The sequence below is a fragment of the Marichromatium gracile genome (genome assembly GCF_004343155.1).
GTDB classification, from domain to species: Bacteria; Pseudomonadota; Gammaproteobacteria; order Chromatiales; family Chromatiaceae; genus Marichromatium; species Marichromatium gracile.
Genome location: NZ_SMDC01000009.1, coordinates 115,343 through 157,478 on the forward strand (window position 1 = coordinate 115,343; position 42,136 = coordinate 157,478).

Here is a 42,136-nt window from a genome sequence, read left to right on the forward strand (position 1 = left end):
TCGTCGTCTTCACCCTGCTGATGCACGCCGCCGGCGGGGTGGCCAGCGGCCTCGGCATCCTGCTGACGGTGACGGTGGCCGCCGGGGCGCTGACCATGGAGGGACGGCTGACGCTGCTGTTCGCCGCGCTGGCCACCATCGCGGTGATCGCCCAGCAGGGCTATCAGGCACTGCAGGGACAGGCGCCGGCCTTCACCCAGGCCGGGCTGCTCGGCATCCTCTTCTTCGCCGTGGCGCTGATCTCACAGATGCTCTATCACCGCGCACGCACCGCCGAGGCGCTGGCGGCACGGCGTCAGGTCGACCTCGACGACCTCTCCAAGCTCAACGAGTTCATCATCCAGAACATGGCCACCGGCATCCTGGTGGCCGACGGCGAGCGGCGGCTGCGACTGATGAACCAGGCCACCCGCGAGCTGCTCGGCATCGCCCACGACCGCCACGCCCCCGGCGTCGCCCTCGGCGCGGTCAGCACCGCGCTGGCCACCGAACTCGAACGTCTGGTCCAGCCCGGCGCGCACCGTCAGGCGGTGGTCAGCCATCACGGGCGCGCGCTGCGGGTCAGCGTCAAGCTGCTCGGCGCGCACCGCGCCAGCGGCGTGATCCTCTATCTGCGCGACGACCGCGAGGCCACCGCCGAGGCGCAGCGGATCAAGCTCGCCGCGCTCGGCACCCTCACCGCGAGCATCGCCCACAACATCCGCAACCCGCTGAGCGCGATCTCCCACGCCGCCGAGCTGTGCGCCGAGGCCCCCGGGCTCGCGGGCGACGAGCAGCAGTTGCTCGCCATCGTCCACCGCAACAGCGCACGTATCGACGAGATCGTCAGCAGCGTGCTCGAGCTCTCGCGGCGCGACCGCATGCAGCGCCAGACGCTCGAACTCTACGACTGGTTGCGCGGCTTCGTCGACGAGTTGACCGAGACCCGCCAACTCGGCCCGCGCCGGCTGCACCTGCACCTCGAACGCGATCCCGGCACGGTCGTGGCCGACCCCAGACACCTCCACCAGATCCTCGCCAACCTGTGCGAGAACGCCCTGGTTCACGGCGGCGACGGCCCGGTGACCCTGGTGCTCGACCGCGACCACCACACCCGTCGCCCGTTGCTGGAGGTGATCGACCAGGGACCGGGGATCGCCCCCGAGGTCGCCGACGCCATCTTCGACCCCTTCTTCACCACCCGCCACAGCGGCACCGGGCTCGGGCTCTACATCGCCCGCGAGCTGGCCGAGAGCAACGCCATGACCCTCGCGCTGCTGCCCAACCGCCCCAGCGGCTGTCGCTTCCGCCTGCTGTTCGCGACCACGACGGGCGAGGACCGGGCGGATTGAACCCAGCGGCCAGCCGGAAAGATTGAACCGCAAAGCCGCAAAGGGCGCGAAGGGGGATTGAGCGGTCAGCCACCAGCGACCAGCGACCAGCCGCCACTGGGGCGATCGTCCAACGGCGGCGCAGACCCGCAACGTCCGTGGCCTCACGCCGACATCACGCATCATCCCCTTTGCGCACTTCGCGGCTTTGCGGTTCAATCCTGGCGGCTGGCGGCTGGCGGCTGGCGGCTGGCGGCTGGCGGCTGGCGGCTGGCGGCTGGCGGCTGAAAACCTTTTCTCCATCTTCGCGCTCTTCGCGCCATTGCGGTTCATCCCTTTGCGGTTCATCTCTTCGCGGTTCATCTCTCTGGCCGCTGATCGCTGGCGACCGGTCGACGCTCCGCGCTATCCTTGATGCAGCGCATGCCCTACCACCGACGGACCCAGACCGACCCGATGCCGACCGACAAGGCCCAGGCGCTCGTCGTCGACGACGAGACCGACATCCTCGAACTGCTGCGGATCACCCTCGCGCGGATGGAGATCCGCGCGGTGACCGCGACCAGTCTGGTCGAGGCGCGCGCGCGCCTCGTCGAACAGCCCTTCGACCTCTGCCTGACCGACATGAAGCTGCCCGACGGCAGCGGTATCGAGCTGATCCGTCACATCGCCGCACACCACCCGGAGTTGCCGGTGGCGATGATCACCGCCTACGGCAACATGGACTCGGCGATCGAGGCGATGAAAGCCGGCGCCTTCGACTTCGTCTCCAAGCCGGTGGAGCTGCAGCGGCTGCGTCAACTCGTCGCTGCCGCGCTCAAGCTCAGCCACCGCGCCGGTAGCGAACCCGGCGGCGACTCCGCCGCACCCCAGCTACTCGGCGCCTCGCCGGCGATGGACCATATCCGCCAGCTCATCGCCAAGCTCGCGCGCAGCCAGGCGCCGGTGTTCGTCACCGGCGAGAGCGGCACCGGCAAGGAGCTGGCCGCGCGGCTGATCCACGCCCAGGGGCCGCGACGCGACGGTCCCTTCGTCGCGCTCAACTGCGGCGCCATCCCCCACGATCTGGTCGAGAGCGAGCTGTTCGGCCACAAGAAGGGCAGCTTCACCGGCGCCAGCAGCGACAAGCAGGGGCTGTTCCAGGCCGCCGAGGGCGGCACCCTGTTCCTCGACGAGGTCGCCGAGCTGCCGCTGCAGACCCAGGTCAAGCTGCTGCGCGCGATCCAGGAGAAGGCGGTGCGCCCGGTCGGCACCCAGCGCGAGCTGCCGGTCGACGTGCGCCTGATCAGCGCCAGCCACCGCGATCTCAATGCCGAGGTCGAACGCGGGCGCTTCCGCCAGGACCTCTTCTACCGCATCAACGTCATCGAGCTGCGCATGCCGCCGCTGCGCGAGCGGCGCGGGGACATCCCCGCGCTGGCCGACTGGCTGCTCGCGCGCATCGCCGAGAAGAGCGGCGCCGACGGACCGCTGCGGCTCGCCCCCGAGGCGCTGACCGCGCTCGCCCGTCACCCCTTCCCGGGTAACGTGCGCGAACTCGAGAACATCCTCGAGCGCGCCACCGCGCTGTGCGAGCACAGCCAGATCGAGATCGACGATCTCTACCTCCCCGACCCCGCCCCGACACACCACGACGCCGCGCCCGACGTCGCCGCACCGCACCCCGCGCCCGCCGAGCCGGCGCACTGGGATCATGCCGCCGCCGCGCGTCGCCTGGGCATGTCGCAGCGCTCGCTGCACTATCGGCTCAGCCGACTCGGCATCGAATAACCCATCGCCCCACGGCACCACACCCGAGGACCCTGCGCTTGCCCGCCTCATCCAACCGCCCACGCGACCCCTTCGTCGACTGGGTCCGTCAGGTCACCCCCTATATCCACGCCCACCGCGGCAAGACCTTCGTCATCGCCATCGGCGGCGAGGCGCTCACCGACGCCCGCTTCCCCGATCTGGTACACGACATCGCCATGCTCCACGGGCTCGGCATCCGTCTGGTACTGGTACACGGCGCACGCCCGCAGATCGAGGCGCGGCTGTCCGAGCGCGGCGCGCGGATGCGCTATGTCAACGGGCTGCGCGTCACCGACGACACCGCACTGGCCTGCGTCAAGGAGGCCGCCGGGGTGGTGCGGGTGGAGATCGAGGCGCTGCTCTCGCTGGGACTGGCCAACTCACCGATGGCCGGGGTGCGCATCCCGGTGGTCTCGGGCAACTTCGTCACCGCGCGACCGTTCGGGGTGCTCGACGGCGTCGACTACGGCCATACCGGCACGGTGCGTCGGGTCGACCGCCACACCCTGCGCGCACTGCTCGATCAGGGCGCGGTGGCGTTGATGCCGCCGCTCGGCTACTCGCCCACCGGCGAGGTGTTCAACCTCAGCGCCGCCGATGTCGCCCGCAGCACCGCCGAGGCGCTGCAGGCCGACAAGCTGGTGTTCCTGCTCGAGGACGAGGAGGTGCGTACCGCGGCCCTCCCCCCGACCCTGCTCACCGGCGAGGTCGACGCCCTGCTCGACGCCGCCACGCCGCTGCCCGAGGGCCTGGGCAAGTGTCTGCGCGCCAGCGCCGAGGCCTGTCGTCACGGCATCCCCCGCGTCCATCTGGTCGGGCGCAGCGGCGACGGCGCACTGCTGCGCGAGCTGTTCACCCGCGACGGCAGCGGCACCCTGGTCTCCGCCGAGCCGTTCGAGGAGCTGCGCGCGGCGCGCATCGACGACGTCGCCGGCATCCTCGAACTGCTGCGCCCGCTCGAGGAGCGCGGCATCCTGGTGCGGCGCTCGCGCGAGCGCCTCGAGACCGAGATCGACCGTTTCGTGGTCGCCGAGCGCGACGGCCTGATCACCGCCTGCGCCGCGCTCTACCCCTATGCCGACGAGGCCATGGCCGAACTCGCCTGCGTCGCGGTGCACACCCAGTACCGCGCCGGCGGACGCGGCGACCGGCTGCTCGAATACATGGAGCGACTGGCGCGCGCGCAGGGGATCGCGCGGCTGTTCGTGCTCACCACCCAGACCGCGCATTGGTTCCAGGAGCGCGGCTTCGCCCCGGCCGGGCTGGAGGCGCTTCCCATGGCCCGGCAGGCGCTTTACAATTTTCAGCGCAACTCCAAGGTCTTCATCAAGCGGCTCTGACCCGCCCCGCGCAACGAAATCGGACGGGAGCCCCGTCTCCCCTCCCCTGATCGATTACAGAACCGCCGAACGCCCCGTCGCCCGACGGGTGCCGAACGCCCTTCGCCCGCCAACCCAGATCTGGTGCCAGACGTGCTGTCCGACTCCTGCCCCCGCCATCCCCGATCCCCCTGGCTCAACCTGCTGCCGTGGCTGCTGCTCGCCCTGCTCGTGGTGCCGTCGGCAGGCGCCGACACCGGGACCGAGACGACCGCCAATCTACCCACCCTGGCCCAGGTCGAGGCCCGCGCCACCGAGGTCGAGAACTCGACCGCGCTCGACGAGAGCGCCAAGACCACCCTGCTCGAACTCTATCGCCGCACGCGCGCCAGTCTCGAGGACACGCGCAACTTCGATCTCAAGGCCGAGGAGTTCGCCCGCTCGCTGGAGACCGCGCCGCGCCAGCGCAGGGCACAGGAGCGCGAACTCGAGGCCGCCCGCGCCGCCACCACCACGCCCGAGGAGGTGATCCCGGACGACCTCACCAGCGAGGCCATCGCCCAGCGCCTGAACAAGGCGCTGGCCGACGTCGCCGTCGAGGAGACGCGGCTCGGCGAGCTGGAGAAACTGACCCAGGCCACCGAGAACCGCCCGGCGGCGGCGCGCGCGCGCATGACCGAGGTCAAACAGGCGCTCGACCAGCTCGGCGACCCGCCGAGCGTCGACACCGGCGAGCTCAACGGGCAATCGGGCGATTTCGTTCAGGCCCAGCGCTGGGCGCACCAGGCGCGCCGTCAGGCGCTGTGGTCGGAGGCGCAGATGCTCGAACAGGAGCTGCTCAGCCAGCCCGCGCGCATCGCGCTCTATCAGGTCAGGCGCGATCTCGCCGCGCTGCGGCTGAAACGGCTCAAGACCTATCAGCGCGCGCTCGAGGAGCTGCAGAACCAGCGGCGCAACGCCGAGGCCGAGGCCGCCCAGCGCGCCTCCGAGCAGGCCCAGCGCGAGGCCGCCGACAAGCACCCGCTGGTGCAGCGCGAGACCCAGACCAATGCCGAGATCAGCGCCTCGCTGGCACAGATCGCCAAGCAACTCGAGGCCCTCAACGAACGTCAGGCGAGGATCGAGAGCGAGCGCAAGCGCATCGAGGAGGACTTCCGCGGCGCCCAGCAGCGTATCGAGGCCGCCGGACTGAGCCGCGCGCTCGGCCAGGTGTTGCTCGATCGTCGCACCCAGCTGCCCGACCTGCGTCAGTACCGCAAGGACATCGCCACACGCGAGGACGCAATCGCCGAGGCCACGCTGCGCCAGATCCGCTACCGCGAGGAGAAGCGCCGGCTGCGCGACCGCGACCGCTATCTCGACGAACTCACCCTCGACGTCCCCCGGGACGAGCGCGCGCTGGTACGCGAGCAGCTCGACGAGGTGCTCGAACAGCGCCGCCGGCTGATCGCGCAGAGCCTCGACATCGAGGACGACTATGTCCGCCAGCTCGCCGATCTCAACTATGTCACCGATCAGGTGGTGAGCATCGCCGAGACCTATGACGACTTCCTCGCCGAGCGCCTGCTGTGGGTGCGCAGCGCGCCCCCGATCGGCACCGAGACGCTCACCTCGCTGCCGGCGGCGACCCTCTGGCTGCTGTCCTGGGAGGGGGCCTGGGAGGCGGTTGCGGCGACCCTGCTCGAGCGGCTGCAACACGCCTGGACCTTCTGGGCCGGGCTGCTCGTGGTCGCCGCGCTGCTGTGGCGCCTGACGGCGCTGCGCCGTGCCATCCGCGCCACCGCCGAGCCGCTGCGCCGGGTGCGCACCGACGGCATCCAGCACACCGTCAAGGCGATCGCCCTGACCCTGCTGATGGCGCTCCCCGCGCCCCTGCTGATGGCCCTGCTCGGCATGCAGCTACAGGCCTCGACCGAGGCCACGCCGTTCACCCGCGCCTTCGCCAGCGCGCTCACCGAGGTCGCCGGCGGGCTCTACTTCCTGCTCGCCTTCCGCGGGCTGTGCATCACCGGCGGCGTGGCCGATCGCCACTTCCGCTGGAGCACCGCCACCCTGGCACGCATCCGTCACGCCATCGACTGGTTCTCGGGCTATATCGTGCCGGTCTCGCTGGTGGCCGTCGCCGCCTACGAGAACAACAACCCGGTCGACACCGGCGAGCTGATGCGGCTCACCCTGGTCGCCTGCATGCTCGGCTTCACCGCCTTCTTCTGGCACCTGCTCAACCCCGCCAAGGGGCTGTTCAAGGGGATCATCGCCGAGCGCCCCGAGGGCTGGCTCAACCGGCTGCGCCACATCTGGTTCCCCTTCGTGGTGGGCGCGCCGCTGGCCCTCGCCGGGCTGGCGCTGGCCGGTTACGTCTACACCGCCGGGATGCTGTTCCGCTCGCTGGTGGCCCAGACCTGGCTGGTGCTCACCCTGCTGGTGGTCCACCAGACCATCGTGCGCTGGCTGATCGTCACCCGCCGCCGCCTCGCGCTACAGGCCGCACTCGAACGCCAGGCCGCGCGTCGCGCCCAGAGCAACGAGCCGAGCACCCCGACCGAGGTGGTACAGCTCGAGGAGTCCGAGCCCGACCTGGCGGCGATGGACGAGCAGACCCGGCGGCTGATCAACGCCTCGATCTTCTTCGCCGCGGTGGTCGGGCTGTGGATCACCTGGTCGGACGTGCTGCCCGCCTTCTCGATGCTCGAACGCTTCGCGCTGTGGCACTACGAGGGCACGGTCGAGGGCGTCACCCAGCTCGTCCCGGTCACCGCCGCCGATGTCGGACTGGTGTTCGTGATCATCTTCGTCGCCACCGTGGCGGCCAAGAACCTGCCGGCGCTGATCGAGTTCCTGCTGTTGCAGAGCGAGGCGGTCTCGGCCGGCGGACGCTACGCGATCAAGACCCTGGCGAGCTACACCATCACCGCCGTGGCCTTCCTCCTCGCCTTCTCCACCCTGGGCCTGAGCTGGTCGCAGGTGCAGTGGCTGGTGGCCGCGCTCAGCGTCGGCATCGGTTTCGGTCTGCAGGAGATCGTGGCCAACTTCATCAGCGGCCTGATCATCCTCTTCGAGCGTCCGGTACGGGTCGGCGACATCGTCACCATCGGCGACACCACCGGGGTGGTGACCAACATCCAGATCCGCGCCACCACCATCCGCAACTGGGACAAGCAGGAGCTGCTGGTGCCGAACAAGGAGTTCATCACCGGACGGCTGCTCAACTGGTCGCTCACCGACCAGCAGAACCGCGTGACCATCCCGGTCGGCATCGCCTACGGCAGCGACACCCGCCGGGCGCTGGAGATCCTCACCCAGGTCGCCGAGCAGCACGAGAAGGTGCTCGACGACCCGGCGCCGCTGCTCAGCTTCGAGGGCTTCGGCGACAACGCCCTGACCCTGGTGATGCGCTGCTATCTCGACTCGCTCGACGGGCGCATCGCGATCATCACCGAGCTGCACCAGACGATCTACGACCGCTTCAACGAGGCCGGGATCGAGATCGCCTTCCCGCAGCGCGACGTGCATCTCTCGGCCGACGCGCCGCTCGAGGTGCGGCTGCATCGCGCTGCGCGGGCGCCACTCGGCTCGGGGGACGAACCGCTGAAGACGGCGGAGGCGGACTGAGGGGATTGGGGAAGGCGTACTCGGGCGGCGCGGCCGCCGCCCGAGTGGACGGCCCCCGGGCGCACGCGGCCCGGGGCGAGGGCGTCAGATCTGCTCGTCGAAGTCCGGATCCTCCAGCAGGTCGCGCAGCCGCTTGAGTTCGCGCATCTGCTCGATGCGCCGGCGCGCCGCCAGGACGTCGCCGCCATAGGCGTCTTCGTTCTGGTTCATCAGGTGAGGGGCGCGGTCGAGCACCTCGTCGCCATAACCGCCGTCGGTCTCCAACATCTCTCCGTTACCTCTGGATTACAGTGCAAACCACAGGCGGCTATCTACTCCAAAGTTTTGCGCTCAGAAAGAGAATTTTTTTGATCGTCAGGATCAACGTTGGCGATCGACGGCCGCGACGGCGCATCACCGCTGATGTTCGACCCGCACCCGCTTGAGATTGGTGAACAGCTGATAGGCGATGGTGTCGCTCGCGCGGGCCAGCGCGCCGGCGTCGACCCGCGCCCCCCACAGCTCGACGCGATCGCCGACGACGGCCTCGGGGATGTCGGTGAGATCGACCGTGATCATGTCCATCGACACCCGTCCGGCGAGCGGCGCGCGCCGTCCGCGCACCATCACCGCCACCCCGTCCGGGGCATGGCGCGGATAGCCGTCGGCATACCCGATCGCCACCACCCCGATTCGGCTCGGACGACGACAGACGAAGCGCCCGCCATAGCCGACCGGCTCGCCGGCGGGCAGCGTGCGGATGGCGATCAGCGCCGACTCCAGGGTCATTGCCGGGCGCAGCGCGGCGGCATTGGGATGAGCCGTGTCGAAGGGCGAGACGCCGTAGAGCATGATCCCCGGGCGCACCCAGTCGCGATGCGCCGCCGGTAGATCGAGCACCGCCGCCGAGTTGGCCAGGCTCGCCGGCACGACACCGGCGACCGCGCCGTCGAAGGCGGCGAGCTGACGCGCGCTATAGGGCTCGCCCGGCTCGTCGGCGCGCGCCAGATGGCTGATCGCGCGTAGCCGCCCGACCTGGGGGCAGTCACGCAACCGCGCCAGCGCCGCGGCGACATCCGCCGGCGCGAACCCCACCCGGTGCATCCCCGAGTCGACCTTGAGCCAGCAGCCGAAGGGGCGCTCGGGACGGGCCGCCGCGATCCAGTCGAGCTGGTGCTCGGCGTGCACCACCATGTCCAGCCCGGCGCGATCGACCGCCGCCAGTTCATCCGGCGCGAACACCCCCTCGAGCAGCAGGATCGGCCCCTCGACGCCCGACTCGCGCAGCTCCAGCGCCTCCTCCAGGAAAGCCACCGCGAACCCGTCGGCCACCGGCGCCAGCGCCCGCGCCACCGCCACCGCGCCGTGCCCGTAGGCATCGGCCTTGACCACCGCCCACGCCCGCGCCGAGGGCGCGCAGGACTTGGCGTGCAGATAGTTGTGGCGTATCGCCGCGAGATCGATACGGGCGCGAGCCGGACGTGACATCTGGGAACATCTCCTGGGTTGCAAGGCGATCCAAGATACAACGAGCCGTCAGCGACCAGCCAGCGGCTATCAGCCGCCAGCTGGCGACCGGGACGTGGGCCGGGCAACGCGCAGCTGGTCCGGCGCAGCCATGCCGACGCCGGAGACCCTCATCGCATGACGGCGGTCGGCAGATTGAACCGCCAAGATACCGTCTTGCCCGTCAATCGCCGATCATGCACACAAGCCTCCCCGACTGGAGGCTGGAAGCTGATCGCTGGAAGCTGGTTCGAACCGCCAAGACACAAAGAACGCGAAGGAGAGAAGGCGACAGGGTGAGTCGCCACCAAACGTAGGGTGGGCAAAGCGCAGCGTGCCCACCGCAGGCGGCGATCAGGGTGAGGGTTTGGGTTGCCCGGCAGCCTCCGGCGCGGGCCTGACGAGCCGTCGCTGTTGGGTGACCCGTCCGGACAGCCTGGCGGTCTAACGGTGGCGCCGAGGGTGGACGGATCACCCAACCTACACGGCAGATTCGAATCCCCCTGCCCCCTTTCGCCAAAGGGGGGAGACAACGGGCGGCCAGCCGATACGTCTCTTGCTTCGCGTCCTTGGCGTCTTTGCGGTTCGAACCAGCTTCCAGCGATCAGCCTCCAGCATCCAGTGGGGGAGACTGGCGTGCATGGTCGGCGGTTGACGGGAAGGACGGTCTCTTTGCGGTTCAAGTCCGCCAGACCGTCAACGCCGGACGCCTTGCCCGGCCTACGGGGCGGATTGTTCTCTCGCCCGCGCCACGCACAGTTGCCCCAGCGCCAGTCCGCCGTCGTTGGCCGGGACGCGGCGGTGGAGGAGGACCTGGAGGCCCTGGGCCTCCAGGGCGGTGGCGAGGGGTTCGACGAGGCGGCGGTTCTGCATGACTCCGCCGCTGAGGGCGACGGTGTCGAGCCGGTGGCTGGCGCAGAGCCGGGTGGCGCATGCGACCAGGGCGTGGATCAGGCCGTCGTGGAAGCGCGCGGCGGCCCGCGCCGGGGTGGTCCCGGCGGCGAGATCGTCAAACAGCGCGGGCCACAGCGGCGCGGGGTCGATCATCAGCCGACCGTCGACGGCGATGTCGAGGGCGAAGGGATAGCCCTCGGGCGTGGGGGGCACGGTGGCGGCCAGGGTCTCGACGGCGATCGCGGCCTCGCCCTCGTAGCCGAGTCGGGGCGGGGCGAGGCCGAGCGCGGCGGCGACGGCGTCGAACAGCCGCCCCGCCGAACTCGACGGCGGGGCGTTGAGCCCGCGCGCGATCAGGGTGCGTAGCGCCTCGAGCGGTTGCGCGGCGAGCGCGCGCACCGCCTCGAGCGCGGCCCAGCGGCCCAGCGCGGCATCGAGCAGCCCGGCGCGTTCGAGCTGGGCGAGCAGGTTGCGCCAGGGCTCGACCATCGCCCGCGCCCCGCCCGGCAGCGCCGCCGGGCACAGCCCGCCGAGCCGTCGCGACCCGCGATAGTCGACCTGCAGCAGCTCGCCGCCCCAGAGGGTGCCGTCCTCCCCCCAGCCGAGCCCGTCGAGGGCGATGCCGAGCACCGGCCCGGCCTCGGGCGGGCGACCGTGCTCGGCGAGCAGCGCGGCGATATGGGCGTGGTGATGTTGCACCTCGACCAGCGCCAGCCCGGCGCGCGCGGCCCAGTCGCGACCGTACTGGCTGGCGCGGTAGTCGGGGTGGGCGTCGATCGCGATACGCTTGGGCCGGTGCTCGAACAGCGCCAGATAGCGCGCCAGGGTAGCCACCCAGGCGCGCGCGCTGCCCGCCTCTTCGAGATCGCCGAGGTGCTGGCTGAGGATCGCCCGCTCGCCGTCACCGAGACACAAGGTGTTCTTCAGCTCGCCGCCGAGCGCGACCGTCGCCGCGCCCTGCGCCAGCCCCGGCGGCAGGACGAGCGCGCCGGGGGCATGGCCACGGGCGCGGCGCAGCAGCCGGGGGCGCGCAGCGATGGTGCGCACCACCGAGTCGTCGACACGGTTGCGGATGTCGCGGTCGTGCAGCAGCCAGGCGTCGGCGATCCCGGCGAGCGCCTGCAACGCCTCGTCGTTGTCGATGCACTGCGGCGCGCCGGCGCGGTTGCCGCTGGTCATCACCAGCGGGCGCGTCCACTCGGCGAGCAGCAGCAGGTGCAGCGGGCTGTAGGGCAGCAGTATCCCCAGGGTCGACTGACCGGGCGCGACCGCCTCGGCGAGCGGCACGCCGTCGGCGCGACGCGCCAGCAGCACGATGGGCGCGGCGGGGCTGGCGAGGGTCTCGGCCTCGCCGGGGGCGAGCAGGCAGTGGCGGCGCACCACCGCGAGATCGCGCGCCATCAGCGCGAAGGGCTTGCTTGGGCGCCGCTTGCGCCGGCGCAGCTCGGCCACCGCCCGGTCGTTGCCGGCGTCGCAGGCGAGATGGAAGCCGCCGATGCCCTTGATGGCGAGGATTTCGCCCGCGGCGAGCCGGGCGCTGGCGGCGGCGATGGGGTCGGCCCCGGTCTCCTCCAGCGCCCGCCCGTCAGCTCCGGCGAGCCAGACCCGCGGGCCGCACACCGGGCAGGCGTTGGGCTGGGCGTGGAAGCGCCGGTCGGCGGGGTCGGCGTACTCGCGCGCGCACGCCGGGCACAGTGGGAAGCGCGCCATGCTGGTGTTGGCCCGATCGTAGGGGATGGACTCGACGATCGACAGCCGTGGCCCGCAGTGGGTGCAGTTGGTGAAGGGGTAGCGATGACGGCGGTTCGCCGGGTCCCGCACCTCGGCGGCGCAGGCGCTGCAGGTGGCGGCATCGGGGACGATGGCGGTGTGCACCGGGGTGTCGGCGCTGGCGACGATGACGAAGTCGCCGACCCCGGCGAGCGCGGCGGGGTCGGCGAGCGGCGCGCGCTCGATGCGCTCGATCTGCGCCAGCGGCGGGCACTCGGCGCGCAGCCGGGCGCAGAAGCGCGCGATCGCCTCGGGCGGCGCGCCGGCGCCGGGCCGGACGCGGATCAGCACGCCCTCGCCGTCGTTGCGGACATCGCCGACCAGGGCGCAGTCGCGCGCCAGCCGCCACACCGTCGGGCGGAAGCCGACGCCCTGCACCTGACCGCGCACCCGGATCGACTCGGCCGGTGCGCCGCTCCCGTCCGCCCCCGACACCCTAGCCGCGCCCCGCACGCCGGACCATGCCTCTCATTGCCGCCCGGCCAGCGCGGCGTGCGCCGCCGCCAGCCGCGCCACCGGCACCCGCGGACCGGAGCAACTGACGTAGTCGAGCCCGGCCTGATGGCAGAAGGCGATGGAGTCGGGGTGGCCGCCGTGCTCGCCGCAGATGCCGACGTGCAGGTTGGGCTTGACCCGCCGTCCCCACTCCACCGCCAGCTCCATGAGCTTGCCGACGCCCTTGCGGTCGAGCACGTCGAAGGGGTTGTCCTGGAGGATGCCGGACTGGTTGTAGAGCGGCAGGAACTTGTTCTCGGCGTCCTCGCGCGAGAAGGAGAAGGTCGCCTGGGTGAGATCGTTGGTACCGAAGGAGAAGAAGTCGGCCTCCTCGGCGAGCGACTCGGCGCGCATGCAGGCGCGCACCACCTCGATCATGGTGCCGAAGCGGAAGGCGACCGGCGCGCCGTAGCGCTCGGCGACCTCGGCGTGGATGGTCTCGACCGAGGCGCGGACCATGCGCAGCTCCTGCGCGGTGCAGACCTGCGGCACCTTGATCTGGGGATGGACCTCGATGCCGGCCTTGGCGCACTCGGCGGCGGCCTCGAGGATGGCGCGCACCTGCATCTGGTAGATCTCGGGGAAGGTGATGCCGAGCCGCACGCCGCGATGGCCGAGCATGGGGTTGGTCTCGTAGAGCAGGCGCACCTTGCGCAGCATCGCCTCCTTCTTGGCGATCGCCTCCTCGACCAGCGCCGGCTCGACCAGCCGCCGGGCGCGGTCAACCTCGTGGCGCAGGGTGTCCTCGGCGTGCAGCAGGCCCATCGCCCCGGCGAGCACGCCGAGCCCGCGCGCGCCGCACTCGAGCGCGCGCAGGTCGGCGATCTCGCGTTCGAGCACCTGGGCGTCGGGGAGGAACTCGTGGATCGGCGGGTCGAGCAGACGGATGGTCACCGGGTTGGGCGACATCACCTCGAACAGCGACTGGAAGTCGGCGCGTTGCAGCGGCAGCAGCCGGTCGAGCGCGTCCTGACGCTGCTCCGGGGTCTCGGCGACGATCATCTCGATGACGATCGGCAGCCGCTCGACGTCGTTGAACATGCGCTCGGTGCGCGCCAACCCGATGCCGACGGCGCCATAGCGGCGCGCCCGGCGGGCGTCGTCCGGGGTGTCGGCGTTGGCGAGCACGCGCAGCCGGGCGTGCGCGTCGGCCCAGCCGAGCAGGGTGCCGAGTTCGGCGGTGAACTCCGGCTCGACGGTGGCGATGGCGCCGATGTAGACCTTGCCCGAGGTGCCGTCGATGGTGATGATCTCGCCCTCGCGAAAGCGGGTCAGCCCGACCCGCGCCTCGCGTCGCTCGACGTCGACGCTGATGCCCTCGGCCCCGGCCACGCAGGGCTTGCCCATGCCGCGCGCAACCACCGCCGCGTGCGAGGTCTTGCCGCCGCGCGAGGTGAGGATGCCGGCGGCGGCGAAGAAGCCGTGGATATCCTCGGGCTTGGTCTCCTCGCGCACCAGGATCACCTTCAGCCCCTGTTCGCGCCCGAGCTGCTCGGCGCGGTCGGCGTCGAACACCGCGATCCCCGAGGCCGCCCCCGGCGAGGCCGGCAGCCCCTGGGCGACGGACTCGGCCACCACCCCGGGGTCGAGCCGGGGGAAGAGCATCTGTTCGAGCAGGTCGGGGGCGATGCGCAGCAGCGCGCGCTCGCGCTCGATCAGCCCCTCCTCGACCATCTCCACCGAGGTGCGCACCATCGCCGTGGCGTTCATCTTGCCGTTGCGCGTCTGCAGGCAGTAGAGCTGGCCGCGCTCGATGGTGAACTCGAAGTCCTGCACCTCGCGGTAGTGGCGTTCGAGCTTGTCGCGCAGCTCGGCGAGCGCGGTGGCCATCTCCGGCATCTCGTCGGCGAGACGGTCGATCGGCTTGGGGGTGCGGATGCCGGCGACCACGTCCTCGCCCTGGGCGTTGACCAGATACTCGCCGTAGAGCCGGTTCTCGCCGGTGCCCGGGTTGCGGGTGAAGGCCACGCCGGTGGCCGAGTCCTCGCCGCGATTGCCGAAGACCATGGTGACGACGTTGACGGCGGTGCCGTTGGCCATCTCCGGGGTGATGTGGAACTGACGCCGGTAGTCGACCGCGCGCTTGCCCTGCCAGCTGTTGAACACCGCCTGGATGGCGAGTTCGAGCTGTTGGTAGGGGTCCTCGGGGAAGGGCTGGCCGGTGTGCTCGCGCACCAGCACGAGGAAGCGCTCGCAGACCTGTTCGAGTTCGCGCGCCGAGAGATCGACGTCCTGGCGGGCGTGGGCGGCGCGCTTGATCGCCTCGAAGGCGGTGTCGAAGACCGCATCGTCGATGCCGAGCGCGACCTTGCCGAAGAGCTGGATGAAGCGGCGATAGGCGTCGTAGCCGAAGCGCGCGTCACCGGTGGCGCGGATCTCGCCCTGCAGGGTGGCGGCGTTGAGCCCGAGGTTGAGGATGGTGTCCATCATCCCCGGCATCGACATCGCCGAGCCCGAGCGCACCGAGACCAGCAGCGGGTTGTCGGGGTCGCCGAAGCCCTTGCCGGTCTTCTCCTCGACCGCGCGCATCTGCGCGCGCACCTCCTCCATCAGCGCCGCCGGCAGCCCCTGCTCGGGCGCGGCCAGATAATCGAGACAGGCGCTGGTGGCAATCACGAAGCCGGGCGGCACGTTGAGCCCGATCTGGGTCATCTCGCAGAGATTCGCCCCCTTGCCGCCGAGCAGTTGCTTGTCCTTGCCGTCGCCGTCCTCGAATGCGAACACGGACTGGGTGGTCGTCGCCATCATCATCGGTCCTCTCGTTCGTGTGCGAATGGATGCCGGCCACGCCGGCGGCGTCGGCTTCGAGTCTATCGTGTCGACGAGGAAACGCACGGGGAAATGCGGGGGGCGGGCAGCCAGTCGCCAGCCGTCAGCTTCCAGCCACCAGTTGCCAGCCGCCAGCCGCCAGTCGCCAGTCGCGGAGAGGCTTGAACCGCAAAGCCGCGAAGGACGCGAAGGGGGATTGAGCCGACAGCCGCCAGTGGACGCGATCACCCGACGGTGGTGCGGACCCGCGCCGTCCGTGGCCTCGCGCCGGCATCCCGCATCATCCCCTTTGCGCGCTTCGCGGCTTTGCGGTTCAAGCCTGGCGGCTGGCGGCTGGCCGCCTTCCCCGCTCCATCTCGCAGGTCATCGCTCGCACCCGGTGGGCACGCTGCGCTTTGCCCACCCTACGGGTTGCATACGTCTCATCTCCTTCGCGGCCTTCGCGTCATAGCGGTTCAAGCCTCCTGGTCGCTGGCGACCGTCCTCGTCCGTCATTTTCAGGCCCTTTGCATCGGGTATACTGACAGGTTTCGCATTCGCACCATCAACGAGCCCTGAACCGACATGCTGGACAAGAATTACGACCCGCAGAACCTGGAGAAGACCTGGTACAGCCACTGGGAGGAGCGAGGCTACTTCGTCCCGCGGACACAGCAGGGCGAGTCGGGTGCCTATTGCATCATGATCCCGCCGCCGAACGTCACCGGCAGCCTGCACATGGGGCACGCCTTCCAGGACACCATCATGGACGCCTTGATCCGCTACCAGCGGATGCAGGGCAAGCAGACGCTGTGGCAGCCGGGCAGCGATCACGCCGGTATCGCCACCCAGATGGTGGTCGAGCGCCTGCTCGACGCCGAGGGCAAGACCCGTCACGATCTCGGTCGCGAGGCCTTCACCGACCGGGTGTGGCAGTGGAAGGGCGAGTCCGGCGGCAACATCACCCGTCAGCTGCGCCGCATGGGCGCCTCGCTCGACTGGGAGCACGAGCGCTTCACCATGGACGAGGGGCTGTCCGAGGCGGTGCGCGAGGTCTTCGTGCGGCTCTACGAGGAGGGGCTGATCTATCGCGGCAAGCGTCTGGTCAACTGGGATCCGGTGCTGCACACCGCCGTCTCCGACCTGGAGGTGCTCTCCGAGGAGGAGCAGGGCCACATGTGGGAGATGCGCTATCCGCTGGTGCGGCCGATGCGCATGGCCAAGGTGCGTTATCTGGTGGTCTCGACCACCCGTCCCGAGACCCTGCTCGGTGACTGCGCGGTGGCGGTCAACCCGGAGGACCACCGCTACAGCCACCTGATCGGCGAGTACGTCGAGCTGCCGCTGACCGGACGGCGCATCCCGATCGTCGCCGACGAGCACGCCGACCCCGAGTTCGGCACCGGCTGCGTGAAGATCACCCCGGCGCACGACTTCAACGACCACCAGGTGTGGCTGCGTCATCGCGACGAGTCGGCGATCGCCGACCAGCCCCACGGCGGCCTGATCAACATCTTCACCGCGGATGCGGCGATCCGCGCCAACGAGCCCGACGAGGGCAAGCTGATCCCCGAGGCCTATGTCGGACTCGACCGCTACGAGGCGCGCAAGCGCATCGTCGCTGATCTCGAGGCCCAGGGTCTGCTGGTGGCGGTGCGCGACCACAAGCTGCAGCAGCCGCGCGGCGACCGCTCCGGGGCGGTGATCGAGCCCTATCTCACCGATCAGTGGTACGTGCGCGTGCAGCCGCTGGCGGAACCGGCGATCGCGGCGGTGGAGAACGGCGACATCCGCTTCGTCCCCGACAACTGGAAGAACACCTATTTCGAGTGGATGCGCAACATCCAGGACTGGTGCATCAGCCGCCAGATCTGGTGGGGACACCGCATCCCGGCCTGGTACGACAGCGAGGGCAACGTCTATGTCGGACGCTCCGAGGCGGAGGTGCGCGAGCGTCACGACTTCGGCCCCGAGATCGAGCTGCGTCAGGACGACGACGTGCTCGACACCTGGTTCAGCTCCGCGCTGTGGCCCTTCAGCACCCTCGGCTGGCCCGAGGACACCGAACGCCTCAAGACCTTCTACCCGACCTCGGTGCTGGTCACCGGCTTCGACATCATCTTCTTCTGGGTCGCCCGGATGATCATGATGGGCATCAAGTTCATGGGCGAGGTGCCCTTCCGCGAGGTCTACATCCACGGCCTGGTGCGCGACGCCCACGGCGACAAGATGTCGAAGTCGAAGGGTAACGTGCTCGACCCCATCGACCTGATCGACGGCATCGAGCTGGAGGACCTGGTCGAGAAGCGCACCAAGGGGATGATGCAGCCGCATCTGGCCGAGAAGATCACCAAGGCCACCCGCAAGGACTTCCCCGAGGGCATCGCCGGCTACGGCACCGACGCGCTGCGCTTCACCTTCGCCGCGCTCGCCTCGACCGGTCGCGACATCAAGTTCGACCTCGGGCGCATCGAGGGCTACCGCAACTTCTGCAACAAGCTGTGGAACGCCTCGCGCTACGTGCTGATGAACACCGAGGGCGAGGACTGCGGCGCCGCCGGCGGCGCGCTCGAACTGAGCGCCGCCGATCGCTGGATCCGCGCGCGGTTGGCCGAGACCACCGCCACGGTGACCGACGCCATCGATCACTACCGCTTCGACCACGCCGCCCAGGCGATCTACGAGTTCACCTGGAACGCCTTCTGCGACTGGTACCTGGAGCTGTGCAAGCCGGTGCTCACCGGTGCCGAGGCGAGCGACGCGGCCAAGCGCGGCACCCGTCACACCCTGGTCCACACGCTGGAGACGCTGCTGCGTCTGGCCCACCCGATCATGCCCTTCATCACCGAGGAGATCTGGCAGAAGGTGCGCCCGCTCGCCGGCGTCGAGGGCGAGACCATCATGCTCGCACCCTACCCCAAGGTCGACGCCGCAGCGGCCGACCCCGAGGCGGTCGCCGAGATCGAGTGGGTGAAGCAGTTCGTGCTCGGGGTGCGACGGATCAAGGGCGAGATGAACATCGCCCCCGGCAAGCAGCTGCCGGTGCTGGTGACCAACGCCTCGGCGCAGGATCGGGCGCGGCTGGAGAGCGCGCGCCACTATCTCGACTTCCTCGCCCGCACCGAGTCGGTCACCGTGCTCGACGACCCGGCCGAGGCGCCGGAGTCGGCCATCGCCCTGGTCGGGGAGATGAAGGTGCTGATCCCGATGGCGGGGCTGATCGACAAGGAGGCCGAGCTGAAGCGACTCGACAAGGAGATCGAGCGTCTGGAGAACGACGTCAAGCGCACCGAGGGCAAGCTCGCCAACCCCAACTTCGTCGACAAGGCACCGGCGGCGGTAGTGGACAAGGAGCGCGCCAAGCTCGAGGACCACAGCCGCGCGATCGCCGAGCTGCGTGCCCAGCGCGAGCGCATCGCCGCGCTCTGAGCCACAACACTGGCGACCGGCCGGGGCAATCCCGGCCGGACCACGCCGGGCGCGCAGCGGCGCGCCCGGCTTCCCCTCCCCTCCGACAAACGCCTTGAACGCGACCGGGGCGCGTCGTCCTCAACCGAAGGTGCGGCTCATGTCGTGGAGACGCTGCAGCTGTCTGAGCGCCTCGTCGGCGACCTCGGCCAGCTCGCGGCTCTTCTCCAGGGTGTTGCGCGCGGCATCGTCGACGCGATGACTGTTGCGGCTGATCTCCTCGGCCACCGCGCCCTGCTCCTCGGTCGCCGAGGCGACGCGGTGGATGTAGTCGAGCACCTGACCGAGCTGCTCGGTGATCTCCTCGACCAGGGTGATCGACTCGCGACTGTCGGTCGAGCACACCCTGGCGCCCTCGACGCTGTCGCCGAGCGACTGCACCAACGAGGCGATATAGGCATTCATCTGCTCGATATTGGTACGGATCTCGCCGGTGAAGCGCTGGGTGCGGGTGGAGAGGTTGCGCACCTCGTCGGCCACCACCGAGAAGCCGCGCCCGTGCTCGCCGGCGCGCGCCGCCTCGATCGCGGCGTTGAGCGCGAGCAGATTGGTCTGCTCGGCCAGCCCGTTGATCTCCTGCATCGCCCCGCCGACCTTGTCGGCGGCCTGACGCAGATCGTTCGACTGCCCGGCCACCGCCTCCATGGTATCGGCCAGCCGCAGGGTGCGCTGGGCGCTGTGGTGGATGCGATCGCGGGCACTGGTGCAGTTGGCGCTGGTACGCTCCAGCAGCCCCTCGGACTCGTTGGTGATGTTGGCGATGTCGGTGATGGTGGTACTCATCTGGGTCATCGCGGTGGCGATCTGCGAGAGCTCGTTGCGTTGCAGCTCGACATCGCCGAGGGTCTCGGCGGAGGCGTCGGCGGTGCGCTGGGCGAGCAGCTTGAGCTTGTCGGCGCGATCGGTCACCCGACCGAGGATGGTGCGTACCCGCGCCTCGAGCAGACCGACCCGAAAACGCACGACGTCGGCCACCGCGTCGCCGGCATAGACCTGACGACTGATGCTGTCGTACTCCTGGCGCATCCGTCGCAACAGACGCAGGCAGCCGACCAGCTCGGCCCCGCCGACCAACAGCGTCAGGGTGGCGATCAGGGCGCCGGCGATCACCCAGGGCGACAACAGCCAGGCGGCGGCAGCGAGGGCGAACGTCCCCACCACCCAGGGCGTGACCAGCCGGACCAGCCGCAACACGTCCACCCGCCGACCGCGCCGCATCCGCGCGTAGAGATGCTCGGCGCGCTCGATCAGTTGACGTCCGGCCGGACAGGTGCGCACCGACTGGTAGCCGACGCGCTCGCCGCGCTCGAAGATCGGCGTGACATAGGCGTCGACCCAGTAGTAACGCCCGTCCTTGCAGCGGTTCTTGACCAGCCCGCGCCAGCTCTCGCCGGCCTTGAGCTTCTCCCACATGTCGCGAAAGGCCTCGGCGGGCATATCGGGGTGGCGCACGATGTTGTGCGGTCGCCCGACCAGCTCGTCGAGGGTGTAGCCGCTGACCTCGACGAAGGCGTCGTTGGCATAGATGATGATTCCACGCAGATCGGTCGTCGACACCAGCTGTTGCTCCCGATCGAAGGTGACCTCCGTGTCGATGACCGTCCTGTCGCGCTTGCGATCCCCGCCGACCCGACCCGTTTGAACGTGCATCTCCAACATCCGAGCCCCCCATCCTGGTCCATCGTGTTGGTTCAGGTCATACCGGGCAGTCACCACCGGGCATCGTGAACACCGACGTGCCGCGGGCGACACCGGCGAGCGCTCCGAACGAATCGGCCACGCTCACCTCCAGCCCTGAATCCCGAGCCGATCGTCTCCAAGCAATGGCCCCCATCAGGGGCTTTTCAAGACACGTAGCGTGCTGACGATGCAGTGACCGCTTCTCGCACCGCGCCAGTGCAGTGATGCACCCAGATGCCGCTCGTCGGCCCGTTCAGGAATCGGACCGGCGATCAGGATGACGAGCGCAGCGACGCATCAGCGGCCAGGATTGCCGGACATCGCTTCGTGGACCGGCACCCTCAGCCGCCACGGACCCGAGGCACGCGAGCGCACGGCTCCGGCCAGCGGGACTGGGGCCCGAAGGGAGGACGAGAAAAGGCACGGGACTTGCCAGAAACCTTTTTCAAGCGGCATCCTAAAGTGTTTTTCGTTTGCGAAAATCCGTGTTCCACGGCGTCCCGGTCGAGCGGCCGGCCTGCCCGCGCCGTGGTCGTCACGAACCCTCACACACAAGGAAACCCTATGCATCATCCCGTCTTCAGGGGGCTGATCACCGCCCTCTTGTTCATCTCACCGGCCTTGGCCATGGCCTCGGAGTCGGCCGTCGAGCACTTCGACCTGACCACCAGCTGGGTCGGCTTCTCGGCGCTGGCGATCTTCGTCGCCGCCTACGCCCTGGTCATGGCCGAGGAGTTCACCCACCTGCGCAAGTCCAAGCCGGTGGTGCTCGCCGCCGGCGCGATCTGGCTGATCATCGCCTACTACTACACCACCCACCACGGCGCGCCCGAGGCCGCCGCCGAGGCGGTGCGTCACAACATCATGGAGTTCGGCGAGCTGTTCCTGTTCCTGCTCGCGGCGATGACCTACATCAACGCCATGGAGGAGCGGCAGGTGTTCGACGCGCTGCGCTCCTGGCTGATCCGTATGGGCTTCAGCTACCGCACCCTGTTCTGGACCACCGGTCTGCTCGCCTTCTTCATCTCGCCGGTGGCCGACAACCTCACCACCGCGCTGCTGATGTGCGCCGTGGTCATGGCCGTCGGCGCCGACAGCCCGCGCTTCGTCGGCCTCGCCTGCATCAACATCGTGGTCGCGGCCAACGCCGGCGGCGCCTTCAGCCCGTTTGGCGACATCACCACGCTGATGGTGTGGCAGAAGGGTCTGATCGACTTCCAGACCTTCTTCGCGCTGTTCATCCCCTCGGTGCTCAACTTCGCCGTGCCGGCCGCCTTCATGCACCGCGCCATCCCCAACGAGACCCCGCCGCCGAGCGACGAGCGGGTGCGGATGAAGCGCGGCGCGCTGCGCATCGTGCTGCTGTTCCTCGCCACCATCGCCACCGCGGTGAGCTTCCACAACTTCTACCACCTGCCGCCGGTGCTCGGCATGATGACCGGTCTGGCCTATCTCAAGTTCTTCGGCTTCTATCTCAAGAAGACCGGCGAGCAGGCCACCATCAAGCGCGGCGAGATCGAGGACACCCTCCCCTTCGACATCTTCACCGGCGTGGCGCGCGCCGAGTGGGACACCCTGCTGTTTTTCTACGGCGTCATCCTCTGCGTCGGCGGTCTCGGCTTCATCGGCTATCTCGAGCTGGTCTCGCAGGTCGCCTACGGTGATCTCGGCCCGACCATCGCCAACACCCTGGTCGGCGTGCTCTCGGCGATCGTCGACAACATCCCGGTGATGTTCGCGGTGCTGACCATGAACCCCGACATGACCCAGGGCCAGTGGCTGCTGGTCACCCTCACCGCCGGCGTCGGCGGCAGCCTGCTGTCGATCGGCTCGGCGGCGGGCGTGGCGCTGATGGGGCAGTCGAAGGGCATGTACACCTTCTTCGGCCACCTGCGCTGGACCCCGGTGATCGCGCTCGGCTACGTGGTGAGCATCCTCGCTCACTTCATCATCAACCACCGCTACTTCTCGATGCCGGTGGGCGGCTGATCGCGCCGGTCCACGCCGCCCGGCGTGGACCGACCACGCCGGCCCCGCCCGGGGCCGGCGCTCAGAGCAGCAACAGGGTCGCCAGTCCGAGGAAGATGAAGAACCCGCCGGAGTCGGTCAGCGCGGTGATCAGCACCGAACTGCCGAGCGCCGGGTCGCCGCCGAAGCGCTGGCGCAACAGCGGGATCAACACCCCGGCGGTGGCCGCCAGCAGCAGGTTGAGGGTCATCGCGGCGATCATCACCACCCCCAGTCCGGGACTGCCGTAGAGCACCCCGGCGAGCACCCCGACCACCCCGCCCCACACCAGACCGTTGATCAGCGCCACCCCCAGCTCCTTGCGCAACAACCGTCCCAGCGCCGCCGATTCGACCTGCCCCATGGCAATCGCGCGCACGATCATGGTGATGGTCTGGTTGCCGGCATTGCCGCCGATCCCGGCGACGATCGGCATCAGCGCGGCGAGCGCCACCAACTGACCGATCGAGTCCTCGAACAGATCGATCACCCGCGAGGCGACGAAGGCGGTGATCAGGTTGATCGCCAGCCAGGCCCAGCGGTTCTTCACCGAGCGGATCACCGGCGCGAACAGATCCTCCTCCTCGCGCAGACCGACGTTGCCGAGGATCTCGGCCTCGGACTCCTCGCGGATGTAGTCGACCATGTCGTCGACCGTCAGTCGCCCGATCACCCGATCGCGCTCCGAGACCACCGGCACCGAGACCAGGTCGTAGCGCTCGAAGGCCTGGGCCGCGGCGCCGGCGTCGTCGTCGGGGCGGAAGGTGACCACCGCGCGCGATTTCATCACCTCGGAGACGGTGCGCTCGGGGGCGTTGACCAGCAGGGATTCGAGCGTCAGCAGACCACGGAAGCGCTCCTCGCGATCGACCACGAAGAGCTTGTCGGTGTGGTCCGGGAGCGCGCCGAAGCGGCGCAGATAACGCAGCACCGCGCCCAGGGTGACCTGCTCGCGAACCTTGATCAGGTCGAAGTCCATCAGCGCGCCGACCGTGCCCTCGGGGTAGGACATCGCCTCGCGCACGTGCGCCTGCTCGTCCTGATCGAGCGCGGCGAGCACCGCCTGCACCACCTCGGGCGGCAGGTCGGGGGCGAGATCGGCCAGCTCGTCGGCGTCGAGACCCAGTGCCATCGCCTTGAGCGCGTAATGGTCCATGGTCTCGAGCAGGCTCGCGCGCACCGCGTCGGAGACCTCGAGGAGGATGTCGCCGTCCTTGTCGGCACGCACCAGCTCCCACACGAACAGCCGGTCGGCGAGCGGCAGGGTCTCGAGGATCCAGGCGATATCGGCCGGGTGCAGACGGTCGAGCTTGCGCTGCAGCCGCGCCAGATTCTGCTTGTGGGTGATCGACTCGACCAGGTCGCGGTGCGGCATCTGCTGACGATGCACCAGCTCGTCGACCAGACGCTGGCGCGAGAGCAGCTCCTGCACGTCGCGCAGATGACGGTGGAGGACGTCGGGATCGCGGGATTTCGACTGTGACATGCGCGTGAGGCCGGGCTGAGCGGGGATGAGGGGATCGCCGTGCGGACGACCTCGCACAGGCCGCGCGCCGCGCGACCGCGGACCGAGGCGATTATACCGATCCGGCGTGACGGTCAGCGCCCCGGGACGGGCGTCGCGGGGACCGTGGTCCGAGTGCGCTCGAGTTCACGCTTGAACGACTCGATATCGCGCAGCAGCTCCGCGGGCAGGGCCGCCACCGGCGGCGCCGGATCGGCGCTCGGCGGTGGCGGCCCGGGCGACTCGGGCGGCTCGACAGCCCCGGGCGCCTCAGGCAACGACCGGGGGACTGGCGGCGGGGTTGGCGACGGCTCGACGGCGACCCACGGCGGCGCGGACGCGACCGCATCCGGCGCGGCTGCAGGCACGAGCGGCACCGTCGACACCCGCCACGCCCCGTAGAGCGCCACCGCCAGCGCCAGGGTCGCGAGCAGCGTCGCCACCAATCCCCAGCGCGAGGGGACCGGCGCCGGCGCGAGGGCCGGCGCCGGCGGCGAGCGATCGTGACCGCGCGCCTGCTCCGACTGGCGCAATGCCTCGAGGATGTAACTCATGGCGAGACCTCCCGCAGCCGGGCGATCCCCGGCAGGTCGACCTGATTGTGCAGTGCGATCAGAGTCCGTGCGCCGGCCAGCCCGTCGGCCTCCAGCCCCTGGCTGCGCTGGAAGCGCTCCAGCGCCTTGCGCAGCACCGGGTCGAAGCCGGGGGTCTCGAGATCGCTGAAGCCCAGCTCCGGCACCTCGGCGAGCAGTCGGCGCAGCCAGCGGATCGCCTCGGCCTCGTCGCCGGGACCGATCACCGCCCCGCCGACCGGGGGCGGCTGCCAGAGCACCACGAAGTCCCCCGACCAGGCCCGCTCGAGCGCCTTGGCGGGGATCTCGACCGCCCCCTCGGGGCCATCGATCAACGCCGTGTCTCGGCGCAGCCCGGCGAGCACCAGATAACGCGCCTCGGGCGCATCCTTCTCGGGCTCGACCGCGAGCAGCGCCGGGCGGTCGAGCCGCCGCAGCACCGCGAGCGCCCCCCGACCCGACTCGCAGCGCAGCCCGAGCGTGGCGACGCGCGCGCAGGGCGCGCCCTCGCCCAGGGTTTCGAGCTCGACACCCCAGCGACGCAGCAGCCGCAGCATCGCCTCGGGTTCGGTCGCGGCGGCCGCCCGCAACGCTTCGGGGAGACGCCGGGGCAACGGCTCGACGACCTCGGCCTCGCTGCTCGTGCCTGGCCCGGCAAGCGGGTGCGACGACCTCGCGCCGAGCCAGTCCATGCCCCACCAGGCGGCCCCGAGCGCCACGGCCAACACCGCCCCGACGACCAGTGTCGGGGAGGCGCCGCGCGAGCGGTCATGATGATCGACCGGGTCGCCGCCGAGTTCGCGCGCGGCGCGGGCGACGATCCCGGCATCGACCCGTGGGTGACGACTGACATAGGCGCCGAGCAGGGCGCGGTCGCAGAGGATGTTGATCAGCCGCGGCAGACCGCGGCTCCAGCGGTGGATGCGCCACAGCGCCATGGCGGTGAAGGGCATCCGCTCACAACCGGCGACGGCCAACCGGTGGCCGATATAGGCGCTGGTCTCGTGATGATCGAAAGGGTGCAGATGGACCCGCGCGGTGATCCGCTGATCGACCTGACGCAGCTGCGCGCGTGCCAGCATCCGGCGCAGCTCGGGCTGGCCGATGAGAAAGATCTGCAGCAGCTTGTGGGTGCTGGTCTCGAGGTTGGTGAGCAGACGGATCTGTTCGAGCACGCGCGGGCGCAGGTTCTGCGCCTCGTCGATGATCAGCAGCGCGCGTCGCCCCTCGGCGTGCAGCGCCAGCAGATACTGGTTGAGGGCATCGACCAGACGCTTGAGCGAACGCTCGTCGGCGGCGATCGCGATGCCGAACTCCTCGCACACCGCCACCAGCAACTCGCGGGCGGTGAGGCACGGGTTGAGGATCAGCGCCACCTCGACGTGCTCGGGCAGCTGTTCGAGGAAGGCGCGACAGACCGTGGTCTTGCCGGTGCCGACCTCGCCGGTGAGCAGCACGAAACCGCCCTGCTCGCCGGCGCCATAGACCAGGTGCGCGAGCGCCTCGCGATGCTGCGCGCTGAGGAACAGATAGCGCGGATCGGGCGCGATCGAGAAACAGGGTTCGGAGAGACCGAAATAACTGGGATACACGGCTGTCGCTCGCGGCGGCTGCCGGCTTACTGGATGATGAAGCTGCCGAAATAGAGACCATCGACGGCAAAGGTTCCGGCCTGTTCGAGCAGCCCCTCCTGTACCGCCTTGAGCGCGCCCAGACGTAGCGCATCACGCTGATCGAGCGCACTCACCTCATCGACCGTGCGACCGGCGAAATAGCTGATCAGCCGGTCGCGGATCAGCGGCATATGGGTATTGACCGCGTCGGCCGCCTCGGCGGTGCGGACATAGAGATCGATGCCGACCTTGAGGAAACGGGTACGGCTCTCGCCGGCGAGGTTGACGATCAGGGCCGGATCGATGGCGATGTAGTTATCGGTAAAGGGCTCGTCCTGGGCCGCGACCGGCTGGAGCTGTGCCAGCCCGAGCACCAGGGTCAGCACGAGTGCGAGCTGAGTCACTGCGTTCTTCATGGGATTTCACTGTGTACGTATGATGCCCCGCCTGGGGCCGGAAGGTGCCGTCCTTGCGTCCGGCGTCCAACCGATGACTCTACCCCAGGCGGGCGGCCGGGCAAAGGGCCAGGCCCGGGCGCCTCTACTCAACCGCCGGGGCGCGGCAGGTCGTGCTCGATGATCGCCATCGCGCGGCGGCAGATCTCGCGCCCGTAATCGGTCCACTCGCCCTGCCCCCAGTAGCGGTAGCAGCTCGTCTGCGAGCACAGCAGATGGAAGAGCGCGTTGCGGTAGCGCGGGTCGTCGCTATCGATCCCGGGCACCAGCACGCGCTCGTTGAACAGCGCGCTGGCCTCCTCCATCGGCCCGAGCACATTGTCATAGCCGGCCACCCAGGACAGATCGCTGGTCCAGCTGCCGCCGTCCATGTGGAAGCGGTCGTCCTCGCGCTGGAGCGTGTCGATCACCTCGGCCAGTCGCTGCGGGCCGTCGCCGGGCTGCATCCGCGCCCAGATGCGGTCCTGGAACAGCGGCTGCACCTCGGGCAGCGCCGACTCGCGCACGCCGAGCGCGAACAGGTGTTCGAGATACTCGCTGACGTTCATCAACGGGGTGTCGGAGCCGCTGGCCGCGCGCACCACCTCGATGAACTTGGGCGGGAACTCGTTCATCATCACCCCGCCGTTCTCGCCGTCGGCGATCTGGGTGACCAGCGGCGGCACCTCATGCCCGTCGAGGGTCAGCGGCGCGAGCCCCTGGGCCTCGTACCAGGGTTGCATCTGCGCCACCAGCTTGGTGTCTGACCCCTGGGTCTTGACGATGGCGATGATGCTCGCCTGCTCGCCCTTGGAGTTGGTGCACACCAGCCGGTGCGGCAGGTGGGGGCGGCGCGGGTGAGCGCCGGTCTCGGGCTCGATCACGGTGTGCTCCTGCACCAGCACCCACTGATAGCCGCAGTCGACCAGGGTCTTGACGAACTCGTAGGCGACGTCCGGATGATTGGGCAGCGCCATCTCCGAGGGCGAGAAGCCGCGTACCCGCTCCAACGCCTCCCAGCCGAAGAGGGCGGCGAAGTGGTGCTGGAAGGCACGCACGTGCAGCCGGTAGTCCTGCACCGGGGTGGAGGGCGCCACCGCGTGGCCCCAGGGCATGCCGAGCCACTCCACCGCGGGGCTGTAGTCGGGGTTGCAGGTGATCGTCTGCAGCGCCTCGATCACCCCGTGCTCGCCCATCCGCCGCAACCCGTGCAACAGGGTGCCGGAGTACTCGAGCATGCAGCGCGGCGCGTGGCCCTCGCCGATCAGTTGGGGGATGAACTCGCCCATGCGCTTGTAGCACCAGACGAACGCCGGGGCGTTGTGGTTATCGCCGATGTCCTGGTGCTCCATCATGTATTGCAGGTTGCTGATGATGGCGGCGCTGCGCAGGTCCGACCCGCCGGCCGGGATCAGCGGCTGGTGCTGATGCAGCGCGATGGCGGTGGCCGCGCGCACCCGCGGGAAGTCGATGCCGCCGGGCGCGGCAAACAGCGGTCGCGCGCGCGCCGCTGTCGCCACCCGCGCGACCTCGGCCTCGTGACCGCTGATGTTGGGCAATTCGTCGATGTATTCGGGTAACTGGTCCACGGCGGTGCTCCTCTGCTGCTGGTGATGCACGAGCGGGCGCGGCGACGGGCCGCGCCCGTGGATCCCGCGCGGCGGGCATCGTGCCACCGCCGCGCCAGCCCGGCGCTCAGTCGTCGGCGACGGGCTCGGGCGACGCCCCGGCGAGCAGCGCGCCCGCCCGCGCCAGGTCGGCCTCGGCGCGCCCCACCCAGTCCTCGCCCCAATAGAAGTTGCAGCTGGTCTCGGCGCGCAACAAGGCGTTCAGCGCCTCGCCCAACACCGTCAGGGCCTCACCGTCGTCGCGCTCGCCGGCGGCCCGGCGCGCCTGGTGCAGCGCGGCGCTGACCCGGGCGCAGTCATCGAGCGCCGCGCGCTGGCGCGCCGAGCCGGTCCACTGGGTGAAGTCGCGGCCGTGATGCCAGCCGGTGTTCCAGGCCCCGGTGCGTACCCGCACCTCGCCGTGGAAGCCGTGATGTTCGAGATAGTCGCCGATGAAGGTCGGCACCAGCGCCGCCGTCCCGGCGCCGACGCGCTCGAGCAGCGGCAGATAGAAGGCGCTCCAGAAGTTCGCTCCGGGGGTGACGTTGCGGAACCAGCCGCCGTTCTCGCCGTCGGTGGCGGTGGTCACCAGCGGCTCGAAGTCGCACCACCTGGTGCGCTCGGCGACCTCGCGCAGGAACCAGTCGACCTCCATCCCCGACTCCTGGGCGTCGGAGAGTTCGCGATCGCGCACCACCACCACGATCTCGGCGCCACCATGACGGGCGATGTGCGGACGGTAGCGCAGCGCCTGCCAGCTCATCGGCGTGACCGGCTCGACGTGCTCGCTGTCGACCAGCACGTAGCGATAACCGGCGGCGCGTAGTTGCGGGATCAGCTCCATCGAGAAGCCCATCTCCGGCGGCCAGAAGCCGTCGAAGCGCGGGCGCCAGAACAGATGACGCGCCACACCCAGCCAGCGCCCGAGGTGCTCGAGGCGATCGGCCTCGGGGGTCAGCGGCAGCACCGGGTGGTAATAGCCGGTGCCGAGGATCTCGAACAGCCGCTGGTTCTGCAGGTGCCAGAGCAGCGAGCCGCAGTCGACGACGCCGTAGACGCGCTGCTGGAACTCGGGGTCGGAGAGGGTCTCGAGCAGGGTGCCGGAGAGCGACAGGTGGACCCGCGCCAGCGCCTCGTGTCCCCACAGGCTGCGCGGGATGCGATCGAGCGCGAAGAGGATCTCGCGCGCCTCCCAGGGCTGGTGCTCGAGCAACTGCTCGAGGTTGCCGGTGGGCTGGTGCAGGTTGAGCACGAGCGCATGGTGCACAGTCATGACGAGCGACCCCGCGACGGGTGATGAGCGACCGACGGCATCCGGCCGTGGTGTCCGGTGCGCCCCGGAGATGCCGGACGACCGTCCCTAGAGCATAACAGAGGGTCCGGGACAGACATACTACGCTCGGATGACGGTCACTCGCGCCCCATTTCATCCAACCCCATCGATAGCGCCGGGCGTTGCCCCTTGTGCCCGCCCTCCCCGCCCACCATCTCGCCGGGAGACACCCCCGTCAGCCACCCGCTGGAGAGGCGATGCCCCACACCGATGCCCTGCTTCGCGCCCACGACCTGCACCGACACTACCGCGAGGCCGGCGGCCACGGCGAGCGCCGGGTGCTCGAGGGCGTCGGCCTCAGCGCCCATGCCGGCGAGTGCGTGGCGCTGCTCGGGCGCAGCGGCTCGGGCAAGTCGACGCTGCTCAACCTGCTCGCCGGCATCGACCGGCCCGATCACGGCTGGGTGGAGATCGACGGCACGCGGCTCTCGACCCTCGGCGAACCGGCGCTGACCCGGCTGCGCCGCCGCCGCGTCGGCTTCATCTATCAATCGTTCAACCTGATCGACGAGCTGACCGTGGCCGAGAACCTCGCCCTGCCGCTGGCACTCGACGGCGTGCGCGCCCGTGAGGCGCAACCGCGCTGTAGCGCGATGCTCGAACGCCTCGGGCTCGACGGTCGCGCCGAGGCCTTCCCCGACCAGCTCTCCGGCGGCGAGCAGCAGCGCGTGGCGATCGGTCGGGCGCTGATCCACGCGCCCGCGCTGGTGCTCGCCGACGAGCCCACCGGCAACCTCGACGCCGACACCGGCGCGCGGGTGCTGGAGCTGCTCGCGGCGCTGTTTCGCGAGCAGGGGCGCGCCCTGGTGCTGGTCACCCACAGCCGCGCGGTGGCGGCGATCGCCGATCGGGTGCTGACCCTCGAACGCGGCCGGCTGTGCACCGACGACACGGCGCTGTCCTGGTGATCCCGCTGCTCGCCCGCATCAGCCTGCGCCAGCTCTCGCGCCAGCCCTGGCAGAGCGCGCTGGCGGTGCTCGGCATCGCCCTCGGGGTCGCGGTGGTGGTCGCGGTGGGGCTGGCCAACGACAGCGCGCGCCGCGCCATCGCGCTCTCGGTCGAGCAGCTCGACGGCCGCGCCAGTCATCGCATCGAGTCGAGCGGCACGGGTATCGCCGACGCCGAGGCCGCGCGACTGCTGCGGGCCCTCGCCCCCTACCCGGCCACACCAGTGATCGAGCAACCGCTGCGCCTCGAGGGCGAGGGCCTCACCCTGCTCGGCATCGATCTGCTCCAGGCCGACACGCTGCGCGGCAGCGCGCTCGCCGCCGAGGCCCTGCCCGACCCGTCGCGGCTCGCCGCCCTGCTCACCGAGCCCGGCGCGCTGCTGCTCGGCGCGACCGATGCCCGCCGTCTCGGCGCGGTCCCCGGCGACCGGCTGAGCGTACGTCACGGCGGCCACACCCGGCAGGCGCGACTGGTCGGGGTGATCGAGCAGGGGCTCGACGGCCTCGCGCTCGCCGATCTCGGCAGCGCCCAGTGGCTTGCCGGGCGCGACGGCGTGGTCGATCGCATCGATCTGGTGCTGCCGCCCGCGGCGGCCGCCGGGGTCGCCGCCGCGCTACCGCCGGGACTGCGGCTGGAAGCGAGCGCCCAACGCGGCGCGGCGCTCCACGAGATGACCCGCGCCTTTCGCATCAACCTGCTGGCGATGAGCCTGATCGCGCTGCTGGTCGGCGGCTTCATCGTCTATAGCACCCAGACCTTCACGGTGGTGCGCCGGCGCGCGTTGTTCGGCACCCTGCGCGCGCTCGGCGCCACCCGTACGCGGATCGCCGCACTGGTGCTCGCCGAGACCCTGGCCCTCGCCCTGGTCGGCGCACTGCTCGGGATCGCCCTCGGCATCCTCGCCGGGCGGGGGCTGGTGCAGCTGGTCGCGCGCACCATCGACGATCTCTATTTCCGCCTCGAGGTCAGCACGCTCGCGCTCGACCCCGCGACCCTGGTGCTCGGCGCCGGGCTGGCGCTCGGCGTGGCGCTGCTCGCCGCGCTCGCCCCGGCACTGGAGGCCGCCGGCGTCGCGCCGCGCGAGGCGATGCGCGCCCAGGGGCTCGAACGACGCGCCCAGGGCTGGGCCGCGCCGCTCGCCCGGCTCGGCGCCGCGCTGGCGCTGACCGGCTGGCTCGCGACCCTGCTCCCGGGGGAATCGCTCGCGCAGGGGTTCGCGCTGCTGCTCATGGTGGTGCTCGGGTTGGTGCTCTGCGTCCCGGCGCTGCTGCGCGGGGCCGCCGCCGCGCTCGCCGGGCTCGGCGCCCGGCTCGGCGCGCCGCTGGCGCTGGTGCTGGCGGCGCGCACGGTGGCCGGCTCGGTCGCCCGCACCGGCATCGCCGCGGCCGCGCTGACCCTCGCCGTGGCCACCAGCGTCGGGGTCGGGGTGATGATCGAGAGCTTCCGTCACAGCGTGATCGACTGGCTCGACCACACCCTGGAGGGCGAACTCTATGTCACCGCCGACAGCCGCGAGGCCCCGCTGCCCCCCGGTCTCGACGAGGCGCTCGTAGCGACCGACGGGGTCGCCTCGGTGATCCGTGCACGCCGCATGACGGTCACCACCCGCGAGGGCGACGCCACCCTGCTGGTACGCGACCGCCCCGCCCCCGACGCCACCGGACCGCTGCTGCTCGCGCGACTCGACGGCGACCCCTGGGCGGCTGGACGCATCCTCGTCTCCGAGCCCTATGCCCATCATCACCGTCTCGCCCCCGGCGATCGCATCGAACTGGCCACGCCTGATGGCTGGCGCCGCTTCAGCGTCGGCGCGGTGTTTCGCGACTACGGCTCGGATCGCGGTCTGCTCATGCTCCCCTACCGCGAGGCACGCGCACACTGGGAGGGAATCGGCATCGGCTCGCTCGCCCTGAGGCTCGCCCCCGACGGCGATCCGCAACGGGTGCGCGAGCGCGTGCAGGCGCTCGCCGAGACCCACGATCGCACCCTGCTGCTGACCGCCAGCGGCGAGATCCGCACGCTCACCCTGGAGATCTTCGATCGCACCTTCGCCATCACCGAGGTGTTGCGTCTGCTCGCACTCGCCGTCGCCTTCGTCGGCGTGCTCAGCGCCCTGCTCGCGCTGCAACTCGAACGCCGCCGCACCCACGCGCTGCTGCGTGCCACCGGGATGAGCGGCCGCACCCTGGCCCTGACGCTGCTGGCGCAGGGCTCGATCCTCGGACTGGTGGCGGGGCTGCTGGCCATCCCGCTCGGACTGGTGATGGGCGAGCTGCTGATTCGCATCATCAACGTGCGCGCCTTCGGCTGGAGCATGGCCCTGCAGATCCCGCCGCAGGCGCTCCTCTCCGGCCCCTTGCTGGCCTGGTGTGCGGCGCTCGCCGCCGCCCTGCCCCCGGCGCTGCGCGCGGGGCGCGAGCCACCCGCGCGCGGGCTGCGTGGGGACTGAATTCGATCCCCGCGTACGCCTATCGCCATCGCCCTGGACGCAGCCCGACACGAGGTCGATTATGTGTATTCTATGGAGGTCTCGAGGCGATGCCGGCCGCCACCCGCCAGGCCAGATCGCGGCAGTCGCGCCGACCCCGCCCCGGACCCCTTTCCGTCGCGCCGGATCAGCGATCCCGTGACGGTCGTCCGTGCAGGCAAACCGAAAGGGTACGGCCCCAGGGGTTTGGCCCGACAGGAATCCACAAGCGAGTGTGCGACATGGCTGAAGAAAAGAAGATCGTGACCAAGAAGACCGCCCCCAAGCGGGCCACCAGCACGGACAAGGCCGCGGCCAAGAAGACCGCGACCAAGCCGGCAACCCCGCGCAAGAAGCGCGCGAGCGCCGCGAGCACGACCAAGAGCCCTCGCACCAGCGCGCGCACCACCACCAAGAAGACCACCGCGGCGGCGGCACCGCGCGCGCAACCGAAGCCGGCGGCGAGCGCGCCGGCGGCGACGCCCGCCGCGAGCTACACCCCGCCGACGCGCTTTCTCACCGTCGACCCCGAGCACCGTCTGGCGATGATCCGCGAGGCGGCCTACTACAAGGCCGAGCGTCGCGGCTTCGCGCCCGGACACGAGCGCGAGGACTGGGTCGAGGCCGAGCGCGAGATCGACGCCATGCTGGCCCACGCACAACTCTCCGGGCGCGGCTGAGCCTGCCAGGGCGGTGCAGGGACGCGCCGGGCGCGGGCGTCGAGAGGGGGAAGGATGAATCGATGCGTCGTCGAGACGCATGGCCGCGGCACCTCCCTGTGCCGGGGCGTCGGGACCGGACGGGCTAGAGACCCAGCTCCTCGAGCAGGTCGGTATCGACCAGCGCCGATTGCTGCGGCGCGCCGCTCTTGACCGAACCGTCGCTCTGCTTCTGCTCGGCGAGGATGCGATCGGGATCGACCTCCTCGCGCTCGAAGTCGTGGAGCTTGAGGAACTCGGTCTTGTCCATCGCCAGCTCCATGTAGAAGACATTGCGCCGGGCGGTGGTGAAGGCGACGCGACGGGCCTGCGGACGATCGAGATTGGTGTCGATGCTGACCATCACCTCCTTGTTGATGGTGAGCATCTTCGGCTGGTTCTGGTTGATCGAGACCTGCAGATCACGACCGACGTTGCCGGTGAAGTCGCCGACGATCTGGTTCATCAGCTCGCCGAGCATGTTGGCCACCTCGTCGGAGGTGTGCACGGTGGCCAGCTCCGACTCCGAGATCCCCATGTTGGTCATGTAGGAGCGATAGATCTCCATCGCCGCCTGCGACGAGAAGTTGATGATCACCAACCCCGAGAATCCACCGTCGAACAGCACGAAGCAGCCGATGTCCGGGCGCAGACAGGTGCGGGTGATCTTCTGCACCATCGGCGAATAGCCGATCTGGTTACCCGTGGCGGTGGAGAGTACCTTCGTCACCGAACTGCACAACATCACCAGAATGTCGTCTGTCGAAATAGTCTTTGGTTTTGCCACCAGAATCGTCTCAAGCTGGATGGGCGACCCCGGGCGTCAACGGCATCGGGATCTGGGGGGCGTGGTCCACGCCACGAGGGGCGCGGACCGGCTGGCTCGGAAACCGGCGCACCGTGCCGCGCACGGCGTGCGACCGGGCCCGGGAGGACGGGTGCATTCACCCGGCGCTGTGTCCGTCATCGTCTGGAACTATAGTGGAGCGACGCGACGCCTCCAAGCCTCGGGGGACGAACCGCCCGACACCTCGTCCGTCCGATTCGCACCGGTGGGCGCGCCAGGGCTTGCGCTGGGACGCCCTTGCCACCACGCTAGCAGCCAGGACGATCGCATGACGACAGGGACGCCCCGGCCCGGACAACCCGCACAGGTACACGCCAAATGCACGCCTATGCACTGATCCCCACCGCGCTCATCGCCGCACTCGCCCTCGGCGCCTGCGGCACCACCACCACCTCGCGCACCGGCAGCGGCGCCGCCTTCGGCGCGGCCACCGGGGCCGCGATCGGCTCGCTCAGCGGCGACGCCGGCAAGGGCGCGCTGATCGGCGCCGGCGCCGGTGCCCTCGGTGGCTTTCTCTACGATCGCGACCAGAAGGCCCAGGGGCGCCGCTGAGCCAGCCGTCAGCCGTCAGCCGTCAGCCGTCAGCCGTCAGCCGTCAGCCGTCAGCGACCAGCATCGCGCCGACGGCGAATCCGCTGGAGGCTGATGGCTGAGCGCCGGATGTCGCCTCGACGTCTCACCTCCCCTCGCGCCCGATGACCGGCGTGGCCGGACATCGACCCGGCGATTTCGATATCCTTAGGGGTCTATGGACCTCACCAATCAGATCATCCTCGTCGGCTCGGCGGTGCTGCTGGTCAGCATGCTCGTCGGCGTGCTCTCCAATCGCATCGGCGCGCCGCTGCTGCTGGTGTTCCTGCTCATCGGCATGCTCCTCGGCGAGCAGGGACCGGGCGGCATCGCCTTCGACGACGTGCAGACGGCGCACCTGTTCGGCAGCCTGGCGCTGGCCATCATCCTCTTCGACGGCGGGCTGGCGACCCCGATCAAGCACTTCCGCGTCGGGCTGCGACCGGCGCTGTCGCTGGCCACCCTGGGGGTGGCGATCACCGCCACCATCACCGGGCTGTTCGCCGCCTGGTGGCTGGGGCTGAACTGGCTCGAGGGGCTGCTGCTGGGGGCCATCGTCGGCTCGACCGACGCCGCGGCGGTATTCTCGCTGCTGCGCGCGCGCGGGCTCGAGCTCAAGCAGCGCGTCGGCGCCACCCTGGAGATCGAGTCGGGCAGCAACGACCCGATGGCGGTCTTCCTCACCATCGCGCTGATCGAGCTGATCATCGGCGGTGGCGACCAGGGCTTCGGGCTGGTGATGCTCACCGAGTTCGCCCGCCAGATGGGGCTGGGCGCGCTGATCGGCCTGGCCGGCGGCTTCGCCCTCACCGCACTGATCAACCGTCTGGCGATGGCCGCCGGACTGCACCCGCTGGCGGTGATGGCCGGCGGTCTGACCCTGTTCGGCCTGACCGCGGTGCTCGGCGGCAGCGGCTTCCTCGCCATCTATCTCGCCGGGCTGGTGATCGGCAACCGTCCGCTGGAGTCGACCCAGAACATCAAGCGCTTCCACGACGGTATCGCCCGGCTCTCGCAGATCGGCATGTTCCTGATGCTCGGGCTGCTGGTCACGCCCTCGCACCTGCTGCCGGTGGCCGGCGATGCGCTGCTGTTCGCGGCGGTGCTGATCCTCCTCGCCCGCCCGCTGGCGGTGTGGCTGTGCCTGCTGCCGTTCCGCTTCACCTGGCGCGAGCAGGCCTTCATCGGCTGGGTGGGACTGCGCGGCGCGGTGCCCATCATCCTCGCCCTGTTCCCGCTGCTCGCCGGTATCGAGCACGCGGCGATGTACTTCAACATCGTCTTCTTCGTGGTGCTGGTCTCGCTGCTGGTGCAGGGCTGGACGGTAGCCGGCCTGGCGCGCGCGCTGGGGCTGGAGGTGCCGCCCACCAGCCATGTGGTGCAGCGCGTCGAACTCGACATCCCCGGTCAACAGGAGCTGGAGCTGGTCGGCTACCGCCTCGCCGCCGACGCCCCGGTGCTGCTCGAGCGTCGCGCCCCGCATCTGCCCGCCGGGGTGCGCCCGGTGGCGGTGGTGCGCGAGCGCCAGCTGATCGACGCCGGCGACCTCGGCGACCTCAGGGGCGGCGACTATCTCTATCTGATGGCCGAGGCCCGCACCCTGCCCGGGCTCGACCATCTGTTCGTCGCCCCGCCGGTGCCCGAGCGGCTCACCGAGCGCGCCTTCTTCGGCGACTTCGTGCTCGACGGCGAGGCGCAGCTCGGCGCGGTCTCGACGGTCTACGGCATGGCCATCGATCCCGCCGACCGCGACCTCACCCTCGATGCGCTGATCCGACGCAGCCTCAACCAGCACCCGGTGGTCGGCGACCGACTGGAGCTGGGCAGGATGGCGCTGGTGGTGCGCGAGGTCGAGGGCGACCGGGTGACCAAGGTGGGTCTCAAGCTCGGCTCCGACGACTGAGAGCAGATCCAGGCCACAGTCGCCGAGACCTGGGTCACGCAACACCGCTTTGAGATTGATCATCGACGGGCGGGGGCTTAGCTTATCCGACTGACAGAACCCAGGTAGATACCAACCGACCCGGGCGCCCCGGACGCGCCCGTTGATCAGGTCGTGCCGCAGCCTCTCGCCCGGAGCGACCCTCAACCCCGTCATCAAGGAAGCGATCAGGAATCCGTCATGTTCGATGCCCCCTTCGACCGCGTCGAGGCCAGCGCCCCCTTTGCCGACAGCGACTGGTTCCACGCCTGTCGGCAGACCCAGACGCCCTATGTGGTGATCCGCCACACCGAGCAGCGGGCCGACGTGCTGTGGGACTTCGTCACCCTGCCCGAGTGCTGCGACGCGGCCATCCGCGCCCATTTCGAGGCGTTGGAGCAGGCCGCGCGCGCGATCTTCCTGCGCTATGCCGACGCCGAGTCGCACCTGCGCGTCAAGCCGACCCTGATCGGCTTCGACCGATTGCCGATCGAGCAGGCCGAGGCCGCCGCCGACGCGCTCTATGCCCTGGTTGCGACCTATCTGCCCGGCGCCCGCCGCGCCACCGTCACGCCCCCGCCCACGGCGACAGCACCGCTCCCGACCCGCTCGAACCCGCAGGCCGGACAGCATGCCCAGTAAGCGTCGAAATCACCACATATAGTGCCCGATAGAGAATCTCTATCCCTACATGTTGTGATACCGATTTGACAGCACGCCCCTCTGTGTCGGATGCTCCGCGGCCTTCGACAACGGGTTCAGAACGGCTCCGCCACGACCCCTCCGACACAGGAACGCCTCGCCATGCTCAACTGGGATGACCCGCTCGCCGCCGCTCGCACCGCCAGCCCCGGAGAGGATGCGCCGCCCCCGCCGGCCACCTCGGGCCGAGAGGTCACGCGCGCGCGCCCCGGCAGCGGCCTGCTCGACAACGCCACCCTGATGTCGAGCGCCGGCGCCGCGCCGGTGGTCAGCCCCGAGCCCTTCGCCCAGGCCGCCGCCCAGCAGACCCTGCCGATCGACGAGCGCCCCGCCGCCGCGCCCGCCGGTGCCGGCGCCACCGGGCTCGAGTCGATCGCCCTCGGCGCCGGGCGCATCCGCGTCGACGACAAGCGCATCATCAACTGTCACGCCGATCTCAACCAGCTGGTGCCCTTCAAGTACGACTGGGCCTGGCAGAAGTACCTCGACGCCTGCGCCAACCACTGGATGCCGCAGGAGATCAACATGAACGCCGACATCGCCCTGTGGAAGGACCCCAAGGGTCTGACCGAGGACGAGCGCACCATCATCAAGCGCAATCTCGGTTTCTTCTCCACCGCCGACTCGCTGGTGGCCAACAACCTGGTGCTCGCCGTCTATCGCCACATCACCAACCCCGAGTGCCGCCAGTACCTGCTGCGCCAGGCCTTCGAGGAGGCGCTGCACACCCACGCCTACCAGTACGTGGTCGAGAGCCTGGGGCTCGACGAGGGCGAGATCTTCAACATGTACCGCGAGCTGCCGGCGGTGGCGCGCAAGGCCGAGTGGGCGCTGCCCTACACCCGCCACCTCGCCGACCCGCACTTCGTCACCGGCACCACCACCAACGACCAGCAGCTGTTGCGCGAGCTGATCGCCTTCTACGTCATCTTCGAGGGCATCTTCTTCTACGTCGGCTTCGTCCAGGTGCTGAGCATGGGGCGGCGCAACAAGATGACCGGCACCGCCGAGCAGTTCCAGTACATCCTCCGCGACGAGTCGATGCACATGAACTTCGGCATCGACGTGATCAACCAGATCAAGCTGGAGAACCCGCACCTCTGGACCCCGGAGTTCCGCGACGAGCTGGTCGCGATGATCCGCGAGGCCGTCGAGCTGGAGTCGCAGTACGCCCGCGACACCATGCCGCGCGGCGTGCTCGGGCTCAACGCGCCGATGTTCGAGGAATACCTGCGCTTCATCGCCAACCGTCGCTGCGCCCAGATCGGCCTGCCCGAGCAGTACCCCGGCGTCACCAACCCCTTCCCGTGGATGTCCGAGGTGCTCGACCTGAAGAAGGAGAAGAACTTCTTCGAGACCCGGGTCACCGAGTACCAGACCGGCGGCGCGCTGAGCTGGGACGACTGAGCGCGGCGCGGGCGCGATGCGGGCGCTCACCCTGGTCTGGATCGGCTACGCCCTGGCGATCCTCTACGCCAGCCTGATCCCCTTCGATCTGCAGCCGCTCGCGCCCGCCGAGGCGCTCGCCCGTCTCGCCGACATCGGCTGGCTCACCCTCACCCCGGGACGGCGCGCCGACTGGATCGCCAACCTGCTCCTCTATCTACCCTGGGCGGCGCTCGGCATGGCCGCCTGGGCGCCGCGCCTCGGCACGACGCGCGCCGCGCTCTTCGTCGCCCTCGCCGCCACCCTGCTGGCGCTCGGCATCGAGGCGCTGCAGGTCTACTTCCCGCCGCGCACCGTCTCGCTCAACGACCCCGTCGCCGAGCTGCTCGGCACCGCCCTCGGGATCCTGCTGTGGACGTTCGCCGGGCATCGGCTGGCCCGGCTCGGCGCGCGGCTGCGCCACCCCGGCGCGGGCGCCGTCGACGCCGCGCTCGGGCTCTTCCTGCTCGTCTATCTCGGCTTCGTCCTGTTCCCCTTCGATCTGGTACTGGGCGTCGACGAGATCCTCGACAAGGCCGCCGCCGGACGGCTCGGCTGGCTGTGGGCGCCGGTCTCCGACCAGGGCGCGGTCTGGGCCCTGGCCCATGGCCTCGCCGAGATCCTCACCGCGTTGCCGCTCGGCATCCTCCTCGCCCGTCACCGGCGCGGCCCCGGCACCCGCGCCGCCGCCGTGGTGCTCGGGCTCACCCTCGGGCTGGCGATCGAACTGGTTCAGGTGCTGCTCGTCTCCGGCGTCTCCCAGGGCGTCTCGGTGCTCACCCGCGCGCTCGGGGCCGGACTCGGCGCCTGGCTCGTCACCGCCCTGCGCGGTCTCGACCCCGCCACCCGCGCCGCGCTCCCGCGTCATGCCCGCCGGGCCTCGCTTGCCCTGCTCGGCCCCTACCTGCTGCTGCTCGTCGAACTCCAGCTCGGCGGCCTCCCCACGCTCGATCGTTGGCGCACACCCGAGGCCATCCTCACCGACCTCCAGCAACTCCGCTTCCTACCCTTCTACTACCACTACTACAGCAGCGAGAGCGGCGCCCTGGTCAGCCTGGTGCTCAACCTCGGGCTCTATGGGATGGCCGGGGTGCTACTGGTGCCGTGGACCTCGGATCGATGGGGAGCGTACACTTGGGGTGGCTGGGTCGCCGCGATCGTCGGGGGCGGGTTGGCGTTCGCGATCGAGGGGCTGCGGTTGGTGATGGGGTTGGGGGTCGATCCGACGAATGTTTGGGTTGCGGGTGGTGGAGCGTGGATTGGGTGGGGGGTGGTTCGGGCTCGGTGGGTACTAGATCGGTGGGGGTGATTGAGGAGTGGTTGGGACTGTGCTGTTCCGGAGGAAACGCACGGGACCGAAGCGACCGATCAAGTCGTGCCTATTGAACAGATTTTTTTGCCACACGCAATACAGCCGACCATTTCATGACGCATGAATACACGGAGCGACAGAATCAACAACAGAAAGAGGGAAGAATAAAGCAACAGCACGAACTCAAGCACTAGAACAAAAAACCGAAAAACAAAAAATAAGGCAGAAGAATGAAAAGGATTGTTTTTGCAGCAGCTGTATCCACAGTAATTTTTGGATGTGCAACTTCACCGGAAGATCTTGGGTCAGCATATGTATCGCCCCTAAAGTACAAGGACTATGACTGCGAGCAAGTAGAGATGGAAATGGAGCATGTCTCCCAGAGAACAGTAACCTTATATCAAAGTCTCAAAAGGACCGCAGACAACGATGCAGCGCAGATGGGGATAGGACTGGTCCTGTTCTGGCCTGCCCTCTTCTTCTTGGAAGGCGGAGATGGGCCAGAAGCCCAAGAGTACTCGACCCTGAAGGGTGAATTCGAAGCACTAAGAACGGTCTCGGTGCAAAAAGGCTGCAAACAGCAAGACATGCCAAAATCTCCTGAAGAAATCATAAAAGAAAAAGCAAGCAGAGAAAAAGAGCAAAGAGAAAACCACTTGCTGACCGAATAAATCCAGCCGCCCTGAAAAATCAATGCTAGCGAACTCTTTTCAAAGATCAAGTGTTCGCTGGCATTACTCCGAATTACTAGAGCAAGCATTTATAATGCAATAGAGATACCCGAAGGAAAGGTGAATCCTGGTTTTTTGAAAAACCCAAAGAGCGAACAAAGCGCCGAAAAGAAATTACATTCCCGCTCCACGGATCAGTAACTCTATAGTTTGATGCTAGCCGCATAATAAAGGTGAAATCGTGAACCAAAGCATTTTCGATTTAGTCATTGAGAACCCACAAGTTTTTATAGGCGAGTTCATATTTGCAGCACTCCCAAGCGCTCTCTTGGCCTACGGAGTAGTTTGGCTAATCATGCGACCAAGGAAAGGAAAGAAACTGCGGCCACCTACCTGGAATTGGCATCTCATTGGCATTCTGTCTTCTCTTTTTGGTGCCGCGACACTACGCTTTCTCGCAATGGCAACATTCGCGGGAAGAAGCGCTTTTGAGCCTGCTGCCGAAAATGGCGAAGCAGGCATATATCTTCTTGTTCTCCCAGCCATAATTGCAGCATTTTATATCAGCTGGCTTAAGTCCAGGCGCTTGACCACCAAATAAATGCTTGAAGCATCTGCGGATGCAAGCAAGCGCGAATATCAAGATAAAGAGACACCCATTTATCAAAGTAACGCAAAAGCTAAAACCTTATCAAATCAACTCAAAAAAAACGGAGATAAAGGACACCCACTTACCGTTTGGAGCAACGGCCTAGTCGAGCGCTTCAACGGGCGCATTGCCGAGGTGTTGGCCACCACAGATAAAAGGGACACCCACTTACCGTTGACGCTCCCAAGTCGCTCTCCTACGCTTCTCCCAACACCTCCAGCGGAGATGCCCCATGACTCGTCCCCGCGCCGCGCTCGTCTCCTTGTCCGATACGCCTTGGTATC

General features: G+C 69.3%; 28 protein-coding genes (1 of these 28 only partly in view). 16 read left to right on the forward strand and 12 right to left on the reverse strand.

From position 1 onward, the window contains the following. The 4 genes from EDC29_RS12935 to EDC29_RS12950 all read left to right on the forward strand — a co-directional run. On the forward strand, positions 1-1,331 hold the 3' portion of the coding sequence (locus EDC29_RS12935) for a sensor histidine kinase (protein WP_132230235.1). 289 nt of this gene lie to the left of the window's left edge; only the last 1,331 of its 1,620 coding nucleotides appear in the window; its start codon lies off the left edge, out of view; its stop codon occupies positions 1,329-1,331. A gap of 402 nt (positions 1,332-1,733) precedes the next feature. Next, entirely contained in the window at positions 1,734-3,080 is a 1,347-nt protein-coding gene (locus EDC29_RS12940; RefSeq protein WP_274606711.1) for a sigma-54-dependent transcriptional regulator, read from the forward strand. Between the two features lie 38 nt (positions 3,081-3,118). Beyond that, positions 3,119-4,441, forward strand: coding sequence for an amino-acid N-acetyltransferase (gene argA / locus EDC29_RS12945; RefSeq protein WP_123140447.1), 1,323 nt, complete (start codon positions 3,119-3,121; stop codon positions 4,439-4,441). Positions 4,442-4,573: 132 nt separating this feature from the next. Then, positions 4,574-8,032 carry a mechanosensitive ion channel domain-containing protein gene (locus tag EDC29_RS12950; RefSeq protein ID WP_132230257.1) on the forward strand — a complete coding sequence of 1,153 codons (3,459 nt, stop codon included), beginning with the start codon at positions 4,574-4,576 and terminating at the stop codon, positions 8,030-8,032. Positions 8,033-8,116: 84 nt separating this feature from the next. On the opposite strand, the gene EDC29_RS12955 is transcribed toward EDC29_RS12950, so the two are convergent. The 4 genes from EDC29_RS12955 to ppdK form a co-directional block, all read right to left on the reverse strand. Next, on the reverse strand, positions 8,117-8,299 hold the full coding sequence (locus EDC29_RS12955; protein WP_123140445.1) for a PA3496 family putative envelope integrity protein: 183 nt from the start codon (positions 8,297-8,299) through the stop codon (positions 8,117-8,119). 126 nt (positions 8,300-8,425) lie between these two features. Then, positions 8,426-9,499, reverse strand: a complete 1,074-nt coding sequence (alr, locus tag EDC29_RS12960; protein WP_132230237.1) for an alanine racemase — start codon at positions 9,497-9,499, stop codon at positions 8,426-8,428. Between the two features lie 738 nt (positions 9,500-10,237). After that, on the reverse strand, positions 10,238-12,616 hold the full coding sequence (hypF, locus tag EDC29_RS12965; protein ID WP_243695650.1) for a carbamoyltransferase HypF: 2,379 nt from the start codon (positions 12,614-12,616) through the stop codon (positions 10,238-10,240). 33 nt (positions 12,617-12,649) lie between these two features. Beyond that, complete coding sequence (ppdK, locus tag EDC29_RS12970; RefSeq protein WP_132230259.1) at positions 12,650-15,421, reverse strand: pyruvate, phosphate dikinase; 2,772 nt, start codon at positions 15,419-15,421, stop codon at positions 12,650-12,652. A gap of 588 nt (positions 15,422-16,009) precedes the next feature. Here ppdK and EDC29_RS12975 point away from each other — a divergent pair. After that, a complete protein-coding gene (locus EDC29_RS12975; protein WP_132230241.1) occupies positions 16,010-18,853 on the forward strand; it encodes a valine--tRNA ligase in 2,844 nt (947 codons plus the stop codon). 120 nt (positions 18,854-18,973) lie between these two features. On the opposite strand, the gene EDC29_RS12980 is transcribed toward EDC29_RS12975, so the two are convergent. Next, complete coding sequence (locus EDC29_RS12980; RefSeq protein ID WP_165913521.1) at positions 18,974-20,542, reverse strand: methyl-accepting chemotaxis protein; 1,569 nt, start codon at positions 20,540-20,542, stop codon at positions 18,974-18,976. Between the two features lie 594 nt (positions 20,543-21,136). Here EDC29_RS12980 and nhaD point away from each other — a divergent pair. Then, complete coding sequence (gene nhaD / locus EDC29_RS12985) at positions 21,137-22,561, forward strand: sodium:proton antiporter NhaD (protein WP_123140440.1); 1,425 nt, start codon at positions 21,137-21,139, stop codon at positions 22,559-22,561. 61 nt (positions 22,562-22,622) lie between these two features. Here the strand turns inward: nhaD and mgtE are convergent, their stop codons facing one another. The 6 genes from mgtE to EDC29_RS13015 form a co-directional block, all read right to left on the reverse strand. Beyond that, entirely contained in the window at positions 22,623-24,065 is a 1,443-nt protein-coding gene (gene mgtE / locus EDC29_RS12990; protein WP_123140439.1) for a magnesium transporter, read from the reverse strand. 113 nt (positions 24,066-24,178) lie between these two features. Continuing rightward, on the reverse strand, positions 24,179-24,637 hold the full coding sequence (locus tag EDC29_RS12995) for a hypothetical protein (protein ID WP_132230245.1): 459 nt from the start codon (positions 24,635-24,637) through the stop codon (positions 24,179-24,181). Continuing rightward, positions 24,634-26,247 carry an ExeA family protein gene (locus tag EDC29_RS13000; RefSeq protein ID WP_123140437.1) on the reverse strand — a complete coding sequence of 538 codons (1,614 nt, stop codon included), beginning with the start codon at positions 26,245-26,247 and terminating at the stop codon, positions 24,634-24,636. Before EDC29_RS13000 ends, EDC29_RS12995 begins: the two co-directional genes overlap by 4 nt. 26 nt (positions 26,248-26,273) lie before the next feature. Continuing rightward, a complete protein-coding gene (locus tag EDC29_RS13005) occupies positions 26,274-26,684 on the reverse strand; it encodes a flagellar basal body-associated FliL family protein (RefSeq protein WP_123140436.1) in 411 nt (136 codons plus the stop codon). 128 nt (positions 26,685-26,812) lie between these two features. After that, positions 26,813-28,291 carry a polysaccharide deacetylase family protein gene (locus EDC29_RS13010; protein WP_123143320.1) on the reverse strand — a complete coding sequence of 493 codons (1,479 nt, stop codon included), beginning with the start codon at positions 28,289-28,291 and terminating at the stop codon, positions 26,813-26,815. A 106-nt stretch (positions 28,292-28,397) separates the two neighbouring features. Continuing rightward, on the reverse strand, positions 28,398-29,582 hold the full coding sequence (locus EDC29_RS13015; protein WP_123140434.1) for a polysaccharide deacetylase family protein: 1,185 nt from the start codon (positions 29,580-29,582) through the stop codon (positions 28,398-28,400). Between the two features lie 257 nt (positions 29,583-29,839). Here EDC29_RS13015 and EDC29_RS13020 point away from each other — a divergent pair, with 257 nt between their 5' ends. From EDC29_RS13020 to EDC29_RS17535, 3 genes are all read left to right on the forward strand, one after another. Continuing rightward, positions 29,840-30,550, forward strand: a complete 711-nt coding sequence (locus EDC29_RS13020; RefSeq protein WP_123140433.1) for an ABC transporter ATP-binding protein — start codon at positions 29,840-29,842, stop codon at positions 30,548-30,550. Then, positions 30,520-33,039, forward strand: coding sequence for an ABC transporter permease (locus EDC29_RS13025; RefSeq protein WP_132230247.1), 2,520 nt, complete (start codon positions 30,520-30,522; stop codon positions 33,037-33,039). Before EDC29_RS13020 ends, EDC29_RS13025 begins: the two co-directional genes overlap by 31 nt. 260 nt (positions 33,040-33,299) lie before the next feature. Further along, positions 33,300-33,737 carry a DUF2934 domain-containing protein gene (locus EDC29_RS17535; RefSeq protein WP_165913522.1) on the forward strand — a complete coding sequence of 146 codons (438 nt, stop codon included), beginning with the start codon at positions 33,300-33,302 and terminating at the stop codon, positions 33,735-33,737. 124 nt (positions 33,738-33,861) lie between these two features. Here the strand turns inward: EDC29_RS17535 and EDC29_RS13035 are convergent, their stop codons facing one another. Beyond that, positions 33,862-34,542, reverse strand: a complete 681-nt coding sequence (locus EDC29_RS13035) for a DUF3334 family protein (RefSeq protein WP_123141787.1) — start codon at positions 34,540-34,542, stop codon at positions 33,862-33,864. A gap of 378 nt (positions 34,543-34,920) precedes the next feature. Here EDC29_RS13035 and EDC29_RS13040 point away from each other — a divergent pair, with 378 nt between their 5' ends. From EDC29_RS13040 to EDC29_RS17395, 7 genes are all read left to right on the forward strand, one after another. Next, positions 34,921-35,154: a YMGG-like glycine zipper-containing protein gene (locus EDC29_RS13040; protein ID WP_005223423.1), complete on the forward strand. Its 234-nt coding sequence runs from the start codon at positions 34,921-34,923 to the stop codon at positions 35,152-35,154. Between the two features lie 196 nt (positions 35,155-35,350). Next, positions 35,351-37,075 carry a potassium/proton antiporter gene (locus EDC29_RS13045; protein WP_132230249.1) on the forward strand — a complete coding sequence of 575 codons (1,725 nt, stop codon included), beginning with the start codon at positions 35,351-35,353 and terminating at the stop codon, positions 37,073-37,075. 219 nt (positions 37,076-37,294) lie between these two features. Next, positions 37,295-37,735, forward strand: coding sequence for a hypothetical protein (locus tag EDC29_RS13050; RefSeq protein WP_005223421.1), 441 nt, complete (start codon positions 37,295-37,297; stop codon positions 37,733-37,735). A 162-nt stretch (positions 37,736-37,897) separates the two neighbouring features. Further along, positions 37,898-39,202, forward strand: a complete 1,305-nt coding sequence (locus tag EDC29_RS13055; RefSeq protein WP_132230251.1) for a ribonucleotide-diphosphate reductase subunit beta — start codon at positions 37,898-37,900, stop codon at positions 39,200-39,202. A 16-nt stretch (positions 39,203-39,218) separates the two neighbouring features. Next, on the forward strand, positions 39,219-40,529 hold the full coding sequence (locus EDC29_RS13060; RefSeq protein ID WP_132230253.1) for a VanZ family protein: 1,311 nt from the start codon (positions 39,219-39,221) through the stop codon (positions 40,527-40,529). A 233-nt stretch (positions 40,530-40,762) separates the two neighbouring features. Beyond that, complete coding sequence (locus EDC29_RS13065; protein ID WP_132230255.1) at positions 40,763-41,203, forward strand: metal ABC transporter ATP-binding protein; 441 nt, start codon at positions 40,763-40,765, stop codon at positions 41,201-41,203. A gap of 601 nt (positions 41,204-41,804) precedes the next feature. Next, a partial coding sequence (locus EDC29_RS17395) for a hypothetical protein (protein WP_207906549.1) occupies positions 41,805-42,136 on the forward strand: 332 nt, incomplete at its 3' end.

What these genes read in the sequence shown, in the direction of transcription:
- EDC29_RS12940 (WP_274606711.1), top strand. Translation starts at nt 1,734, where the DNA reads ATGCCCTACCACCGACGGACCCAGACCGACCCGATGCCGACCGACAAG.
- EDC29_RS12955 (WP_123140445.1), bottom strand. Translation starts at nt 8,299, where the DNA reads ATGTTGGAGACCGACGGCGGTTATGGCGACGAGGTGCTCGACCGCGCC.
- alr (WP_132230237.1), bottom strand. Translation starts at nt 9,499, where the DNA reads ATGTCACGTCCGGCTCGCGCCCGTATCGATCTCGCGGCGATACGCCAC.
- ppdK (WP_132230259.1), bottom strand. Translation starts at nt 15,421, where the DNA reads ATGGCGACGACCACCCAGTCCGTGTTCGCATTCGAGGACGGCGACGGC.
- EDC29_RS12975 (WP_132230241.1), top strand. Translation starts at nt 16,010, where the DNA reads ATGCTGGACAAGAATTACGACCCGCAGAACCTGGAGAAGACCTGGTAC.
- EDC29_RS12980 (WP_165913521.1), bottom strand. Translation starts at nt 20,542, where the DNA reads ATGCACGTTCAAACGGGTCGGGTCGGCGGGGATCGCAAGCGCGACAGG.
- nhaD (WP_123140440.1), top strand. Translation starts at nt 21,137, where the DNA reads ATGCATCATCCCGTCTTCAGGGGGCTGATCACCGCCCTCTTGTTCATC.
- mgtE (WP_123140439.1), bottom strand. Translation starts at nt 24,065, where the DNA reads ATGTCACAGTCGAAATCCCGCGATCCCGACGTCCTCCACCGTCATCTG.
- EDC29_RS12995 (WP_132230245.1), bottom strand. Translation starts at nt 24,637, where the DNA reads ATGAGTTACATCCTCGAGGCATTGCGCCAGTCGGAGCAGGCGCGCGGT.
- EDC29_RS13005 (WP_123140436.1), bottom strand. Translation starts at nt 26,684, where the DNA reads ATGAAGAACGCAGTGACTCAGCTCGCACTCGTGCTGACCCTGGTGCTC.
- EDC29_RS13015 (WP_123140434.1), bottom strand. Translation starts at nt 29,582, where the DNA reads ATGACTGTGCACCATGCGCTCGTGCTCAACCTGCACCAGCCCACCGGC.
- EDC29_RS13020 (WP_123140433.1), top strand. Translation starts at nt 29,840, where the DNA reads ATGCCCCACACCGATGCCCTGCTTCGCGCCCACGACCTGCACCGACAC.
- EDC29_RS17535 (WP_165913522.1), top strand. Translation starts at nt 33,300, where the DNA reads ATGGCTGAAGAAAAGAAGATCGTGACCAAGAAGACCGCCCCCAAGCGG.
- EDC29_RS13040 (WP_005223423.1), top strand. Translation starts at nt 34,921, where the DNA reads ATGCACGCCTATGCACTGATCCCCACCGCGCTCATCGCCGCACTCGCC.
- EDC29_RS13045 (WP_132230249.1), top strand. Translation starts at nt 35,351, where the DNA reads ATGGACCTCACCAATCAGATCATCCTCGTCGGCTCGGCGGTGCTGCTG.
- EDC29_RS13050 (WP_005223421.1), top strand. Translation starts at nt 37,295, where the DNA reads ATGTTCGATGCCCCCTTCGACCGCGTCGAGGCCAGCGCCCCCTTTGCC.
- EDC29_RS13055 (WP_132230251.1), top strand. Translation starts at nt 37,898, where the DNA reads ATGCTCAACTGGGATGACCCGCTCGCCGCCGCTCGCACCGCCAGCCCC.
- EDC29_RS13060 (WP_132230253.1), top strand. Translation starts at nt 39,219, where the DNA reads ATGCGGGCGCTCACCCTGGTCTGGATCGGCTACGCCCTGGCGATCCTC.
- EDC29_RS13065 (WP_132230255.1), top strand. Translation starts at nt 40,763, where the DNA reads ATGAAAAGGATTGTTTTTGCAGCAGCTGTATCCACAGTAATTTTTGGA.